At 71.8% G+C, this 54,849-nt stretch carries 57 protein-coding genes and 1 riboswitch; of the genes, 36 read left to right on the top strand and 21 right to left on the bottom strand.

Going from position 1 to position 54,849, the window contains the following annotated elements; translation table 11 throughout:
• Positions 1-148: 148 nt before the first annotated feature.
• A complete protein-coding gene (locus tag EDF42_RS11445; RefSeq protein ID WP_111084317.1) occupies positions 149-1,624 on the bottom strand; it encodes an MFS transporter in 1,476 nt (491 codons plus the stop codon).
• A gap of 113 nt (positions 1,625-1,737) precedes the next feature.
• Between EDF42_RS11445 and EDF42_RS11440 the strand changes: the two genes are divergently transcribed.
• Both EDF42_RS11440 and EDF42_RS11435 read left to right on the top strand, forming a co-directional pair.
• Entirely contained in the window at positions 1,738-2,304 is a 567-nt protein-coding gene (locus EDF42_RS11440; RefSeq protein WP_148067761.1) for a TetR/AcrR family transcriptional regulator, read from the top strand.
• 9 nt (positions 2,305-2,313) lie between these two features.
• Entirely contained in the window at positions 2,314-2,841 is a 528-nt protein-coding gene (locus tag EDF42_RS11435) for an Lrp/AsnC family transcriptional regulator (RefSeq protein ID WP_123292064.1), read from the top strand.
• A 40-nt stretch (positions 2,842-2,881) separates the two neighbouring features.
• Here the strand turns inward: EDF42_RS11435 and EDF42_RS11430 are convergent, their stop codons facing one another.
• Positions 2,882-3,313: a GNAT family N-acetyltransferase gene (locus tag EDF42_RS11430; protein WP_111084314.1), complete on the bottom strand. Its 432-nt coding sequence runs from the start codon at positions 3,311-3,313 to the stop codon at positions 2,882-2,884.
• A gap of 111 nt (positions 3,314-3,424) precedes the next feature.
• Here EDF42_RS11430 and EDF42_RS11425 point away from each other — a divergent pair, with 111 nt between their 5' ends.
• The 7 genes from EDF42_RS11425 (at position 3,425) to ribH (ending at position 12,587) form a co-directional block, all read left to right on the top strand.
• On the top strand, positions 3,425-4,756 hold the full coding sequence (locus EDF42_RS11425) for a hypothetical protein (protein WP_123672386.1): 1,332 nt from the start codon (positions 3,425-3,427) through the stop codon (positions 4,754-4,756).
• Between the two features lie 88 nt (positions 4,757-4,844).
• Positions 4,845-6,443, top strand: a complete 1,599-nt coding sequence (locus tag EDF42_RS11420; protein WP_123672385.1) for a hypothetical protein — start codon at positions 4,845-4,847, stop codon at positions 6,441-6,443.
• Between the two features lie 163 nt (positions 6,444-6,606).
• Positions 6,607-7,947, top strand: coding sequence for an esterase family protein (locus EDF42_RS11415; protein ID WP_260235402.1), 1,341 nt, complete (start codon positions 6,607-6,609; stop codon positions 7,945-7,947).
• Positions 7,944-10,367, top strand: coding sequence for a bifunctional lysylphosphatidylglycerol flippase/synthetase MprF (locus EDF42_RS11410; RefSeq protein ID WP_123672384.1), 2,424 nt, complete (start codon positions 7,944-7,946; stop codon positions 10,365-10,367). The genes EDF42_RS11415 and EDF42_RS11410 overlap by 4 nt, the downstream gene beginning before the upstream one ends.
• Positions 10,368-10,534: 167 nt before the next feature.
• A riboswitch (FMN riboswitch) is annotated at positions 10,535-10,669 on the top strand.
• Positions 10,670-10,759: 90 nt separating this feature from the next.
• Positions 10,760-11,431, top strand: a complete 672-nt coding sequence (locus tag EDF42_RS11405; RefSeq protein WP_123672383.1) for a riboflavin synthase — start codon at positions 10,760-10,762, stop codon at positions 11,429-11,431.
• Positions 11,431-12,111 (top strand): 3,4-dihydroxy-2-butanone-4-phosphate synthase, encoded by a 681-nt coding sequence (gene ribB / locus EDF42_RS11400; protein WP_123672382.1) that lies wholly within the window; start codon positions 11,431-11,433, stop codon positions 12,109-12,111. The genes EDF42_RS11405 and ribB overlap by 1 nt, the downstream gene beginning before the upstream one ends.
• Positions 12,108-12,587, top strand: a complete 480-nt coding sequence (gene ribH, locus EDF42_RS11395) for a 6,7-dimethyl-8-ribityllumazine synthase (RefSeq protein WP_123338824.1) — start codon at positions 12,108-12,110, stop codon at positions 12,585-12,587. Before ribB ends, ribH begins: the two co-directional genes overlap by 4 nt.
• Before the next feature lie 81 nt (positions 12,588-12,668).
• Here the strand turns inward: ribH and EDF42_RS18985 are convergent, their stop codons facing one another.
• The 5 genes from EDF42_RS18985 to EDF42_RS11375 all read right to left on the bottom strand — a co-directional run bounded on the left by EDF42_RS18985 (position 12,669) and on the right by EDF42_RS11375 (position 16,802).
• Complete coding sequence (locus EDF42_RS18985) at positions 12,669-12,839, bottom strand: hypothetical protein (protein WP_159574085.1); 171 nt, start codon at positions 12,837-12,839, stop codon at positions 12,669-12,671.
• A 66-nt stretch (positions 12,840-12,905) separates the two neighbouring features.
• Positions 12,906-13,454 carry a TetR/AcrR family transcriptional regulator gene (locus EDF42_RS11390; RefSeq protein WP_123292071.1) on the bottom strand — a complete coding sequence of 183 codons (549 nt, stop codon included), beginning with the start codon at positions 13,452-13,454 and terminating at the stop codon, positions 12,906-12,908.
• Between the two features lie 95 nt (positions 13,455-13,549).
• A complete protein-coding gene (locus EDF42_RS11385; protein WP_123292072.1) occupies positions 13,550-14,464 on the bottom strand; it encodes a carbohydrate ABC transporter permease in 915 nt (304 codons plus the stop codon).
• A complete protein-coding gene (locus EDF42_RS11380; protein ID WP_111084305.1) occupies positions 14,461-15,495 on the bottom strand; it encodes a carbohydrate ABC transporter permease in 1,035 nt (344 codons plus the stop codon). The genes EDF42_RS11385 and EDF42_RS11380 overlap by 4 nt, the downstream gene beginning before the upstream one ends.
• The gene (locus tag EDF42_RS11375) at positions 15,492-16,802 is read right to left on the bottom strand and encodes an ABC transporter substrate-binding protein (RefSeq protein WP_260235400.1); all 1,311 of its coding nucleotides are present in this window, start codon (positions 16,800-16,802) and stop codon (positions 15,492-15,494) included. The genes EDF42_RS11380 and EDF42_RS11375 overlap by 4 nt, the downstream gene beginning before the upstream one ends.
• A gap of 202 nt (positions 16,803-17,004) precedes the next feature.
• On the opposite strand from EDF42_RS11375, the gene EDF42_RS11370 reads away from it, so the two are divergent.
• The 5 genes from EDF42_RS11370 (at position 17,005) to EDF42_RS11350 (ending at position 23,480) form a co-directional block, all read left to right on the top strand.
• Positions 17,005-19,041, top strand: a complete 2,037-nt coding sequence (locus EDF42_RS11370) for an aldo/keto reductase (protein ID WP_123672381.1) — start codon at positions 17,005-17,007, stop codon at positions 19,039-19,041.
• Positions 19,020-20,051, top strand: a complete 1,032-nt coding sequence (locus tag EDF42_RS11365) for a LacI family DNA-binding transcriptional regulator (RefSeq protein WP_123672380.1) — start codon at positions 19,020-19,022, stop codon at positions 20,049-20,051. The genes EDF42_RS11370 and EDF42_RS11365 overlap by 22 nt, the downstream gene beginning before the upstream one ends.
• 485 nt (positions 20,052-20,536) lie before the next feature.
• Complete coding sequence (locus tag EDF42_RS11360; RefSeq protein WP_123672379.1) at positions 20,537-22,060, top strand: MFS transporter; 1,524 nt, start codon at positions 20,537-20,539, stop codon at positions 22,058-22,060.
• 251 nt (positions 22,061-22,311) lie between these two features.
• A complete protein-coding gene (locus EDF42_RS11355; protein ID WP_111084301.1) occupies positions 22,312-22,821 on the top strand; it encodes a flavin reductase family protein in 510 nt (169 codons plus the stop codon).
• A 44-nt stretch (positions 22,822-22,865) separates the two neighbouring features.
• Positions 22,866-23,480 (top strand): superoxide dismutase, encoded by a 615-nt coding sequence (locus tag EDF42_RS11350; RefSeq protein ID WP_123338827.1) that lies wholly within the window; start codon positions 22,866-22,868, stop codon positions 23,478-23,480.
• Positions 23,481-23,564: 84 nt separating this feature from the next.
• Here EDF42_RS11350 and EDF42_RS11345 read toward each other — a convergent pair whose 3' ends face one another.
• Positions 23,565-24,140, bottom strand: coding sequence for a hypothetical protein (locus EDF42_RS11345; RefSeq protein WP_123672378.1), 576 nt, complete (start codon positions 24,138-24,140; stop codon positions 23,565-23,567).
• A 154-nt stretch (positions 24,141-24,294) separates the two neighbouring features.
• Here EDF42_RS11345 and EDF42_RS11340 point away from each other — a divergent pair, with 154 nt between their 5' ends.
• Complete coding sequence (locus tag EDF42_RS11340; protein ID WP_123672377.1) at positions 24,295-25,266, top strand: carbohydrate kinase family protein; 972 nt, start codon at positions 24,295-24,297, stop codon at positions 25,264-25,266.
• A gap of 54 nt (positions 25,267-25,320) precedes the next feature.
• Here EDF42_RS11340 and EDF42_RS11335 read toward each other — a convergent pair whose 3' ends face one another.
• The 5 genes from EDF42_RS11335 to upp form a co-directional block, all read right to left on the bottom strand.
• Entirely contained in the window at positions 25,321-26,778 is a 1,458-nt protein-coding gene (locus EDF42_RS11335; RefSeq protein WP_123672376.1) for a serine hydrolase, read from the bottom strand.
• A complete protein-coding gene (locus EDF42_RS11330; protein WP_123672375.1) occupies positions 26,775-28,124 on the bottom strand; it encodes a deoxyribodipyrimidine photo-lyase in 1,350 nt (449 codons plus the stop codon). The genes EDF42_RS11335 and EDF42_RS11330 overlap by 4 nt, the downstream gene beginning before the upstream one ends.
• Positions 28,121-28,633: a MarR family winged helix-turn-helix transcriptional regulator gene (locus tag EDF42_RS11325; protein ID WP_123672374.1), complete on the bottom strand. Its 513-nt coding sequence runs from the start codon at positions 28,631-28,633 to the stop codon at positions 28,121-28,123. The genes EDF42_RS11330 and EDF42_RS11325 overlap by 4 nt, the downstream gene beginning before the upstream one ends.
• Before the next feature lie 278 nt (positions 28,634-28,911).
• On the bottom strand, positions 28,912-29,682 hold the full coding sequence (locus EDF42_RS11320; protein ID WP_123292081.1) for a winged helix-turn-helix domain-containing protein: 771 nt from the start codon (positions 29,680-29,682) through the stop codon (positions 28,912-28,914).
• A 497-nt stretch (positions 29,683-30,179) separates the two neighbouring features.
• Positions 30,180-30,815 carry a uracil phosphoribosyltransferase gene (gene upp / locus EDF42_RS11315; RefSeq protein ID WP_111084293.1) on the bottom strand — a complete coding sequence of 212 codons (636 nt, stop codon included), beginning with the start codon at positions 30,813-30,815 and terminating at the stop codon, positions 30,180-30,182.
• Between the two features lie 76 nt (positions 30,816-30,891).
• Between upp and EDF42_RS11310 the strand changes: the two genes are divergently transcribed.
• On the top strand, positions 30,892-31,323 hold the full coding sequence (locus EDF42_RS11310) for a nucleoside deaminase (protein WP_123672495.1): 432 nt from the start codon (positions 30,892-30,894) through the stop codon (positions 31,321-31,323).
• 12 nt (positions 31,324-31,335) lie between these two features.
• On the opposite strand, the gene EDF42_RS11305 is transcribed toward EDF42_RS11310, so the two are convergent.
• Positions 31,336-32,292 carry a cation diffusion facilitator family transporter gene (locus tag EDF42_RS11305; protein WP_123338833.1) on the bottom strand — a complete coding sequence of 319 codons (957 nt, stop codon included), beginning with the start codon at positions 32,290-32,292 and terminating at the stop codon, positions 31,336-31,338.
• Positions 32,293-32,356: 64 nt separating this feature from the next.
• Between EDF42_RS11305 and proC the strand changes: the two genes are divergently transcribed.
• Positions 32,357-33,187 (top strand): pyrroline-5-carboxylate reductase, encoded by an 831-nt coding sequence (gene proC, locus EDF42_RS11300; protein ID WP_123672373.1) that lies wholly within the window; start codon positions 32,357-32,359, stop codon positions 33,185-33,187.
• Between the two features lie 12 nt (positions 33,188-33,199).
• On the opposite strand, the gene EDF42_RS11295 is transcribed toward proC, so the two are convergent.
• Both EDF42_RS11295 and EDF42_RS11290 read right to left on the bottom strand, forming a co-directional pair.
• Positions 33,200-33,865: a TrkA family potassium uptake protein gene (locus EDF42_RS11295; protein ID WP_111084290.1), complete on the bottom strand. Its 666-nt coding sequence runs from the start codon at positions 33,863-33,865 to the stop codon at positions 33,200-33,202.
• 22 nt (positions 33,866-33,887) lie between these two features.
• On the bottom strand, positions 33,888-35,321 hold the full coding sequence (locus EDF42_RS11290; RefSeq protein ID WP_123672372.1) for a TrkH family potassium uptake protein: 1,434 nt from the start codon (positions 35,319-35,321) through the stop codon (positions 33,888-33,890).
• Positions 35,322-35,395: 74 nt separating this feature from the next.
• On the opposite strand from EDF42_RS11290, the gene EDF42_RS11285 reads away from it, so the two are divergent.
• The 5 genes from EDF42_RS11285 (at position 35,396) to EDF42_RS11265 (ending at position 37,062) form a co-directional block, all read left to right on the top strand.
• On the top strand, positions 35,396-35,911 hold the full coding sequence (locus EDF42_RS11285) for a helix-turn-helix transcriptional regulator (protein WP_123292085.1): 516 nt from the start codon (positions 35,396-35,398) through the stop codon (positions 35,909-35,911).
• 100 nt (positions 35,912-36,011) lie between these two features.
• Positions 36,012-36,206 carry a helix-turn-helix domain-containing protein gene (locus EDF42_RS11280; protein WP_022902482.1) on the top strand — a complete coding sequence of 65 codons (195 nt, stop codon included), beginning with the start codon at positions 36,012-36,014 and terminating at the stop codon, positions 36,204-36,206.
• A gap of 128 nt (positions 36,207-36,334) precedes the next feature.
• Complete coding sequence (locus tag EDF42_RS11275; protein WP_003792170.1) at positions 36,335-36,433, top strand: 30S ribosomal protein bS22; 99 nt, start codon at positions 36,335-36,337, stop codon at positions 36,431-36,433.
• Between the two features lie 84 nt (positions 36,434-36,517).
• Positions 36,518-36,772, top strand: coding sequence for a glutaredoxin family protein (locus EDF42_RS11270; RefSeq protein WP_123338836.1), 255 nt, complete (start codon positions 36,518-36,520; stop codon positions 36,770-36,772).
• Entirely contained in the window at positions 36,769-37,062 is a 294-nt protein-coding gene (locus tag EDF42_RS11265; protein WP_123338837.1) for a Dabb family protein, read from the top strand. Before EDF42_RS11270 ends, EDF42_RS11265 begins: the two co-directional genes overlap by 4 nt.
• Before the next feature lie 184 nt (positions 37,063-37,246).
• Here the strand turns inward: EDF42_RS11265 and aspS are convergent, their stop codons facing one another.
• The gene (gene aspS, locus EDF42_RS11260) at positions 37,247-38,587 is read right to left on the bottom strand and encodes an aspartate--tRNA(Asn) ligase (protein WP_123292088.1); all 1,341 of its coding nucleotides are present in this window, start codon (positions 38,585-38,587) and stop codon (positions 37,247-37,249) included.
• 227 nt (positions 38,588-38,814) lie between these two features.
• On the opposite strand from aspS, the gene EDF42_RS11255 reads away from it, so the two are divergent.
• Positions 38,815-39,099 (top strand): hypothetical protein, encoded by a 285-nt coding sequence (locus EDF42_RS11255; protein WP_148067759.1) that lies wholly within the window; start codon positions 38,815-38,817, stop codon positions 39,097-39,099.
• Positions 39,099-39,329, top strand: coding sequence for a hypothetical protein (locus tag EDF42_RS18665; RefSeq protein ID WP_148067757.1), 231 nt, complete (start codon positions 39,099-39,101; stop codon positions 39,327-39,329). The genes EDF42_RS11255 and EDF42_RS18665 overlap by 1 nt, the downstream gene beginning before the upstream one ends.
• Here EDF42_RS18665 and EDF42_RS11250 read toward each other — a convergent pair.
• Positions 39,318-39,692 carry a MerR family transcriptional regulator gene (locus EDF42_RS11250; protein ID WP_111084475.1) on the bottom strand — a complete coding sequence of 125 codons (375 nt, stop codon included), beginning with the start codon at positions 39,690-39,692 and terminating at the stop codon, positions 39,318-39,320. The genes EDF42_RS18665 and EDF42_RS11250 overlap by 12 nt on opposite strands.
• A 69-nt stretch (positions 39,693-39,761) precedes the next feature.
• Between EDF42_RS11250 and EDF42_RS11245 the strand changes: the two genes are divergently transcribed.
• The 6 genes from EDF42_RS11245 to ccsB all read left to right on the top strand — a co-directional run bounded on the left by EDF42_RS11245 (position 39,762) and on the right by ccsB (position 46,101).
• Complete coding sequence (locus EDF42_RS11245) at positions 39,762-41,252, top strand: SulP family inorganic anion transporter (protein ID WP_123672370.1); 1,491 nt, start codon at positions 39,762-39,764, stop codon at positions 41,250-41,252.
• 68 nt (positions 41,253-41,320) lie between these two features.
• A complete protein-coding gene (locus tag EDF42_RS11240) occupies positions 41,321-41,977 on the top strand; it encodes a histidine phosphatase family protein (RefSeq protein WP_123672369.1) in 657 nt (218 codons plus the stop codon).
• Positions 41,974-42,630, top strand: a complete 657-nt coding sequence (locus EDF42_RS11235) for a TlpA disulfide reductase family protein (protein WP_260212542.1) — start codon at positions 41,974-41,976, stop codon at positions 42,628-42,630. Before EDF42_RS11240 ends, EDF42_RS11235 begins: the two co-directional genes overlap by 4 nt.
• A 45-nt stretch (positions 42,631-42,675) precedes the next feature.
• Positions 42,676-43,374: a cytochrome c biogenesis CcdA family protein gene (locus EDF42_RS11230; RefSeq protein WP_123672494.1), complete on the top strand. Its 699-nt coding sequence runs from the start codon at positions 42,676-42,678 to the stop codon at positions 43,372-43,374.
• Positions 43,358-45,067, top strand: coding sequence for a cytochrome c biogenesis protein ResB (locus tag EDF42_RS11225; protein ID WP_260235391.1), 1,710 nt, complete (start codon positions 43,358-43,360; stop codon positions 45,065-45,067). The genes EDF42_RS11230 and EDF42_RS11225 overlap by 17 nt, the downstream gene beginning before the upstream one ends.
• Positions 45,068-45,072: 5 nt before the next feature.
• Positions 45,073-46,101: a c-type cytochrome biogenesis protein CcsB gene (gene ccsB / locus EDF42_RS11220; RefSeq protein WP_123672492.1), complete on the top strand. Its 1,029-nt coding sequence runs from the start codon at positions 45,073-45,075 to the stop codon at positions 46,099-46,101.
• Positions 46,102-46,220: 119 nt separating this feature from the next.
• Here ccsB and EDF42_RS11215 read toward each other — a convergent pair whose 3' ends face one another.
• Positions 46,221-47,210 (bottom strand): o-succinylbenzoate synthase, encoded by a 990-nt coding sequence (locus EDF42_RS11215; RefSeq protein WP_123672368.1) that lies wholly within the window; start codon positions 47,208-47,210, stop codon positions 46,221-46,223.
• A gap of 133 nt (positions 47,211-47,343) precedes the next feature.
• Between EDF42_RS11215 and EDF42_RS11210 the strand changes: the two genes are divergently transcribed.
• Genes EDF42_RS11210 through EDF42_RS11195 form a run of 4 tightly spaced genes read left to right on the top strand, consistent with a single transcriptional unit; the run spans position 47,344 to position 50,905 of the window.
• Complete coding sequence (locus EDF42_RS11210; RefSeq protein ID WP_123338842.1) at positions 47,344-47,754, top strand: hypothetical protein; 411 nt, start codon at positions 47,344-47,346, stop codon at positions 47,752-47,754.
• Between the two features lie 22 nt (positions 47,755-47,776).
• The gene (locus EDF42_RS11205) at positions 47,777-48,706 is read left to right on the top strand and encodes a 1,4-dihydroxy-2-naphthoyl-CoA synthase (protein WP_123672367.1); all 930 of its coding nucleotides are present in this window, start codon (positions 47,777-47,779) and stop codon (positions 48,704-48,706) included.
• A 16-nt stretch (positions 48,707-48,722) separates the two neighbouring features.
• Positions 48,723-49,853: an AMP-binding protein gene (locus tag EDF42_RS11200; protein ID WP_123672366.1), complete on the top strand. Its 1,131-nt coding sequence runs from the start codon at positions 48,723-48,725 to the stop codon at positions 49,851-49,853.
• 50 nt (positions 49,854-49,903) lie between these two features.
• Positions 49,904-50,905, top strand: a complete 1,002-nt coding sequence (locus tag EDF42_RS11195; protein WP_123339055.1) for a 1,4-dihydroxy-2-naphthoate polyprenyltransferase — start codon at positions 49,904-49,906, stop codon at positions 50,903-50,905.
• A gap of 12 nt (positions 50,906-50,917) precedes the next feature.
• On the opposite strand, the gene EDF42_RS11190 is transcribed toward EDF42_RS11195, so the two are convergent.
• On the bottom strand, positions 50,918-51,253 hold the full coding sequence (locus EDF42_RS11190) for a DUF4229 domain-containing protein (RefSeq protein WP_123672365.1): 336 nt from the start codon (positions 51,251-51,253) through the stop codon (positions 50,918-50,920).
• A 64-nt stretch (positions 51,254-51,317) separates the two neighbouring features.
• Here EDF42_RS11190 and EDF42_RS11185 point away from each other — a divergent pair, with 64 nt between their 5' ends.
• Together EDF42_RS11185 and menD are read left to right on the top strand one after the other, a co-directional pair.
• On the top strand, positions 51,318-51,674 hold the full coding sequence (locus EDF42_RS11185) for a PLD nuclease N-terminal domain-containing protein (protein WP_131921755.1): 357 nt from the start codon (positions 51,318-51,320) through the stop codon (positions 51,672-51,674).
• A complete protein-coding gene (gene menD, locus EDF42_RS11180; protein WP_123672491.1) occupies positions 51,667-53,472 on the top strand; it encodes a 2-succinyl-5-enolpyruvyl-6-hydroxy-3-cyclohexene-1-carboxylic-acid synthase in 1,806 nt (601 codons plus the stop codon). Before EDF42_RS11185 ends, menD begins: the two co-directional genes overlap by 8 nt.
• A 45-nt stretch (positions 53,473-53,517) precedes the next feature.
• Here menD and EDF42_RS11175 read toward each other — a convergent pair whose 3' ends face one another.
• Positions 53,518-54,777, bottom strand: coding sequence for an isochorismate synthase MenF (locus tag EDF42_RS11175; RefSeq protein WP_123672364.1), 1,260 nt, complete (start codon positions 54,775-54,777; stop codon positions 53,518-53,520).
• Positions 54,778-54,849: the final 72 nt, after the last annotated feature.

Below are 54,849 nucleotides of genomic sequence, written 5' to 3'. Positions count from 1 at the left end.
CCGGTCCGATGATCGTCACGTCGGTGGCGGCGTGCTCGGTCGCTTCCCAGCTTGCGGAGCCGCCGGTGGCGGTGGGCGCGACTGCCGGGAGGCCCGCCCCGCGTCGACGACGCAGGACGGGCCTCCCGGGGTGGTCGGGCCGAGGGCCCTACTCGGCGATCTCCTCGAGGTCGTCGATGCCACGGGCCGCCGCCGCTGCGCGGCGCGCGCGCATCGACGGGGCCGCGAGCGCGGCGAGGACGGCGAGGACCGCCACGCCGGTGCACGCCCAGAACCCGATGGTGAAGGCGTCGTCGGTCGGCAGGCCCTGCGGGGTGCTGTGCGAGGTGATGAGGGCCGCGATGACCGCGGTGCCGACGCTCGAGCCGATCGTGCGGACGACGGTGTTGGCGCTGATGGCCTCGCCGGTCTGGTTCGCGGGGACGCTCTCGATGATGGCGTTCGAGCACGCGGCGAGGGCCAGGCCGATGCCGATGCCGGTCAGGATGCCGGAGACGACGACCTGCCAGAGCTCGCCGTGCGCGATCGCGGGCAGCAGGAACGCGGCGACGATGGCGATCCCGCCGAGCAGCATGGGCGGCTTCGGACCGACCTTGCGGACGAGGATGCCGGCGATCGGCCCGGCGACGATCATCATCAGGACGGTCGGCAGCAGGAAGAGACCGGCCTGGGTGACGTCCTTGCCGAAGCCGTAGCCGAGGGCGCTCGGCAGCTGCAGCAGGGTCGGCACGAGCACGAAGGTGCCGAACATCGCGAAGCCGAAGACGAGCGCGACGACGTGGGCCGTCCAGACGCCGCGGACGGCGAACAAGCGGACGTCGATGAGCGGTTCGGCGACGCGGAGCTCGACCAGGACGAACGCGACCAGTGCCACGGCGCCGAGGACCAGCAGGCCGATGGTCTTGCCGTCACCCCAGCCCCAGGTCTCGCCCTCGCTGACGGCCAGCAGGATCGAGACGAGCGAGACGGCGAGGACGAACGTGCCGACCATGTCGAGGCGGCCGGGCTTGCGGACCGGCGACTCCGGCATGCCGAAGATCGCGCCGAGCAGGGCGATGACGACGAGCACGGCGGGCAGCCAGAACAGCCAGTGCCACGACAGGTGCTCGACGATCGGTCCGGCGGCGACGATGCCGACGCCGGCGCCGATGCCGAAGATCGCGGAGAGCAGACCGATCGTGACGCTGACCTTCTCCTTCGGCAGCTCGTCGCGGACGATGCCGATCGACAGCGGCATCACCGCGCCGGCGGCGCCCTGCAGCGCACGGCCGACGATGAGGACGCCGAGGTTCGGTGCCAGCGCGGCGAGCACGGCGCCGACGAGCAGGATCGACAGCACGACGATCAGGACCTTGCGCTTGCCGATCATGTCGCCGAGACGCCCGAGGATCGGCGTGAGCACCGACGCGGAGAGCAGGTAGGCGGTGAGCACCCAGCTCGTCGCGCTCGTCGAGGCGCCGAGGTCCTGTCCGATGGTCGACAGCGCCGGGGCGACGAGCGACTGCAGGACCGCGAACGACAGCCCGCCGAGGGACAGGTAGACGATGATCGCCGTGCTGTTCGGCCGGTGTCCGGCGGTGGTGGGGTGCGAGCCCGTGCGGGGGCTCTGCATGGTGTCGGTCATCGTGCTCCGTGTCTCGGGTGATGTAAACAATTGCTGACTTGACGAGGGTACGCAGTTCTCACGCGATGTCAACACTTGCTTACATCCCGGGTCCGGCCGGTACGCTTCGACCCATGAGCAAGGACGCCGCCGCCACCCGACTGCTGCTCGTGCAGGCGGCGCGGCACCGGTTCGCGTTCGACGGGTACAAGGCGACGACGGTGCGGGACATCGCCGCAGACGCCGGGGTCAACGTCGCGCTGATCAACCGCTACTTCGGATCGAAGGAAGGGCTGTTCCGCGCCTGCCTCGACCGGGTGGTGCAGGACCTCGGGGTCGAGCAGCCCGTCGAGCGCGGCCTCGAGCGCGCGCTGGCCGGCCTGGTCTCGCACGTGGTGCGCGCGCCGACCGACGACGACTCCCTCCAGCTCATGCTGCTGCTCCGGTCCTCCGGCGACGACGGTGCCGACGCCATCCGCCGAGAGACCCTCCGCCGGTACGCGGAACGGCTCGCCACGGCCGTCGGCGGCGAGGTCTCCGAGGAACTGCTCGTCCGGGCCGAGATCGCGTTGTCGGTGGTGCTCGGGATGACGATGCTCCGGCGGTCCACCGCGGTGGAGCCGCTCGCGTCGGCCGACGACGACGTCGTGGCCGGGGCGCTCGACGACGCGCTCCGCGCCCTGCTCGCACCGTCGCGGTAGCGTCGAGCCGTGTCCGACCGACCAGCTCGCCGTCCCGACCCCGCCCCGCGCCTCGACGAGGTCGACGAGCGCATCCTCTGGACCCTGGCCGGCGACGCCCGGATCCCGAACAACCGGCTCGCGGCCGCCGTGGGCATCGCGCCGTCGACGTGCCTGACCCGGGTCCGGGCCCTCGAGGACGCCGGGGTGATCCGCGGCTACCGGGCCGAGGTCGACATCGCGCGACTCGGCTTCTCGATCGAGGCGATGGTCTCCGTCCGGGTCCACGCCGCGGCCCGCCACGAACTCCGTGACTTCGCGAAGCGACTGCTCCGGGTGCCCGTCGTGCAGGACGTCTCGTTCCTGGCCGGCGACAAGGACTTCCTCGTGCACATCGCGTGCGAGTCGACCGAGCAGCTGCGGGACTTCGTCGCCGACGAGCTCAGCGGCGACCCGTCGGTGGCGACGACCCAGACGAACATCGTGTTCGAGCGGCTCGTCGCCGACCGGTCCACGCAGGGCCGCTCGTTCGACGAGCTCCGCCGCTGGCGCGCCTGACGCGCCCGCCCACGCAGACGCGCCTGACGCGCCGGTCCGGTCAGCGCTGGCGGGTCATCGGGACGTGCGGGATCCGGTCCTCGAGGTACTCGTCCCCGGAGCGCACGAACCCGAAGCGGGCGTACCACTGCTCGAGGTGCGACTGGGCGCCGAGGGCGATGCTCGCGGAGCGGGACTCGGCGATCGCGGCTTCGATCAGCTGCCCCGACAGGCCCTGCCCGCGGGCGTGCGCCGCCGTGACGACCCGGCCGATGCGTTCGGTGCCGTCGGGTTCGCGCAGGAGCCGGAGCGTGGCGTCCACCGAGCCCTGGCCTGCCCAGAACTGCACCGTGCCGGGCTCGAGGTCACGCCCGTCGATGTCGCCGTACGCGGCCCCCTGCTCGACGACGAAGACGTCCTGTCGGAGGCGGAGGATCTCGTGCAGCGTGACGATGTCCAGGTTGCGGGTCGGGGCGGAGAAGATCGAGACCACGGACGGCCTTTCCTGAGAATTTCTTCCAGAACGGGGTGCGTTCCGGAACGGACCGGCGTACATTGCCGGTCAACCACTCTACGTGCGCAGCCGAGTTCAGGAGGTGAGCGCATGGACACGACGTCGCGCGCACCCTGGCTCGCGGTGCTCCGGATCGCCCTGCTGGGCGTCGGGACCCTCGCTGCCCTCGTGCTGCTGTCCCTGGCGTTCGGGGCCCGTCCGGCCTCGGCTGCCGAGGCAGCGTCCACTCCGCCCGCCCAGACGCAGCAGCGCGGGCTCGTCAGCGGTGTGGTCGACGGGCTCGGCGAGACCGTGCACGACGTGTCCGGTGGCGTCGGACAGGTCGTCGGTGGTGTCGTGGACCCCGTCCGCAAGGCGGTCGCGTCAGTTCCGAAGCCAGCACCGGCACCCGCGCCGGCACCCCCGAAGCCGGCCCCGGCAGCCCCGGCAGCCCCGGCAGCCCCGGCACCCCCGGCAGCGCCCGCGCCTGCGCCGGCTCCCGTCGCCCCCGCCCCAGCAGGGCCGGCTCCCGCAGCTCCGACCCCCGCCGCTCCGGCGACCGCGCCCGCGGTGCCGGCCACGACCGCCCCGGCGGCCGAGCCGGCCACGCACCCGGTGCAGGGCGTCGTCGAGCACGTGGGCACCGCCTCCCGGCCCGTCACCGACACCGTCGCGACGGTGCTGCGTCCCGTCACCGGGACCGTGCGGACGGTCACCGACGCGCGACCCGTGACCACGGTCGTCGACACGCTCGACCACGTGGTCGGCAACGTCCCGGTGGTCGGCCCCGTCGTCGGTGACGACACCCTCGGCACGGTCACCGCTCCCGTCACCGGCCTGGTCGACGACACCCTCGGCGGTGTCGGCACGATCGTCGGACAGGTCCCCGACGTCGTCGCGGGCGTGGTCCCGTCGGTCGGTGGCGTCCTGCCAGGAGGCACGGATCCCGTCATCGACGTCACCGCGCCTCCGGTCGTCGTCGGCACCACCCCGTCCGGCGTGCCCGGCTCGGCTGTCCCGTCCGCGCGATCGCCGCAGGCTGCCGACCCGGCGACGGCCCCGTCCGCGCCCACGGTCGCGTCGACCGACGATCGTGCCGCTCCCGGAGCGAGCGTCGAGCGCCGTCCCGGTGTGGCCGTCCCGTCCGCCCTCGTGACCGGACCGCTCGCCGGCCCCGTCGCTGGTGCCGTGCAGGACGCGACCCTGGGCGGCACCGCCCTGCTCGTCCCCGAGCCGGGCGACGGCCACGCGCCGTCCGACGGCCCGGGCGGCGCGGGCGTCCTCGGGGGCAGCGCCACCTCGACTCCCGGCGGCGCCGCAGCCGTCGGCATCGTCGGCTCGACCGACGACATCGTCTCCCTCGCCGCGGGGTCTCGCGGCACGCTCTCCGACGACGCGGTCCCCGCATCCTTCGTCGGCGAGCACGACGTCGCCCCTGACTGAGATCGGTGCGCCTGTCCGCCACGGCAGGCACGCACACACACCGACCGCGACCGCGGTCGGCCAACGATCTCGATCAGGGAGTACGAACATGAACAAGTACGTCTCGAGAGGGCTCTGGTTCGCCCTCTTCGTCGGCGGCCTCACGCTCGGAGGGGCGGCAGCGGCGAACGCTGCCACGACCTCCGGGGCGGACGGCGCCGTGTCCGGAACCCAGGTGGTTCCCTCGGTGGACGCTCCGGTGTCCCTCACCGGCAACGCCCTCGGGGTGCTCGGCGACGCGGTGACGTCGGCGACCTCGCCTGCCGCGGATCCTGCGGCTCCTGCAGCCCCAGCGGCCGCTCCGGCGCCCGCTCCGGTGCCGGCGCCGGCGCCGGCTCCTGCTCCAGCGCCTGCGCCTGCTCCAGCGCCTGCGCCTGCGCCTGCGCCGACGACCTCGGGCGCCGACGGCACGGCCTCCGGCACCCAGGTGGCGCCGGCCGTGACCGCCCCGGTCTCCGTCGGTGGCAACGCCGTCGCCGTCGGTGGCGACGCGGTGTCGACCCCGGCTGCTGCTCCGGCCGCGGCGGCACCCGCCCCGGCGCAACAGGCCGCTCCCACCGCTCCCACACCGGTCACCTCGGGCGAGGACGGCACGGTCTCGGGGACCCAGGTCGCCCCGGTCGTGTCGGTCCCGGTGACGGTGTCCGGCAACGGCATCGCAGTCCTCGGGGACGGCGCGGCTGCCGTGTCCGGCCCGGCGGCGACGCCGGCACCGGCCGCTCCGGCCACGACCGCACCGGCCACGACCGCGCCGAGCACGTCCGGCGACGACGGGCTGCTCTCGGGCACGCAGGTCGGCGGACTGGTCGACGTCCCGGTCACGATCGGCGGCAACGGCATCGGGCTGCTCGGTGACGGCACCTCGGCGGGCACGACGACCGCTGCGGGGACCGGCACGGCTGCCGGTCCGGCTCCGGCTGCCGGTGGCACGACGGACGGGTCGAGCGGGACTGCCTCGGGCACCCAGGTGTCCCCGGTGGTCGCGGTCCCGATCACGGTCGGTGGGAACGGCATCGGCGTCGTCGGCGACGGCACCGCCACCACCCCGGGCACCGGCACCACCCCGGGCAGCACGACCCCGTCGACCGGAGGCTCGACCTCCGGCGACGACGGTCTGCTCTCCGGCACCCAGGTGGTCCCGGTGATCAGCCTGCCGGTCACGATCGGTGGGAACGGCCTCGGCGTCCTCGGTGACGGCACCGCCGCCACCCCGGGCAGCGGCACCACGCCCGGCGACGGCACGGACCCGGGCACGGACCCCGGCACGGACCCGGGCACTGACCCCGGCACGGACCCCGGAACCGACCCGGGCACGACGCCCGGTGACGGGACGGACTCGGGCACGATCCCCGGTGACGGCACGGACGCCGGGAACGGCACCACGCCCGGCGTCGTGACCACCCCGGCCGGCGCCACCGGTGCGGACGGGCCGACCCGGGCCTCCGCGACGGGCGTGGTGACCACCGCGGTCGCCGCGACCAGCGGGATCCCGGCCGTCGCGCAGACGGCGGCGGACACGGTCGCCAGCGGTGACGGCGCGACCGAGCTCGCCTTCACGGGAGGGACCTCGCCGGTCGTCCCCCTCGGGTTGGCGCTCCTGCTGCTCCTCGCCGGAGCGGGGACCCTGGTGCTGCGCACGCGGCACTGACACGAACGGGGGACGAGGGGCACCGCACCTGCGGTGCCCCTCGTCCCCCTGCCCGCGGCTGGGAGGATCCCGCCAGGCCGCTGTGACCGGACGGTGGCGAACCTGTGTGCAGCCGAAGCGCCTCGACGGCTGGCCAGCAGCGGGGTGACGCCACGATGAGACCGTGTTCCACGACCTGCTGCGCCTCTCCGTCACCAGCCGCGACGTCCTCGTCCCCGTGGACGTCCTCGCGGTGCTGCTCACCGCCTGGGTCGTCACGGCCCCCTTGCTCCGACGCACCCGTGCGCACCCCGTTCGGGCCGTGCTCATCCGGCTCGCGGCGTTGCTCGTCGGCGCCGGAGCCGGGCTCGTCGCGGTCTGGTGGACGGGCGACGTCCAGGACCTGTTCGGCGTCGCGTTCACCCCGGTCACCCGGATGTGGATCGCCTTCGCGTTCGCCGCGGTCGCCCTGCTGCTCGTCGTCCTCGTGCAGGGCGGCTGGACGCTGCGGGTGGTCGCCGTCGGTGCGGCCGCCGCGGTCGCGCTGTCGGCCGGTCTCGGGGTGAACGTGGACTTCGGCTTCTACAAGGACCTCGAGCAGGCGGTCGCGACGAACCCGTACGCGACGCGGTCCCTCGCCGTCCAGCAACACGGTGCGCACGACGGGGCGGTGGTCGACGCCGCGCGCTGGCGGGCTCCGGCGCGCATGCCGCGCGAGGGCGAGACCCTGAGCGTCCGGATCCCCGGCACGGTGTCGCACTTCCGCGCCCGGAAGGCCGTGGTGTGGCTGCCGCCGGCCGCCCGGGTCGCCCACCCGCCGACCCTCCCCGTCCTCGTGGCGCTCTCCGGCCAGCCCGGGCAGCCGGCGGACATGTTCCAGACCGGTGATCTCGGCCGGTACCTTGAGCGCTATGCCGACGCCCACCACGGTCTCGCCCCGATCGTCGTCTCCCCGGACCAGCTCGGTGCTCCTGAGCCCAACCCGATGTGCGTCGACTCCCGGCGCCTCGGCCGGAGCGCGACGTACGTGATGACGGACACGGTGCGGTGGATCCGGGAGCACCTGCCGGTCGCGACGGCGCCGAGCGCGTGGGGGATCGTCGGGTTCTCCCAGGGGGCGACCTGCGCGATGCAGTTCTCGACCGCGCACCCGGACGTGTTCGGGTCCGCGCTGGCGATCTCGAGCGAGGCCGGACCGCGGAACGGCACGGTCCAGAACACGATCGCCCTGGGCTTCGGCGGGTCGGCTGCCGCGTACCGCGCAGCGTCGCCGAGCGCGATCATGACCGCGCACGGCCGGTACGGCGACCACCTGACGGTCTTCGGGTTCGGCCAGGACGACGCTCCGTACCGGGCGTCCACCCATGCCCTCCGAGCGGTCGCCGAACGCGTCGGGATGCAGGCACCGCTCGTGGTGTCACCGGGCTCCGCGCACGACTGGAACACCGTGCGGTACGTCCTGGCACACGGTCTGCCGACGGTCATCGCACACCTCGGGCTCCCCGCGACGACGGGCGCCCTGTGATCCGCACCGCGCGGGGCTGGCGCGGACCACTGCGGGCGGTCCGTCGCCACCCGGTGACGGCCGCGATCGTCGTCCTCGTGCTCGCCACCTCGGCCGCCGCGGTCGTCCTCCGCGTGCTGCACGGCGGCGGACCGGTGTCGTACGGCCCGTTCCGGGTGTTCGCGGTGTCGACCGGGGTCGTCGCCCTGCTCGTCACGCTGGCCGGGGTGGTGGTCCTCGTCGGTGCGGCCGAGCGGCTGATGGGGTCGTGGCGGACCGTCCTCGCGTTCGTGGTGACGACGACGGTCGGCACCGGGATCGGCGCGCTCAGCGCCTTCGTCGACTCCGACGGGCGCGACGTCGGGTCCTTGCTGCTCGGTCGTGCGACGAGCTTCGACCCGTGGACCGCGATCGTCGGGACGATCGTCACCGCGAGCGCCTTCGCCGGACCCCTGTGGCGACGCCGGATCCGGGTGAACGCGCTCGCCGTGGTGGCTGCGCTGCTGCTGTACGCCGGACACGCCTCGGACCTCTACGCCGTGCTGGCCGCCGGTGCCGGCTGGCTGCTCGGCGAGCTGCTCCGTCGGACGCCCAAGCGCAGCGGCTGGGTACGGAGCTCCCACCGCGAGACCCGGGTGCTGCTCGGCACCGTCGTGCTGGTGTCCGCCGTCGGCCCCGTCATCGCGCTGGTCTCGCGCGCACGGGTCGGCATCCTCGCGCCGATCGCCGCGGTGGTGGGCGCCGGTCCGGTCACGCCGGTGCACGGGTGCCGCGCCGACGGGGTCGCGGGGGAGTGCCTCCGCGCGCTGCTCGCGTACCGCGCGACCGACCCGTGGAGCCTCGTCCTCGCTGCCGCACCGCTCCTCGTGCTCGTCGTCGGCGGCCTCGGCCTGTTCCGCGGCAGCCGGTTCGCTGTGTGGCTCGTGGTCGTGGTCGACGTCGTCACGGCGGTCGCTGCGGCAGTCACGTACGGCGCGGTGCCGGGACGGATCGAGCAACTGCGCGGGCCGGAGGACCGGTTCGTCGTCGACGTGTCCATCGCCGCGTCGATCGTCGTCCCGCTCGCGACCGCCGTGGTGCTCGTGCTGCTCCGACGGTCGTTCACCGTGTTGCCGTCACGCCGACGGGTCGTCACCTTCGCGGTGACGGTCCTCGCCGCCGCGGGCGTCGTCGTGACCGCGGTCCTGGTCACGGCCGCCTCGTCGCCGCAGCACGTCGAGGACCCCCTGCGCCTGGCCGTGGCCGCGCTCGGTCCGATCGCGCCGGTGACGTTCTGGGACCGGCTCCCGTCGCTGCACCCGATGCTGCGCGTCGTGATCGGTCTGGCCGGTCCGCTGCTCTGGTTCGTCATCGCCTTCGCAGCCGTCCGGCCGACGGGGGCGGTCGAGCCCGATGCGGACGGTGACCGGACCCACGGCGACCGTGAACGCGCCAGGGCGCTCCTCGAGGCCGGCGGCGGTGACGCGTTCGGGTGGATGACGACCTGGCAGGGCAACGCGTACTGGTTCGCCGCGGACGGCCGTGCCGGTGTCGCCTTCCGCCGGAACGGCCGGGTCGCGGTGACGGTCGGCGGTCCGTTCGGCTGGCCGGACGCCCGCGCCGACGCCATGACGGCGTTCGCGCGGTGGTGCGACGACGTGGGCTGGACGGCCGTCTTCTACGGCATCGGCACGGACACCGCCGACACCCTCACCGCCCAGGGGTGGAGCACGCTGCCGGTCGCCGAGGACGCGGACCTCGACCCGAGGGTCTGGACGACGAGCGGCAAGCGCAAGCAGGACGTCCGGACGGCGGTGAACAAGGCGAAGCGCGACGGCACGACGGCCACCTGGTCGTCCTGGCAGGAGCTGCCGGGCTCGACCACGCGGCAGATCGAGGCGATCTCCGAGGAGTGGGTGTCCGAGCGGGACCTGCCGGAGATGGGCTTCACGCTCGGCGGCGTCGACGAGATGCGCGACCCGGCGGTCCGCGTCCTCGTCGCGCAGGACGCCGCGGGCACGGTGCTCGCCGTCACCAGCTGGCTCCCCAGCCACCGCGCGGGCCGCGTCGTCGGGTGGACGCTCGACGTCATGCGCCGGACCGGTGCCGCCCCGAACGGCGTGATGGAGTTCCTCGTCGCCAGCGCCGCGGAGCGGATGCGCGAGGACGGTGTCGAGCGGCTCAGCCTGTCGGCGGCGCCGCTCGCACAGGCGGGTGAGAACGCTGCGCCGAGCGATGGCGTGCAGAGCCTGCTGGACCTCGTCGGGGGCGTCCTCGAACCGGTCTACGGGTTCCGCTCGCTGCTCCGGTTCAAGCAGAAGTTCGGCCCGGAGCTGCACCCGCTCGTCCTCGCCTACCCCGACCCGGTCGCGCTGCCGTCGATCGGCCTCGCGGTCGTCCGGGCGTACCTGCCGGACCTGTCGCTGCGGCAGGCGGTCGCGCTCGCGCGCGGACGCGGCTGACCCGGCATGGTCGGCGGGGCCGGTGCGGTGGACGCGACCGGGCGGCGGACGGGAGGCGCGGTGCGGGCCCGCCACGGGCCTCCCGGTCGTGCGCCGCGTCGCCCCGTTACGTGCCCCGCGCCGACCCGACGCGTCCGTCACCGGTCTGGGGTATCGTTCCGACTACGCAAGCGCTCCGGGGTCGGTGCAATTCCGAACCGGTGGTGACAGTCCACGAACTGATGACGGGTGCGAACCCGGCAGAGGTTGACTCGGTGAAACTCCGGGACCGACGGTGAGAGTCCGGATGGGAGGCGCGCTGGCGGACGAGACGACCCACCCTGCGTGGGACGACCCGTCCGTCGATGCCGACGATCGTCGAACACCCCCGGAGTCCCGTTGAGAGGACACCAGTGTTCACCGGCATCATCGAGGAACTCGGCACCGTCACCGCCGTCGAGCAGCACGGCGACTCCGTCGCGCTCACCGTCCGCGGGCCGATCGTGGTCGCGGACGCCAGCCACGGCGACTCCATCGCCACCAGCGGCGTCTGCCTGACCGTCGTCGAGCAGACTCCCGACTCCTTCACCGCCTTCGTCATGAAGCAGACGCTCGACATGAGCGCGCACGGAGCGTTGCGGGTGGGCGACCGCCTGAACCTCGAGCGCGCGGCGTCGGTCGGCGACCGCCTCGGCGGCCACATCGTGCAGGGCCACATCGACGGCACCGCCACCGTGCTCGAGACCGCGGACGGCGACGGCTGGCGCCGGGTGCGGTTCTCGCTCGCGCCGGCGCTCAGCCCGCTCGTCGTCGACAAGGGATCGATCGCGCTCGACGGCGTCTCGCTCACCGTCAGCGCCGTCTCACCCGAGGACACCGCGCCGGACGCCGCCTGGTTCGAGGTCAGCCTGATCCCGGAGACGCTCGAGGCGACCACCCTCGGCTTGCGCGTGCCGGGCGACCGGGTGAACGTCGAGACCGACGTGCTCGCGCGGCACGTGCGCCGGATGCTGCGGCTCGACGCCGCCGTCGGCTCGCTCGAGACCGTCGGACCGCTCGAGACCGTCGGATCGGAGGCCCGGTGATGGTCGCCGCGGTCCCGCAGACCCTCGGCTCGTCGAGCATCGAGGCCGCGATCGCGTCGATCGCGACCGGCCGCCCGGTGATCGTCGTCGACGACGAGGACCGCGAGAACGAGGGTGACGTCATCCTGTCCGCCGAGCTCGCGACGCCGGAGTGGATCGCCTGGACCGTGGCGCACTCGTCAGGGTTCATCTGCGCGCCCGTCAGCACCGAGATCGCCGACGCCCTCGACCTGCCGCCGATGGTCCAGCACAACGAGGACGTCCGTGGCACCGCGTACACCGTCACCGTCGACGCAGCCGTCGGGGTCACCACGGGCATCAGCGCCCACGACCGAGCGCGCACGCTGCGGGTCCTCGCCGACCCGACCTCCGTGCGCGACGACCTGCACCGCCCCGGCCACGTCGTCCCCCTGCGGGCACGACCGGGCGGGGTCCGCGAGCGTGCGGGGCACACCGAAGCCGCGATCGAGCTCGTCACCGCAGCCGGGCTCCGGCCCGCCGCGGCGATCTGCGAGATCGTCGACGAGGACGGCAGCATGATGCGGCTGCCGGCGCTCGTCGCACTCGGGGCGCGCGAGGGCGTGCCCGTCATCACCATCGCCGCGCTCGTCGAGTGGCTGGACGCGGCAGACCGGACGGCGGCAGCAACTGCCCTGTCCACGGAAGGAACAGCACGATGAGCGGAGCAGGCGCGGCGGACCGCGACCACGTCGACGGCACCGGGATCCGGGTGGCCATCGTCGCCGGGCAGTGGCACGACACGATCGCGGCGGGCCTCCTCGCCGGGGCGCAGCGCGAGGTCGAACGGCTCGGCGCCACCGCGTCGGTGTTCCCGGTCCCGGGGAGCTTCGAGCTGCCCGTCGTCGCGAAGACCGCCCTCGAGGCCGGGTTCGACGCCGCGGTCGCGCTCGGCGTGATCATCCGCGGCGGCACCCCGCACTTCGAGTACGTGTCCGACGCCGCCACGAGTGGGCTCACCCGCGTGGCGATCGACACCGGCAAGCCCGTCGGGTTCGGCGTGCTCACCCTGGACGACGAGCAGCAGGGCATCGACCGGGCCGGGCTGCCCGGCTCGAAGGAGGACAAGGGCGCCGAGGCCGTGCACGCCGCGGTCGCGACCGCGGTGATGCTGCGCTCGTTGCGCGTGCTCGCGTAGCGCGGCTGGTTCCCACGGCGCCCGCACGCAGAACGGCCCCGCACCTCGAGAGGTGCGGGGCCGTTCTGCGTGGCGGAGTGGTTACCGCTTGCCGAACACGTGGATCGGCAGGAAGAAGGAGAGGGTCATCAGGATGAGGCCACCCATGAAGATGAACGCCTGGCCCGAGTCGACCTGGAACGCGAACCCGAACAGGTACATCGACACCAGCAGCAGCAGGATCGAGAAAACAGCGGCGATGACGCGGCCCACGGGATACCTCCGGGTGTCGACGAGTGGAACGTCGCCAAGTCTATCCCCAGGAACGGGGATGGTCGTTCACGCGCCGGGCTTCGTCGCGATCAGCCGGTCCACGACGGCGAGGAGCGCCTCCATGTCGACGGTGCTGCGCTTCGGTCGACCGTCGCTCGCGGCACCGAGGGAGGCCTGGTGGTACAGGCCGTCGCCGAGGAGTTTGACCGCCTGGGCGGTGGGCTCGTCGTGCAGCGCGTCGACGAGGGTCACGAGCCAGGCGTTCTCGGTGTCGTCGAGGGTCCGGCCCGCTTCTTCGTAGCCGGCCTGCTGCAGGCGGCTCGCGGCGAGGAGTGCGAGGTCGAGCTCGCTGCCGACGAACAGGCAGTTGCGGACGAAGTAGCGGGCGGCGCCGTCCTCGGCCTCGGCCATGCGCTCGACGTCGATCGCGGACAGGTCGGAGAGTCGCTCGCACAGCCCCTCGACCAGGGCCGCCTTGGAGCCGAAGTGGTACAGCAGCCCGCCCTTGGAGACACCGGCGCGGGCGGCGACGGCGTCGAGCGTCGCGGGACGTTCGCCGTCTTCGCACACGATGGCGACGAAGCTGTCGAGGACGCGGTCGCGGGCACTGGCCATGGGCACGAGTCTAGGAGGAGTTGTGCACGAGCAGGTGCAGGCGTCGCGGGCCGTCCCGCGACGCCTGCACCCTGCCGGTCGGGGCGCTCGGCGCGTCAGCCCTTCAGCGCTCCTGCGGCGATGTTGGCGATGAAGTGGCGCGAGCCGATGATGAACACGCCGATGAGCGGGAAGACGCTGATCACGGCGCCGGCCATCACCGCCCCGAGGTCGGTCGCGTTCACCGAGCTCAGTCCGGCCAGGGCGACCTGCAGGGTCTGCCCCTTCGGGTCGATGAGGACGATGAGCGGCCAGACGTAGTCGTTCCAGGCGGTGATGAAGGTGAAGATGCCGAGGAACGCGAGCCCGCCGCGGAGCATCGGGACCGCCACCGACCACCAGGTGCGGAAGAACCCCGCTCCGTCCACCCGGGCCGAGTCGATCACCTCGTTCGGGATCGACGAGGTGGCGAACTGCCGGAGCAGGAAGATGCCGAACGCGTTCGCCGCCCCCGGGATGATGAGCGCCTGCAGACCACCGATCCACCCGAGGTTCGCCATGAGCACGAAGCTCGGCACCAGCGACAGGCTGCCCGGCACCAGGAACGTGGCGAGCATGACGGTGAACAGTGTGCGCTTGAACGGGAACTCGTACTTCGCGAAGGCGAACGCGGCGAGCGAGTCGAACAGCATGACCAGGACGGCGGTGCTGCCGGCCACGAGCACGGTGTTCAGGAGTGCCCGCAGCATGTCCACGTTGCTGAACACGGACGCCACGTTCGCGAGGGCGTTGTCCCCGAACCAGAGCGACGGCGGGTAGCCGAAGATCTCGGCGTTCGTCGACGTCGACATCACGAGCAGCCACCAGAACGGGAAGATCGACAGCAGCACCCCGATGATCAGGCAGAGGTGCGTGACGGCGGTCCCGAGCCAGCCGCGGCGGAACCCGCGGCCACGGTCGTTCCCCGCGGCGCCCGGTCGCCCGAGTGCTGCAGCGGTGTTGGTCGTCGTCGTGGTCGGTGTCGCGGTCATGCGTCGACCCCCTTCGTGCTGGTGCGGACCGTGCGGGCCACGCGGAGTCGTCGTGGGGTCTTCAGGCCGTCGCGTTCACTGAGCAGACGCCAGTTGATGATCGCGAACACCACGGAGAACAGGAACAGCACCCAGGCGATCGCCGAGCCGTACCCGAAGTCGAACTGGTTGAACGCCTGCTCGTACTGGTAGAGCACGATCGTCATGCCGGCCTCGTCGGGGCCGCCCACCGCTTGTCCGTTGAACAGGATCTGCGGCTCCGTGAAGAGCCCGAGCCCACCGATCGTCGACGTGATGAGGGTGAACAGGATCACCGGGCGCAGCAGCGGCACGGTGATGCGCGAGAAGATCTGCCACGCGTTCGCGCCGTCCACCTTCGCGGCGTCGTACAACTCGGTCGAGATGGACTGCAGTCCGGCCAGGTAGATGATCGCGTTGTAGCCCGTCCAGCGCCAGATCACCATCACCGAGATGGTGACCTTGATGCCCCAGTACGACGACAGCCACCCGACCGGGTCCGCACCGAGTGCGCGCAGTGCCGCGTTCACCAGGCCGAAGCCGTCGGAGAACACCGAGCCGAACACGATCGCCATCGCGACCATGCTCGTGACGTTCGGCACGAAGAAAGCGACGCGGTAGAAGCCCTTCGCCCGGATGTTGCCGTGCAGCAGGAACGCGAGCACGAGCGCGAGGAACAGCATCGGGATCGTCGACATGACCCAGATGAGGAACGTGTTGCCGACGGCGTTCCAGAACCGCGGGTCGCCGAGCAGGTACTGGTACTGGGCCAGACCGACGAACGCGGGGGAGCCGACCCCGTCCCAGTCGGTGAACGACAGCACGATCGAGAACACGATCGGGAACAGCCCGAACACCAGGAAGAGCACGTAGAACGGCGCGATCGCGACGTACTGCGGCCAGAACCGGCGGAGCCCGTACCGCTTGCCGGTCGCTGCGGTGGTGATGGAGGACGTCGGGGTCCCGACGACCGCGGGGATGCTCGTGGTCGGTGGTGCTTGCTTGGTGCTCATGCGCGGACCCCCCGCTTGTCGAGGACCCGGTTGGTCTGGTCGACGGCGTCCTGCCAGGCGCGGTCCGGGTCCTTGCCCCCGGCCTCGACGTTCGTGATCTCGGTCGCGAACGCACCGATGAACCGTTCGGAGTTCGAGATGTACGTCACCGGGACGTCCATCGCCGAGGCGTTGAAGAACGCCAGCGGGTCCTGGTCGCCGAAGTAGTCGCCGGGCTTCCGCATGATCCCGTTGTCGAACGACGCCGGGGTGGAGGGGAACAGCTGGATGTCGTTGTACGTGTGCGACTGCACCTCGGGCGAGGTGATCCACTGCGCGAACGCGGCGGCCGCGGCCGGGTCCTTCGAGGTCTTCGGGACGGCGAGGAACGACCCGCCGCTGTTGCCCGGGCGATCCGGTTGCCGGGCGACCCGCCACGTGCCGGCGGCGTCCGGAGCGGTGTCGTGGATGACCTGCGTCCACCACGCGCCCTCGATCTGTCCTGCGACCCGGCCGGACACCCACCCGGCGTTCTGGTCGGTGCCGGACTGCAGGTTGCCGGTGAGGCCGGAACGGACGCAGGCGACGGCGTTCTCCCACGCCTGCCGCACCGAGCTGTCGTCCTGCTCGAAGACCGGCTGGTCGTCACGGTCGAAGTACCGCGTGGGGCTGGCGTAGATGTACTGGTTGAAGAGCTGGTTGGCGGTGATGACCGTCGCGGCGTCCGCACCCTTCCGGATCTTCGCGCCGAAGGAGCGGAACCCGTCCCACGTCGCGATCGCGTCCGAGACCTCGTCCGGGTCGGTCGGCAGCCCGGCCTTCGCCAGGACGTCCTGCCGGTAGAAGAAGCCGGTCGGTCCGGTGTCGACGGGCCAGAAGCACTGCCGGCCGCTCGGCGTCCGGCCGAGCGCGCTCTTCCAGTCGTAGTACTCGTCCCGCTTCGCCGCGCCGCCGTGGTCGTCGAAGTCGGTGAACAGGTCTTCGTCGGGGAAGTACAGCCAGCAGTTCGAGTTGACCATCAGCACGTCGGGGATGAACGCGTTGCCGGCGAGTGCCGTCCGGAACTTGGTGTCGTACGAGGCACCGCCGATCAGGTCGGGGCGGAGCCGCTTGGACCCCTGCCCGGCGATCCCCCCGGCGGCCTGCCGCAGGAACTTCGGGTCGAGCGACCGGTTCCAGTACCAGAGGACGAGTTCGTCAGGGTCCCTGGAGATGGCGGTGCTCGTGGAGCACCCGGCCAACAAGGCGGTGGTGGCGAGGGCTCCGAGGGCACCTGCGCCGGCGAGGAACCCCCGCCTGCTGAGACTGATCGATGGAGATGACGTCACGAAACTACCTGCTCTCGTCGTTGAGATCGGGTTGGACACAGCGATACCGGGTCCCCGGAGCGTTCGACCGTGAACGCTCACGAAGTGGTCCAGAGCATCCTCTGTGAGACACGCCGTGTCAAGCACTTCCGCATTGATCCACCGGGCGTGTGGCACTAGCGTCGTCGTGACCGTGAAGGTTCACGAGACGACAAGGATCCGCATGTCAGCGCAGACCGCGAACACCGCCAGCACCACGACCCCGACGGTCGCCGACCGCCCCGGCTGGGCCGTCCTCGGCCCCGGGGGCATCGCCCGCCGCTTCCTCTCCCAGCTGCCCGCGAGCGGTGGTGCACTCGTGGCCGCCGGTAGCTCGTCCACCGAGCGGGCGCAGACCTTCGCCGACGAAGCCGCGCAGCTCGGGTTCGCCGACGTCTCTGCTGCGACCTACGACGAGGTCCTCGCCGACCCGCGCGTCGATGCCGTGTACGTCTCGACCGTGCACACCGGGCACGCGCGGCTCGTCCTCGCCGCGCTCGAGGCCGGCAAGGCCGTCCTGTGCGAGAAGCCCCTCGCCCCGAACCACGGCACCGCCATGGCGCTCGCCGATGCCGCACGCCAGGCCGGCCTGCCGCTGGTCGAGGCGTTCATGTACCGCTTCCACCCGCAGACCGCCGCACTGCTCGACCTCGTGCGGGACGGCGTGATCGGCGAGGTCACGCACATCGACGCCTCGTTCGCGTTCCGTACCGGTGAGCGGACCGGCCGACTGTTCGACGTCGACACGGCCGGCGGCGGGATCCTCGACGTCGGCGGGTACCCGGTGACGATGGCCGCCGCGATCGTGCAGGCCGCGACCGGTGTCGCCGTCGCCGAGCCGACGGAGCTCACTGCCACCGGCACCCTCGGGCCGACCGGCGTCGACGAGTGGACCGTCGCGCAGCTGACCTACCGCGGCGGCATCACGGCGTCCGTCCGCACCGGCGTCTTCGTGCAGGACGACAACGCCGTCGCGGTGTACGGCACGCGCGGTCGCCTCCTGCTCGCCGACCCGTGGACCCTCGGCGCCGACCCGACGATCGAGGTGCACGCTGTCGACGAGGACCCGCGCACGCTGTCCTTCGCCGGCGAGCACCCCTACGCACGTGAGGCCGACGCCACCACCGACGCCCTGCGTGCCGGTGCGGTCGAGGCAGCACAGATGACGATCGACGAGTCGCTCGCGACCGCCCGCACCCTCGACAAGTGGCGCGCCGCGATCGGCCTGCGCTACCCGTTCGAGGCCGAGTCCGCCGACATCCCCACCGTGAGCGGTCGGCCGCTCCGGGTGCAGGACGGCAACCCCATGCAGTACGGCGAGATCCCGGGTGTCGGCAAGCGGCTGTCGCGCCTGGTGATGGGCGTCGACAACCAGCCCGACCTGGCGCACGCCAGCGCGATCTTCGACCTGTTCGTCGAGCAGGGCGGCAACGTGTTCGACACCGGCTACATCTACGGCGGCGGTGTGCTCGAGGGCCGGCTCGGCAAGTGGATCCAGAACCGCGGCGTCCGCGAGGACGTGGTCGTCATCACGAAGGGTGCGCACACGCCGTTCTGTGACCCGGAGTCCCTGACGAAGCAGCTGCTCGAGAGCCTCGAGCGCCAGGGCACCGACTACGCGGACATCTACATGATGCACCGCGACAACCCGGACATCCCGGTGGGGGAGTTCGTCGACGTCCTCGACGAGCACCGCCGCGCCGGCCGCATCCGCGTGTACGGCGGGTCGAACTGGACGCCGGCACGCTTCGACGAGGCCAACGCCTACGCACGGGCGAACGGCAAGCACGAGTTCGAGGTCCTCAGCAACCACTTCGGCTTGGCCGAGGCCTACGACGTGCCGTGGGACGGCTGCGAGCACGCGACCGACGCCGCGTCGAAGGCGTGGCTCGAGGAGCGTCAGGTCCCGCTGCTGCCGTGGTCGTCGCAGGCCCGTGGCTTCTTCACCGGTCGTGCGACGCCGGATGACACCAGTGACGCCGAGCTCGTCCGCTGCTACTACAGCGACGAGAACTTCGAGCGGCTCCGTCGCGCGCGGGAACTCGGCGACCGGTTCGGCGTGCCCGCCACGGCGATCGCCCTGGCGTACGTGCTCAACCAGCCGTTCCCGACGTTCCCGCTCTTCGGACCGCGTACGATCGCGGAAGCCCGATCGTCCATGACGGGCCTCTCCGTCGACCTCACCCCGGAACAGGTGGCATGGCTGGACCTCCGCGACTGACCCAGTCGCCACCGGACGGCCCGCACTCCGGCGGCCGCGCGACGATCATCGACGTCGCCGCGGCCGCCGGGGTGTCCCGGCAGACCGTCACCCGCGCGATGAACGGCATGTCCGGCATCAGCGCGACCACGAAGGAACGGGTGCTCGCCGTCGCGGCGTCGCTCGACTACCGGCCGTCGCGCTTCGGCCGCGGGCTGGTCACCGGCGGGGACCACCAGCTCGGGCTCGTCGTGAACGACCTGCGGAACCCGTACACGCCCCAGCTCGCGTCCGCCGTGTTCCGGCTCGCCGCCGAGCAGGGGTGGAACGTCATGCTCGCCGACGTCGACCTGGCGAGCGACGCCGACCGGATGGTCCAGGCGCTCGGTGCGCAGACCGACGTGGTCATCGGCTACCTCGGCTCGCGCCGGCACCGGTGGAGCGAGCTCCTCGGCAACGTGCCGATGGTCGAGCTCGACCCGTCATCCGACCCGCCCACGGCGGCGGTGTGGATCGACCCCGCCGACGCGATCGAGGCCCTCGCCGACCACCTGGTGGCGACCGGGGTGCGGCACCCGGTCGTGCTCGACAACTCGTCGCCGGACCACACGAGTGCCCGCGGCCTGCTCATGCTGGACGCGCTGCGCCGCCGCGGCTACCTGCCGGAGCTCGTGCACGCGCCGCACGGCACCGCCGAGTGCGGTGCCGACGAGACGGTGCGGATCCTGGCTCGGAAGCGCCGACTCGACGCGATCCTGGCCTTCAACGACGTGATGGCGCTCGGCGTGCTGCAGGCCTGCCGCCGCGCGGGCGTCGACGTCCCCGGTGAGGTCCGGGTCGTCGGCGTCGACGGCCTGCCGCTCGGCGCTCTGGTGTCGCCGATGCTGACGACCCTGGCGGTCGACCTCGACGCCGTCGCGCGCGAGGCCCTCACGCTCGCGCTCGGCATGCTCGCCGGTGAGCTGCCGCGGCACGGCGCCGCAGTGCAGCGCACCGTGCGCCACAGCCTGCTGGTCCGCGACTCCGCCTGACGACGGCTGGCATGTCCGCCCGCCCGCCCCGCCCGCCCGCCGCGCCCCGCCCCGGCCCCGCCCCGAGGTTCCGAAATCTCGGCATGTCGGCGCTCAAGCCGCCCGACATCGGAACCCGGGCGGAGTCCACGCGGCGTGTTGTGGAACCCCGGCACCGGAACCCCGGCACCGGAACCCCGGCACCGAAACCCGGGCACCGGAACCCCGGCACCGGAACCCCGGCACCGGAACCCCGGCACCGGACGCAGGTCGTGCCATCGCCCCAGCCTCCCGCCCTGGGCGGGACCAGCCGTCGGACTGGAGGCGCGTGGCCAGCCCGCCACGGGCCTCCCGTCCGCCTGTTGGTTGCATTTGCAACCATAACCGTCCAGACGGTACACTGACGGAGTCCTGACGGGGCGCGTGTCCATCCCGCGTCCCGTCTCGTCTGCCCCACGCACCGCCCGCCGTCGACCAGGTCCGGCTCGAAGTCCCAGGAGTCCGCCGTGTCCGCACTGCTCACCAGTCCCATCGCCGCCCGCGTCACCGGCAGCCGCGCCCGACGGTTCCTCGCGCTCGCCGTGCTGATGCTGCCGGTCCTGCTCATCTCGGTGGACAACACCGTGCTGAGCTTCGCGCTGCCGTCGATCAGTCGTGCGCTCAACCCGGACGCCACCACGCAGCTCTGGATCGTCGACGCGTACCCGCTCGTCCTGGCCGGGCTGCTCGTCGTGATGGGCAGCATCGGTGACCGGATCGGCCGCCGTCGGATCCTGGTGATCGGGGCCACCGGCTTCGCGCTGTTCTCCGTCGCCGCGGCCTTCGCGACCGACGCCTGGATGCTCGTCGCCGCACGGATCGCGATGGGGGTGTTCGGCGCGATGCTCATGCCCGCGACGCTCTCGATCATCCGCAACGTCTTCGTCGACGCGGGGGAGCGGCGCATGGCGCTGGCCGTGTGGTCGACCATGTTCGCGGCCGGCAATGCCCTCGGTCCGCTCGTCGGTGGCACGCTGCTCGCGCACTTCCACTGGGGCAGCGTCTTCCTGGTCGCGGTGCCGATCCTCGTGCTCATGCTCGTCGGCGTCCCGTTCTGCGTGCCGGAGTCGCGCGACCCGATGCCGGGGCCGGTCGACGTGCCGAGCATGTTCCTGTCCCTCGGTGCGCTGGCGCCGATCGCCTGGGCGATCAAGTCGTTCGTGCACCCGGAGGAGCGCGGGTTCGCGGTCGCGATGCTCGCCGTCGGCGTCGTGTGCGGTATCGCGTTCGTCCGCCGGCAGCTGCGGTCCCGCACCCCGATGCTCGACCTGCGCCTGTTCCGCAGCACGGCGTTCACCGGCAGCGTGCTCATGAACCTGATGGCGATGTTCTCGCTGACCGGCTTCCTGTTCTTCATCGCGCAGCACCTGCAGCTCGTCGCGGGGCTCGATCCGTTCGCCTCGGGCGTCGTGCTCATCCCCGGATCGGTGCTCACGATCGTCGCAGGCCTCGCGGTGGTGCCGGTCGTCGCACGGGTCGCCCCGCGTTGGGTCGTGTCGGTGTCCCTGCTGTTCTCGGCCGCGGCGTACGCCCTCGTGGCGGTCCTCGGACACCACGCGTCGATCGCGGCACTGGCCTTCGCGTTCGTGCTGCTCGGCATCGGCATCGGGGCGTCCGAGACCGTCACGAACGACCTCATCATCTCGACCGCTCCGGCGGACAAGGCCGGTGCCGCGTCCGCGATGTCCGAGACGGCGTACGAGATCGGTGCGGTGCTCGGCACGGCCGTCCTCGGCACGATCCTGGCGACCACCTACCGGGCGCACGTCGTGGTGCCCGGCGGACTGAGCTCGACGGCGCACACCGCTGCCCAGGAGACGCTCGGCGGTGCGGTGTCCGCCGCGTCGTCCCTCGGTGGCGGCGCCGGCCAGGCGCTCCTCGAGTCGGCGCGGGCGGCGTTCGACTCCGGCGTGACGATCACGGCCGGCGTCGCCGCGGTGCTCATGGTGATCGCTGCCGCAGGCGCCGTCGTCATGCTCAAGCGCCGCTGACGCGCGCCGCTGACGCGCGCCGCTGACGCGCGCCGCTGACGCGCGCCGCTGACGCGCGCCGCTTCGTGAGCGGAAATGGTCGGGTTGCGCCACGCGACCCGACCATTTCTGCTCACGAAATCACCGCCACGGCGCGCCCGGGAGCCGTCGAACCTGTGAATCGTTGACCTCAACCATGGTTCAGGTCATACGTTGGGACATGCCCGCCCAGTGACGGCACACCCCCGCACGAAGGAACGACGACGAACACCATGCCCGACGAAGCCCCGGCGAACATCGCCGAAGCGTACAAGTCCGCGTTCCGCGGGCACCCGGCCGGCGTCGCCGTCATCACCGCCGAGGGGCCGGACGGTCCGACCGGACTCACCGCCTCGAGCGTCGCGAGCGTGGCTGTGGACCCGCCGGTCCTCGTCTTCTCGCTGTCCACGAACTCCGGGTCCGCCGGGGTCGTGCTCGGTGCCCCGGTCTTCGTCGTGCACCTGGTCGACTCGCTCAGCGTGGCGCTCGCCCGGCGGTTCGCCTCGACCGGCAGCCCGACCGCCGACGACCCGATCTGGGGCACCCTGCCCTCGGGTGACCGCTACCTGCCCAGTGCCGCGAGCGCGTTGCGGTGCCGCCCGCTCTCCACGACCCCGATCGGCAGCTCGACCGTCGTCGTCGCCGAGGTCCTCGACATCGTCGTCGGCCTCGAGCACGGCGAGCCGCTGGTCTACCACAACCGGGAATTCCACTCCCTCACCGATCGTTCCCGGCTCTCGTGAGCCGCGGAATCCCATCCGCAACCCACTGATCGAAAGGACCTCACATGGCTGAGTACACCCTGCCGGAGCTGCCGTACGACTACGCCGCACTCGAGCCGCACATCAGCGGCAAGATCATGCAGCTGCACCACGACAAGCACCACCAGGCCTACGTGACCGGAGCGAACACCGCGCTGCAGCAGCTCGGTGAAGCGCGCGAGTCGGGCAACTTCGGTGCGATCAACAAGCTCGAGAAGGACCTGGCGTTCCACCTCGGTGGCCACGTCAACCACTCGATCTTCTGGACCAACCTCGGCCCGGACACGAAGGTCCCCGAGGGCGAGCTCGCCGCGGCGATCGACGAGTTCTTCGGCTCGTTCGACACCTTCAAGGCGCAGTTCGCCGCCGTCGCGAACGGCATCCAGGGCTCCGGCTGGGCCGTCCTGGCCTGGGACACCGTCGGCCAGAAGCTGACCACGTTCCAGCTGTTCGACCAGCAGGCCAACGTGCCGTTCGGCCTCGTGCCGATCTTCATGCTCGACATGTGGGAGCACGCCTTCTACCTCGACTACCTCAACGTCAAGGCGGACTACGTGAAGGCCGTCTGGAACATCGTCGACTGGGAGAACGTCGCGGCGCGCTTCGCCAACGCGAAGTCGCAGTCGTTCGTGACGCTCTGATCCACCGACCGCGGGTCGCGTGACGCGACCGACGGACGAACGGGAGGCACGGTGCCAGCTGGCACCGTGCCTCCCGTTCGTGCATCACGCCGCGGTGACTGCCGCGCCGGCGGCGAGCCGGTCGGCGATCGCCCGGAGCGCGGCGTCGGTGTCGGCGCGCTCCCGGTCGACGATCGCGGTCCACTGGGCGCCGCGGGCAGTCGTCACGGCGTCGCGTGCGACGCGGTCGGCGGCCTCGGCGTCGTAGCCGTGTGCGAGGCACCACGCGGCGACCGCTGCCACGTGGCCCCGGTGCAGACCGCGTTGCCGGACCCGGCCGTCCATCGCCTCGACGCACCCGAGCTCGAAGGTGAGCCGGGCGGCGAGGGCTCGGTGCGGGTCGTCGAGGCGACCGAAGCTGGTCACCAAGTAGTCAGCCAGGGCGGAGCGGTCTGCCGCGGGATCGAGCGCAGCGTGGCAGACCGTGTCGGCCAGGTGCACGACGACGGAGTCGATGAGGGCATCGCGGGAGCCGAAGTGGTAGACGATCGGGTACGCACTGGTGCCCAGGATGCGACCGAGGCTGCGGACCGAGACGTCCTCGAGCTTGGTGTCCAGCAGGTGCAGGGTGACCTTCTCGAGGATCGCCGGCTTGAGCGTCGGGTCGGGCTTCCGGGGCATGGCATCTCCGTCGGATCGTCGGCGGCGGGCACACGACCCGCCACATCGTGGCATTGCGTATGTTACCGGTCACGTAGGGTGATTGGCCACCACGACGAGGGTACGAGTGGTCCCGAAAACGGAGCTTTGCTCGGTTCCCCGTAGACTGGGGCAGATGTCCATGCCGCAAGAGGCCTCCGTGCCCGTGTCGCAGCCCGAGGGCACCCGTGCCGGACGGGTGGTCGCCGGTCGCCGTCGCGGCGCCGGAAAACGGTTCCTGGTCGTCGGCGACGTTCTGGACGGCGTGCTCGTGCAGACCACCGCACACACCATCGGGGTGCACGACCCCGCCGCCGTGATCCGCCACCGACCGACCGGTGCAGCCGGCAACACCGCCGCCTGGCTCGGCTGGCTCGGTGCCGAGGTGGACCTCGTCGCGCGGGTGGGCGTCGACGACGTCTACCGGCACGAGCGGTCGCTGGAGGACGCCGGTGTCCGTCCGCACCTGCGCTACGACGCGATGACCTCCACCGGGGTCGTGGTGTCGGTGCGCAACGACAGCGGCCGCACGGCGATGTCCGACGCGGCCGCGAGCGGGAAGCTCACGGCTGCCGACGTCCCCGAGGCCGTGGCCCGACGCGCGGACATCGTGCACCTGACCGGGCACGCGATGCTCGGTGGCGGCGCCGACCGCATCGCGTCCCTGGTCGCCCGCGCTCGGACGGGATCGGCCCGGGTGTCGCTCGACCCGTCCTCGGCGGCCATCGTCCGGTCCGTCGGAGCTCCTGCCTTCCTCGCGGCCCTCGTCGGCGTCGACGTCCTCTTCCCCGGCCGGCAGGAGGCCCTCGAACTGACGGGGACGACCGACCTCGACGACGCGGTGCGGCGACTCACCGAGCACGTACCGCTCGTGGTGGCCACGGTGGGCGCCGACGGCGTGCTGGTGGGGCGACGCGGACGGAGCGTCCACCGCGTCCCCGCGACGCCGGCCACGGTCGTCGACACCGTCGGCGCCGGTGACGCGTTCGCCGCGGGCTTCGTGCGTGCCTGGGCGACCGATCCCGTGCGCGTCGGAGCGGCTGCACGTGAGGGCACTCGCGTGGCGGCCCGAGCACTCGGGTTCGTGGGTGGTCGCCCACCGGTGTGACGGTCGGTCGCCGGCGCAGCCCGGCCCCGGTGCGGCCCGTCGGCGCCCGCCCTGTCAGCGCTCGGCGGGCTCCGCCACGACGGTGAGGGTCTGGACGCGTCCTGCCGCGGCAGGGGCGAGGCGGATCTCGACGCGCAGGCGCCCGCAGGTGCCGGGCAGCCACCACCGCAGGTGCGACGGCGCCGACGACTGCTCGGCGACGGGAGCCGCGGTCAGGTCAGCGCCCACCTCGGCCACCGCCGCCGCGATCGCCCGACGGCGTCGGTCGTAGGGGACGTCCATCGCCACGTTCGGCGTGCAGACCGCGTCCGCCACGGCGTCCTGCCAGTCGGCCAGGAGGCCCGTCACGGCAACCTGCGCGGCTCGCGTCGCCCGGATGGTCGGCTCGGCGCCGGGGCGGCGCACCGGTCCGGTCGTCGTGTCGGGGTGCCCGTCGGACGCCGCCGGACGCGTTGCGTTCAGGAACAGGTCGTGTGCCTGCTGGGCAGCGGCGGAGACCTTCGCCTGCGTGGCGTTCTCGAACGCGACGACACCGAGACCGGTCTGTGCGGACCAGCGCATGTGTGCGGAGAACCCCGGGTAGCCGCCGGAGTGCGAGACGAGTTCGCCGAAGTGGTCGTCCTGCTCGAGGAACAGCCCGAAGCCGTACGCCGTGGCGCGTGACGAGCCGGGGACGACGGACGACGACACGACCCGCATCGCCTGCTGCATGAGCCGGCGGTCGGCGGGGGAGACCGGGCCGGGTTCCGGGGCAGCGGAGGACGCCGACCCGAGGTGCGTCGCCCACCGTGCGAGGTCGCGGACGGTGGAGAACAGTCCGCCGATCGACGAGAACGCACCCGGGCCGGTCATCGGCAGGGGTTCCCAGCCGCCGTCGTGCGGGCGGAACCCGGTGACGACCGGTCCCTGCGCCTCGGCCGCGCTGAACACCGTGTGGTCGAGACCGAGCGGTCGGAGCACGGTGTCACGTGCCGCCTGGGTGAACGGACGGCCGGTGACGACGGCGACGACCCGCCCGAGCAGGGCGTAGCCCAGGTTCGAGTAGGCGAACCGGGTGCCGGGCACGGAGTCGAACAACAGACCGCCACGCAGGACGTCGTCGAGCTCGGCGTCGCTGATCGACTCCTGCCGGTCCGCCCAGGGGTCGTCGGTGGGGAAGCCGGCCGACATGGTCAGCAGCATCCGCACGGTCGGCACGGGGGAGTCCGGTGTGGGCAGGGGCACCGCGCCGAACGCCGGGACGAACGTGGTGATCGGCGCGTCGAGGTCCAGTCGACCGTCGGACACCAGCGTCAGCAGTGTCGCCGCGGTGACGCTCTTCGTGCACGACGCGATCCGGTAGACGGTGTCGGCGTCCGGCCGCTGCCCGTCTCCGCGGTCGCCGTGGCCCCCGGAAGCGATGAGACCCGTCCGGTCGAACACACCCCACGCACTGCTCGGCGCGACGCCACGGTCGACACGGTCACGGAAGAGCGCGTCGACCTGCGCGACGGCGGCGTCCCACGGACTCATGACCGACGCATCTCGGCGTACGCGTCGAGGGCGCGCTGCCGGGTCGCCTTGAGGTCGACCATCGGCTCGGGCCGGAGCTCGTCCGACGGCACCCACCGGTGTACGTACTCGCGGTGCGGGTCGAAGCGCTCGAGCTGTCGGTCGGGGTTGAACACCCGGAAGTACGGCGCCGCGTCGAAGCCCGACCCGGCGACCCACTGCCAGTTCGCGGCGTTGTTGGCGGAGTCGGCGTCGACGAGGGTGTCCCAGAACCACTGCTCACCCACCCGCCAGTCGACGAGCAGGTTCTTGACGAGGAAGCTCGCGGTCGCCAACCGGACGCGGTTGTGCATGGCGCCGGAGTGCCACAGCTCGCGCATGCCGGCGTCGACGAGGTCGAACCCGGTCGTCCCGGTGCGCCACCGGTCGACCTCGGCATCGGGGGCGTCCCGCCACGGGAACGCGTCGAACTCGCGACGCACGTTCACCGTCGTGATGTCCTCGCAGTGGAAGTACTCGTTCCAGTTGAACTCGCGCCAGGCCAGCTGTCGCAGGAAGGCGGAGGCGTTCTGGCGCTGCTCGGGCTCGAGCGCTCCGTGCAGCCGGTGCCACACCTGGTACGGGCTGACCTCGCCCCAGCGCAGGTGCGGGGACAGGTCGCTCGTGGCGGCCATGGCGGGTTCGTCGCGCTGGTCGTAGTCCTCGAGCGCATGGGTGACGAAGTGCTCGAGCCGCTGGTGTGCGCCGTGCTCGCCGGGCTCCCAGGCATCGCGGAGTCCGCCGGCCCAGTCGGGGCGGGTCGGCAGGAGGTCCCACTGGCTCAGGTCGTCGCTCGCGACGCGGGCCGGGGCGGGCAGGTCGCGGGGCTTCGGGAGCGGGTGCCGTGGTTCCGGCATCGCCTGGGCAGCGCGCCAGAACGGGGTGAACACCTTGTACGGCTCGCCCTGTCCGGTGCGGACGGTCCACGGTTCCCAGAGCAGGCTCGCCGCGAAGCTGTGCGCCTCGATGCCGCGGTCGTGCAGGGCGCTCTTGATGCCGGCGTCGACCTCGCGCTCGGCCGGACCGTACCGACGGTTCCAGAACACGGCGTCAGCACCGGTGTCAGCGACGAGGGTGTCGATCACCGCGGCGGCCGCACCCCGTCGCAGCACCAGCCGCGAGTCACGGTCACGCAGTTCGCCGTCCAGCGCGGTGAGCGAGTGGTGGAGCCACCAGCGGCTCGCCGCGCCCGCGGGACGGATGCCGGGGGATTCGTCGTCGAGGACGTAGACCACCGTGACGTCGCCGCCGTGGTCGATCGCGGCACGCAGTGCGGGGTTGTCGGCCAGCCGCAGGTCGTCGCGGAGCCAGACCAGTGCGCCGGTCACACCGCTGCCGGGTCCGACTCGGAGACCGACCGCGCGACGGCCCGTCGGCCCGGGGCGGTGCCGACCGCGAGACGCAGCTTCGTGCAGAGCTCGGTGAGCGTGCGGAGTTCGGCGTCGGACAGTCCGGCGCCGACCTGCTGCGCGATGCTCGCCGCGTGCTGCACGGCCACGTGGCGGTAGACGTCGAACCCGTGCGGGGTGAGTGCCACGATGACGCCGCGGGCATCGGACGGATCCGGCTGCTTCTCGACGATCCCGCGGGCGAGCAGACGATCGACCAGACGGCTCACGCTCGGCTGGGTGAGGAGCAGGTGGCCGGTGAGGTCACGCATGCGGCAGCGTCGACCGGGCTGCGTCGACAGGTTGAAGCAGACGTCGTACTCGTTGAAGGAGATCTCGCCGCCGGGGAAGTCCGCGTTGAGGCTCCGCATCACGGTGACCTGGGCGCGGAACAGTGATTCCCAGGCGGCGACGGCGGTCGCCTTCTCGCTGCGGCGTGACTCGCTCACGATGGCGCTCCCCTCTGGTCGGACGGTCCGTCCACACTACCGACGGCCCCCGACAGGCGCGGGTTCGACATGCACGCGCTCGGACATGCACGAGGGCCGGCCGCTCTTTCGAGCGACCGGCCCTCTCCCTTGCACCAAGAGTTTCCTGCAATCACATTCCGCAGGCGGTGCCACAGCAAACACCGTCTGCACGACCGACTGTATAACGAAGCGGTAACGGCGCGCTAGCCTCCCCGTGCGTCGTTCGCTGCGAGTTCACCAAGAGCGACCGATCAGGATCAGAAGAGGTCGGGCGAGGGCGTCGAGGCGTAGCGCACGGCCACGTCGGCGTGCCGGTCGAACCGGTAGCCCACGCCGCGGACGGTGCGGACGATCTCCTCGAACGCGCCGAGCTTGGAGCGGAGCCGGCGCACGTGCACGTCGATGGTGCGTTCGTTCGGGGTCTCGTCCTCGCCGTCCGACCACAGGCCGTCGATGATGGCCGAGCGGTCCACCGTCTGGCCCTCGCGCAGCACCAGGAACTGCAGGAGTTCGAACTCCTTGTAGGTCAGGGGTGCTGCGTCGCCGTCGAGCGTGACGCGCTTGCGGGAGATGTCGATGACGACCCCGGTCTCCTCCGGCTCGGGCTTCTCGGCCTGCTTGCGGGCGGCGACCGCGGACCGGTCCTGCAGGGCCAGGCGGACGACGTCGACGTCACGGCCACCGGACTGCTCCGCGGCGACGGCGACGGCCGCGTAGGTCTCCGAGTTCGGCACCAGCTGCGCGGTCAGTGCCTTCAGCTGCTCGACGACGGCTGCGAGGGTCGTGCCGGCCGCTGCCGCCTTCGCCTCGTCGATCCCGACGTAGAGCGCGAAGCCACGGGCCTCGGTGCCCTCGGGCAGGGAGCGGTTGCGCTGCGGTGCCACGACCGGGCTGGTCGGCACGCTCGTCTGCCCCGTCGTGGCCGGCGTCGCGGGACGCGGACGGATCGGGGTGACCGTCCCGAGGTCGGTCGGCGCCGGAGCGGCGGTGCGGAGCGCGGTGCGGGGCTGGGCGATGGTGAGCGACATGGTGGTTCTCCGGGCGATGTGGCCGGTGCGCGTGTGGCGCTGGCGGCGGTGTCGAATGCGTCGACCCGGGTACGGCTGGATGCCGATGTGCCCTGCGGTCCTGCTGCGGACCGGGACGGACCCGGGGGAACGGGAGACAGACCTCGTGACGTGGTGCGCGTCGCCGACGGTGTCCGTCACCCGGGGATCACGCGCTCGCGACCGGGGTGGTGTCGCGGGGGATCCGGCTGGAACGGGTGCCGATCAGGCACACATTCGACAACGCATGACGGCGACCGGCATCATCATGCCAGCAGTCCCCTGGACCTCGGAGAGGACGCGGGTGGACACGGTTGCAGTCATGGGACGAGTATCGGCGGTATACCAAGGTGGTGTCAACCGTCCGAGCAGACGGTGCGTTCCGCGCACCGGTGGCGGTGGACCGGGCTGACGGACGACGGGAGGCCCGTGGCGGTGTCGCCACGGGCCTCCCGTCGATCGTCGGTGACGTCGACTGCCTACTCGGCCAGACCGTAGAGGCGGTCGCCGGCGTCGCCGAGACCGGGCACGATGTAGCCGTTCTCGTCGAGCTTCTCGTCGAGGGCGCCGAGGACGATCGAGACGTTTCGGTCGCCAACGGCCTCTTCGACCATGGCGAGTCCCTCCGGCGCACCGAGGATGCACACGCAGGTGATCTCCTCGGCACCGCGTGCGAACAGGAAGTCGATGGCAGCGGCGAGGGTCCCGCCGGTGGCCAGCATCGGGTCGAGCACGAAGCACTGACGGCCGGACAGGTCGTCGGGCAGGCGCTCGGCGTAGGTCTGCGGCTCGAGCGTCTCCTCGTTGCGGGCCATGCCGAGGAACCCGACCTCGGCCGTCGGCACGAGCTTGACCATGCCCTCGAGCATGCCGAGGCCGGCGCGCAGGATCGGGACGACGAGCGGACGCGGCTTGGCGATCGAGACGCCCATGGTGTGCGCCACGGGGGTGTCGATGGGCGTCGCGGTGACCCGGACGTTCCGCGTGGCCTCGTACGCGAGGAGCGTGACGAGCTCTTCGGTCAGGGCGCGGAACGTGGGGGAGGGTGTGGTCCGGTCGCGGAGCACCGAGAGCTTGTGGGTGATGAGCGGGTGGTCGGCGACGTGGACTCGCATAGGGTCGAGCCTACCGTGCTGCCGACCACCTGGAGGTCCCGTGGAAGCGCCCGCTGCCCGTCCGTTCGTCCCGGCGATGCAGCGCGCGCTCGACGAGGCCCGGGCCTGCCTGGCGACCGGCGACGTGCCCGTGGGGGCGGTGGTGCTCGACCGCGACGGCGTGGTCGTCGCCGTCGGCCGGAACGAGCGTGAGGCGCTGCAGGACCCGACCGCCCACGCCGAGGTGCTCGCGCTCCGCGCGGCCGCTGCGGTCACGGGGGACTGGCACCTCGACCAGCACACGCTCGTCGTGACGCTCGAGCCGTGCCCGATGTGCGCCGGGGCGATCCTGGCCGCACGTGTGCCGCGGGTCGTGTTCGGCGCCTGGGACCCGAAGGCAGGCGCGACCGGCAGCGTCTACGACATCGCCAGGGACCGCCGGCTGCCGCACCGCTCCGAGGTCGTCGGCGGCGTGCTCGAACGCGAGTGCGCCGCGCTGCTCGACGCGTTCTTCGCCGGGCGGCGCTGAGCCGGGCGTCGCTCAGTCAGCGGTGAGGATGACGATCGCCTCGGTCGGCGGGCGCGGACCGGTGCGGAGCACGTCGGGCTCGACGTAGATGACCCGGGCGATCGGCACCGCGGATCGCACCCGGTGCTCGACCGTGTCGATGCCCGCGGCGACGTCTCCCAGGCGGCGGTCGCCGTCGACGGCGACCTTCACGCCGACCATCAGCTCGTCCGGACCGAGGTACAGGGTCTTGATGTGGATGATCGAGTCGACCTCCGGGCCGTCGAGCACCGCGTGCTTGATCCGCTCGACGTCGGCGGCGGTCGCGCCTTCCCCGACGAGGAGGCTCTTCGTCTCGATGCCCAGGACGACCGCGACGGCGATGAGCAGGGCGGCGATGAAGATCGTGCCGATCGCGTCGAAGACCCCGTTCCCGGTGATCGCGGTCAGCCCGACGCCGAAGAGTGCGAACACCAGGCCGAGCAGTGCCGCGGTGTCCTCGAGCATGACGACGGGCAGCTCCGGGGCCTTGGCTCGGCGGACGAACTGGACCCAGCTGAGCGTGCCCTTCTGCGGGCGGGCCTCCTGCAGCGCGGTGCGGAGCGAGAAGCCCTCGAGCCCGATCGCGATGACGAGCACGACGAGCGGCAGCCACCAGTTCTCGAGCGGGTGCGGGTGGGCGAGCTTCTCGATGCCCTCGTAGAGCGAGAAGACGCCGCCGACGGAGAACAGGATGATCGAGACGACGAAGGCGTAGACGTAGCGCTCGCGGCCGTAGCCGAACGGGTGCTCCTCGTCGGCAGCGCGGCGCGCCCGGCGACCACCGAGCAGCAGGAGGAGCTGGTTCGCGGAGTCGGCCAGGGAGTGCACACCCTCGGCCAGCATCGACGCGGACCCGCTGATCGCCGCCGCGACGAACTTCACGATCGCGATGCCGACGTTCGCACCGAGTGCGGCGAGGATCGCCTTCGTGCCTCCTGAAGCGCTCACAGCTGTCCCCTTCTCCCGATCTGGAAGACGATCCTAGGCGAGGCCGGTCGGTAGGGTCGGGAGCATGACGATCGACCTGCCCCGTACCGCCCTGCTCGGCGTCGGCTCCATGTCCGGCTCGGTCCTCGACGGCCTGCTCGCCGCCGGACTCGATCCGGCGACCGTGACCCTCACGACGAAGTCCGAGGCGTCGGCGGCCGCCCACCGGGAGCGCGGGCTCGACGCCACCGCGAGTGACACCGACCCCGACGCGAACCGCTCGGCCGTCCGTGGCGCGGCACTCGTCGTCGTCGGTGTGAAGCCGTACATGATCGCGGACCTGCTCGACGAGGTCGCCGCCGACCTGGAGCCCGGTGCGGTGCTGGTCAGCGTCGCGGTCGGCACCACCACCGCGAGCATGGAGGCTCGGGTGCCCGCCGGCGTCCGGGTCGTCCGTGCCCTGCCGAACACCCCGATCGGCGTGGGCCACGGCGTCACCGGCATCAGCGCCGGCGCCTCGGCGGACGCCGAGGCCGTCGCGCTCGCGTCGTCGGTGTTCACGGCGTCAGGACGGGTGATCGAGGTGCCCGAGGAGCAGCTCGACGCCCTGTCGGCGGTGTCCGGCTCGGGCCCGGCCTACGTCTTCCTGCTCGTCGAGGAGTGGCAGCGATCCGCCGAGGCGCTGGGCTTCAGCCCGGAGCAGGCGGCCACGATGGTGCAGGGCACGCTCCGGGGTGCCGTCGAGCTGCTCGACCGGTCGGATCGCGGACCCGCAGACCTGCGGCGCGCCGTCACGAGCCCGAAGGGCACCACCGAGCGGGCCGTCGCGGTGCTGCAGGACGCCGACCTCGCCGACACCTTCCTGCGCGCGTCGCGTGCGGCGATCGCTCGCGCGGAGGAGATCGCGGCGTCCTAGCCGCGTCCGGGACTACTCGTAGGCGGCGAAGCGCTCCAGGTCCGTCTCGGACCCCGAGACGATGATCACGTCGTTCTCGCCGATGATGCTCTCCGGGGTCGCCGGCACGAACGGGCTGCCCGGCGGCTTGATGCCGAGCACCGTCAGACCGAACCGCGTGCGGATCACCGTGGTCGCGAGGTCCTTGCCGCGCACCGCCCGCGGCGGGAACATCTTCACCACCGCGAAGTCGTCGTCGAACTCGATGAAGTCGAGCATGCGCCCGGACACCAGGTGCGCCGTGCGCTCGCCGGCCTCGCGCTCCGGGTAGACGACGTGGTTCGCGCCGATGCGGGACAGGATCGTGCCGTGCGACCGGCTGATGGCCTTCGCCCAGATCTGCGGGATGCCGAGGTCGACCAGGTTCGCGGTGATCAGCACGCTCGACTCCAGGTCGCTGCCCGTGCCGACGACCGCGATCGCGAAGTCCTGCGCACCGATCTGGCGCAGGGCGTCGATGTCGGTCGCATCGGCCTGCACGGCGTGCGTGACCCGGTCGGACCACTTCTGCACCAGGCCCGGGTCGGTGTCGACGACCAGCACCTCGCGGTCCTGCCGTTCGAGCTGACCGGCGGTGGCGGCGCCGAACCGGCCGAGGCCGATGACGAGCACGGGTGCGTCGTGACTGATCGCACCCATCGGGTGCGGGGGACGGGTTCGGTCAGCCAACGATCGGCCTCTCCTCGGGACGGCGGAACAGTTGCCGGCTCTGACTCGCGGCCAGGGCTGCGGCGATGGTCACTGTACCGACCCGGCCGAGGAACATGGTGGCGGCCAGGACGTACTTGCCGGACTCGGGCAGGTTCGCGGACACACCCGAGGACAGCCCACTGGTGGAGAACGCCGAGATCACCTCGAACAGGACCCGGTCGAGCGAATCGTCCGTGATCTGCAGGAGCACCACGGTCGCGACGGCCACGATCGTCGCGCCCCAGAGCACGATGGCGACCGCGACCCGCAGCACGTCGCTCGGGATGCGGCGCCCGAACGCCTCCATGCTCTGCCGGCCCCGGGCCTCGGCGACCGCGGCGAGGAACAGCACCGCGAGCGTCGTGACCTTGATGCCGCCGGCGGTCGACGCCGAGCCGCCGCCGATGAACATGAGCATGTCGGTGACGAGCAGGCTCGAGCCGTTCAGCTGGTCGAAGTCGACGAGGGAGAAGCCACCGGACCGGGTCATCGTCGACAGGAAGAGGGCCTGGAACGCGGTCCGGCCGGCCCCTTCCTCGCCGAAGGTCGTCGGGTTCGACGCCTCGAGCGCGGTGTAGACGATCGCACCGCCGACGAGCAGGACGGCGCTCGTGGCCAGCGTGAGCTTGACGTGGATGGGCCAGCGGCGCGGCGAGCGGAGTTGCTTCGTCAGGGTGCGGATGACCGGGAAGCCGATCGACCCTGCGACGACACCGATCATCAGGAGCGTCAGGAACCAGTAGTCGTGGGCGAACGGGTCGAGACCGTCCGCGTTCGGTGAGAAGCCGGTGTTCGTGAACGCCATGGCGGCGTAGTAGAAGGAGTCACCGACCGCGGTCCAGAACGGGATGCCGGCGATCAGCACGGACGGCAGCAGCAGCAGGCCGAGGACGATCTCGATCGACAGGGTGCTCACCGCGACCGTGGCGAGCAGGGTGCCGACCTCGCCGAGGCGGACGGCCTGCCCCTCGGGGACGGCCCCGTGGTGGGTGCGGAGCGGGTTCGAGTCGCCGGCGGCCATCAGCTTCGCGCGGAGCCCGAGCTTGCGGGTCACGAAGAGCCCGAGGATCGACGCGAAGGTCAGGACGCCCACCGCACCGATCTGCGTCCCGATCACCACGAGGACCTTGCCGAACACCGACCAGTGCGTGGCCATGTCGACGGTCGCGAGGCCCGTGACGCAGACCACGGAGGCCGCCGTGAACAGCGCGTCGGAGAAGTGCGTGCCGGCACCGTCGGCCGCCGCCCACGGGGTCATGAACAGCGCTGTGAACACGAAGATGAGCGCGACGAACACCAGGATCGCCAGACGTGACGGCGACGAGCGCAGGACCGTCGCGATCCGTCCGCCGCGTCGTCGGGTGACGGTCACGTGCCGCGGGAGCGGCTCGGTACGGTCGAGCATCGTATGCCTCCGAGGACATGGGCCGGGACGGTTCGTCATGGTACATCCGTGGTGCCCCGGCTAGCCTTGCCCGCATGGCCGACATCTTCTCCGTCGTGGCGGACCCCACGAGGCGCGAGCTGCTCGGGACCCTCCTGGCCGCGTACGGATCGGACGTCACCGGCGGGGAACTCAGCGTCGGGCAACTGGTCGAACGACTGGGCGTCAGCCAGCCGACGGTGTCGAAGCACCTCCGGGTCCTGCGCGACATCGGGCTCGTCACCAGCCGCGAAGAAGGGCAGCACCGCTTCTACCGGCTCGACCCGGAACCGCTCGTGTCGCTGGAGGACTGGGTCCTGCCGTTCACCGGCGCGGTCGACGCCGACGGCATGCCCGCGACCACGGCCTGGACCCCCGACGGTCAGCCCGTGTCCGTCCGCCGGAACGGTGCGGCCGGCAAGACCACCGTCGAGGTCGGGACCGAGCTCGGGCGTGTCATGGCCGAGGCGTCCTACCGGGCCACCGCGGCGATCTCCGGTGCGCAGCAGGGCTGGGAGCGTGTCGTCGACCGCAGCCGCAAGCGCTTCACGCGCCGCGGCGACGAAGACTGAACCTGGACACTGGGTCGCACGCGCCTCTACAGTTACCAGTGACCACACAGGTCACACCAAACCCGTGCGCGGATCGCGTGCGAGCCACCGAAGGCGGATCATGACCGGCAGTTTCGACGACGTGCGCTTCCTCACCGTCGCTGAGGTCGCCGAGATGATGCGTGTCTCGAAGATGACCGTGTACCGCATGGTCCACGCCGGTGAGCTCCCCGCCATCCGTTTCGGCCGGTCCTTCCGTGTCCCCGAGTCAGCCGTCGCCGACGTGCTGCGCGGCGGCATCGCAGACGTCGGCTGAGCGCACACCCGTCCGTTCCGGGCGCGTTCGACATCGCGTCAGCCCTCCGGTAGACTCGGCCGGGTTGATTTTCCGCGGTCTCGACGGCCCGGTGTCCGATACATCAGCACAGTCCGAGCGAGGTCCACATGGGTTCTGTCATCAAGAAGCGTCGCAAGCGCATGGCGAAGAAGAAGCACCGCAAGCTGCTTCGCAAGACGCGCCACCAGCGTCGCAACAAGAAGTAGGCCCCGAGCCTGCAGCGTCAAGCCCCGGTTCGCCGGGGCTTTCGCATTCCCCAGGGGACGCGGACCGCGGGCTACGCTGGAGCCATGCCCGCAGTGACGTTCCTGACGAAGCCCGGATGCCACCTCTGCGACGACGCACGGCCCGTGGTCGAACGCGTCGTCGCCGAACACCCCGGCGTGACGCTGCAGGAACGCTCGATCCTCGACGACGACGCCCTCCGCCAGGAGTACGCGGAGGACATCCCCGTCGTGCTGGTCGACGGGCGCGTCCACAGCAACTGGCACGTCGACGCCGACCGGCTCGCACGTGCCCTCGAGAAGGCCGGTTCCCCCGCATGATCTCCCACGTCGTCGCCTGGACCCTGCGCGAAGACCTCGACCGCGCCGCGTCCATCGCCCGGATCCGTGAACTCCTGACCGGCCTGACCGGCACCATCGGGTCGATCCGTTCGCTCGAGGTCGTCGAGAACGTCGCCTACCCGGAGAAGAACAGCGACGTCGCCGTCGTCGCGTCGTTCGACGACCTCGCCGGACTCGACGAGTACCAGGTGCACCCGGACCACCAGGCTGCCGCAGCCGAGATCCGTGGACTGGTCACGGGGCGGGCTGCCATCGACTGGCAGCGCTGAGCCGGGCCTCCCGTCCGCCCCCGGCGCTGCGTGCGCCGCGGCGCTTCGTGAGCAGAAATGGTCGCCTCCCACATCGGGAGGCGACCATTCCTGTTCACCATGTGCGCTCGCGCGGGCGCCGCGCGACGTGCGCTCGCGCGGGCGCCGCGCGACGTGCGCTCGCGCGGGGCGACGCGTGACGTGACTACGGCGTCAGGCGCGTCGGTCCCCGGAAGAGGTACGTGACCTCGCGGATGGACGGCTCACCCAACATGAGCATGAGCACGCGCGCGAGGCCCATGCCGAACCCACCGTGCGGCGGCACGCCGTAGCGGAAGAAGTCGAGGTACCAGCCGAGCTCCTCGGGGTCGAGGCCCTTCTCGACGGCCTGTGCCTCGAGCACGTCGACGCGGTGCTCGCGCTGTGCGCCCGTGGAGATCTCCGCGCCGTTGAAGATGAGGTCGTAGCTGTTCGTGAGCGACGGGTCGCCGGGCTTCCGCATGTGGTAGTACGGCCGGATCGAGGCGTCGTACTCGGTGACGAAGACGAACTCCGACCCGTGGTGCTCCTTGGCCCAGGCGGCGACGCGGCGCTCGCCCTCGGGGTCCAGGTCGCCGTCGGCGCGGACGACGTCGTGTCCGCTGTCGGCCACGATCTTCCGGGCCTCGGCCAGGGTCACGCGGGGGAACGGGGTCGCGGGGACCTGCAGCTCGAAGCCGAAGACCTCCTCGATGTCCTTGCCGTACTTCTCCTTGACCGCGGTGATGCCGGCGACCAGGACCTCTTCGTGCATCGCCATGACGTCTTCGTGGGACTCGATCCACGAGAACTCGGCGTCGACGCTCGTGAACTCGGTCGCGTGGCGGCTCGTGAAGGAGGGGTCCGCGCGGAACGCGTCGGCGATCTCGAACACGGCGCCGAAGCCGGCCGGCTGGGCCATCTGCTTGAAGTTCTGCGGCGACTGCGCCAGGTAGGCGGTCGTCTCGAAGTACTCGAGCTGGAAGAGCTCGGCGCGCGACTCGGACGCCGACGCCATCAGCTTCGGGGTGTGGATCTCGATGTAGTCGCGGTCCACCCAGTAGGTGCGGAAGGCGTGCTCCAGCGTCGTCTGGATGCGGAAGATGAGGTTCTGCTTGCGGTTGCGCAGGTCGAGGAAGCGCCAGTCGAGCCGCTTGTCGAGCGACGAGTCGTCGGCGATCGGGGTCTCCGGGATCGCGGCGCTCACCACCTCGAGCGTGCCGACCTTGACCTCGAGCCCGCCGAGCTTGACGCGCTCGTCGTGCTTCAGGGTGCCGGTGGCGTGGATGAAGGTGCCGTGGGCGAGGGCCGAGATCTCGGTGGTGGTGGCGAGCGCGGCCTGGGCGGCGTCGTCACCGTCCTCGGCCTCGCGCGTGGCGGGGTTAACGAGCTGGACGGCGCCGGATTCGTCGCGGAGGACGACGAACTGCACCTTCTTCTGGTCTCGGACGGTCTCGACCCATCCGGCCACGGAGACGGGGCCGTCGGGGAGGGCAGCGAGGTCGGCGATGCGGGTGCGTTCGATCACGGTGGTCGAGTCTAACCGTCTGCGTCCGGCGGCGTCGGTCCGCAGGGTGTTCCCCTCCACAGGGCGGCCCGCTTCCGGCGTCGTCCACAGGTCTGACCGGGAGGCCCGTGGGGCGTCACGCGGGTCCGTAGCGTTCTCGACGTGGCCGGGTCGCGAGACGAGAGGGGGACCGGGTGGGGACGGGGACGGGGGAGCTCGCGACCTGGCCGCCTGCGGCGGTCGCGGTCGTGGCAGCAGCGCTGTGCACGGCGGCGTTCACGCTGCTCGCGGCGTTCGTCGGTGGGCTGTGGGCGGTCATCCGGTGGCGGCGGGACGTCGCGCGCGAGCAGCGGGACCGCTACTGGACGCGGCTGACGGTGGTCTTCGACCTGATCACTGCGAGAGAGGTCGGACGTCGCGAGATCGGACGCAGTCTGGCGCAGGCGATGTACGACATGCAAAAAGTGCCCGCCGGAGAAGAACCCGCTGCAAGGGTGCTGGCGGAACTGTTCATCGAGAAGAGGAGACCGTGATGACGACTCGTCTGCGTCGTGCTTGGCGAGAACTGGTACGGAAGGAAGCGGCTCCTGCCGAGCGGCCGCACATCGGTCCTGCGCCCGGCGAGAGCATGTGGGACTGGGCGCAACGAGGAGCGATCGACTGGCAGCTGCACGTCGAAGAAGGAGAGCTGAAGCTCGAGCTCGAGCGGCAGCGCATGCGGGCTCGGGTGCTCGCCGAGGACAGCGGGGTGTCAGGGGAGTGAAGCGCGGAGTGACCCCAGGGTGCCGATGAACTCCTCGGCCATGCCGGCGCGCTCGACGAGCTTGGCGTGCCGGGCCCGGGCGTCGTCGAGGTACTCGTCGAGGCGTGCAGCCAGCGCTGGCTCGTCGTCGGGGTCCTTCGCCGCCAGCGCATCGACGACCCGCAGCAGGTCCGCCATCTCGTCGAGCGTGAACCCGAGTGGCTTCATGCGGCGGATCACGAGCAGCCGGTCCAGGTCCTGCGCGGTGTAGACCCGGAACCCGCCCGTGGTGCGGCCGCTCGGCACGAGCAGCCCGACCTCGTCGTAGTGGCGGATCGTCCGCAGGGACATGCCGGCACGGTCCGCCAGCTCGCCGATGTGCATCGTGTCCGGGGTGTCGGTGGTGCTCACGGTGCACAACTCTACCCTCACGTGAGGGTAGAGTTCCGAGCAATGTCCGTGATCACACACGCGCCGGCGGCCCCGAGCGTCCTCACCGCCCTCCGCTCACCCCGCATGCTGACCCGCGAGGTCCTCGCCGGTGTCGTCACCGCGCTCGCGCTCATCCCCGAGGCGATCTCGTTCTCCGTCGTCGCCGGGGTCGACCCCGCGGTGGGCCTGTTCTCGAGCGTCATCATCGCCGTCGTCATCTCGATCGTCGGCGGCCGTCCAGCGATGGTGTCCGCCGCGGCCGGTTCGGTGGCCCTGGTCATCGCGCCGCTCGTCCGCGAACACGGCATCGAGTACCTCGTGCCCGCGATCGTGCTCGGTGGCGTGTTCCAGCTCGTGCTCGGGTTCCTCGGGGTCGCGCGCCTGATGCGCTTCATCCCGCGCAGCGTCAACGTGGCGTTCGTCAACGCGTTGGCCATCCTCATCTTCACCGCGCAACTGCCCAACCTGCTCGGCCCCGACGTCCCGTTCATCGTCTGGCCGCTCACCGCCCTCGGCATCGCGATCATCGTCGGCTTCCCGTTCCTGACCAAGGCCGTCCCGGCGCCGCTCATCGCGGTCGTCGTGATCACCGGCATCACCATGCTCTTCAGCGTCGTCGTCCCCACGGTCGGCGACGAGGGCGAACTGCCCACCGCACTGCCCGGGTTCAACGGCATCGTCACCCCGTTCTCCTTCGAGACGCTGCAGATCATCGCGCCCTACGCGTTCGGCGTCGCGATCGTCGGCCTCATCGAGACCCTGTTGACCGCGCAGCTCGTCGACTCCATCACCGAGACCGGCTCGAGCAAGTGGCGGGAGTCCTGGGGGCAGGGCGTCGCCAACATCGCGTCGGCGTTCTTCGGCGGTACGGGTGGTTGCGCGATGATCGGCCAGACGGTCATCAACGTGAAGACCGCGGGCGCACGGACCCGGATCTCGACCTTCGTCGCCGGTGCTTCCGTACTCGTCCTGACGATCGTGCTGCACGACCTCGTGGCGGAGATCCCGATGGCCGCGCTGACCGCCGTGATGCTCATGGTGTGCGTGGCGACCTTCGACTGGCACAGCATCCGTCCGCGAACCCTGCGGCGGATGCCCCTCGGGGAGACCGCCGTCATGCTGATCACCGTCGTGGTGGTCGTCGTGACCGAGAACCTCGCGACCGGCGTGCTCGTCGGGGTCGTCGTCGCAGCACTGGTCTTCGCTCGCCGGGCGGCGCACGTCGTCACCGTCGTCCGCGAGCCGGTCGACGAGCACACCGTGCGGTACCGGGTGCGCGGCGCCCTGTTCTTCGCGTCGTCGAACGACCTCGTCACGCGGTTCTCCTACGCCGACGACCCGGAGCACGTGGTCATCGACCTGTCCGACGCGCACGTCTTCGACGCCTCGACGGTCGCGGCGCTGGACGGCGTCGAGCAGCGGTTCGCCAAGCACGGGTCCACGGTCGAGGTCGTGGGCCTGAACACCGGGTCGGTGGCCATCCACGGGCGGTTGTCGGGCGAGCTCGGCTGAGCGCTTCCGCATCCGGTGAATCGGCTGTGGGGCCGGTGAGCACCGGTGGGCGACCTACACTGGAACCCATGCCCGCCACCCGACTCCACCTCGTCCGGCACGGTGAGGTGCACAACCCCGACCGCGTCCTGTACGGGCGGCTCCCGGGCTTCGGACTGAGCGACCTCGGCAAGCAGATGGCCCTCGCCTCGGCGACCACGTGGAAGGACGCCGGTGTCGACGTGCGCCGGATCGTCGCCTCGCCGCTGCAGCGCACGCAGGAGTCCGCGGCGCCGTGGTCGGCCGCGTACGGGCTCGACGTCACGCTGGACGAGCGCCTCATCGAGCCGACGAACCGTTACGAGGGGCAGCCTCCGGGCTTCACGAAGCGTTCGCTCGGCCGTCCGGCGGAGTGGCCCTGGATCGCGAACCCGTTCCGGCCGAGCTGGGGCGAGGCGTACGAGTCGATCGCGAACCGCATGCTCGCGGCGATGACCACGGCGTGGGAGAGCGTGGACGGCGGCGACGTCGTCCTGGTCAGCCACCAGCTGCCGATCTGGACGGTCCACCGGAAGCTCGCGGGGGAGTCGCTCTGGCACGATCCACGCAGGCGCCGCTGCGACCTGTCGAGCATCACGACCGTCGAACGGGTACCCGCCACGTCGACCGGTCGGTTCACCGAGGTCGGGTACACGGATCCCGCGCAGGAGCTGCGCGCGACCGCCATCGACGAAGGAGCAGTGTGAACGGCACGAGCAGTGTGAACGGCACGCGCAGTGTGAGCGTCATCAGCAAGCGGTTCGCGGTCCTCGCAGCGACGGCGGTCGCCGCGGCGCTCGTCCTGTCCGGGTGCTCGTCGGACAACGGTGGCCTCGCCAAGCAGTACGGCAACGGCACCACCCAGAACTACATCTCCGGCGACGGCGCGGTGACCGAGGTCACCGCCGACAAGCGGTCCGACGCGGTCGACTTCGAGGCGAAGGACTCCGACGGCGACACCGTCTCGTCGAAGGACCTCAAGGGCAAGGTCGTCGTCCTGAACTTCTGGTACGCGAGCTGCCCGCCGTGCCGCGCCGAGGCGAAGTACCTCAACGAGGTGCACGAGTCCTACGCCGGTGCCGACGACGTCGCGTTCATCGGCGTCAACGTCCGCGACGAGGCAGCGACCGCAGCCGCCTTCGAGCGCACCTTCGGCGTCGACTACCCGACCGTCCTCGACCAGAAGACCGGCACGATGCAGCTCGCCCTGTCCGGTCAGATCGCCCCGAACGCCGTGCCGGCCACGATCGTCCTCGACACCAAGGGCCGCGTGGCTGCCCGTGTGCTCGGCGCCGTCGACGGCACGAGCATCCTGAAGACCCTGATCAGCGACGAAGTCGACGCCGGCAAGGCCTCCTGACCCGTGGCCTCCAACCCCTTCGCCGAGGCGATCCTGAGCGGCCAGATGGCCGTTGCGCTGCCCGTGGCGGCGCTCGCGGGACTCGTCTCGTTCCTGTCGCCCTGCGTGCTCCCGCTCGTGCCCGGCTACCTCGGGTACGTCGGTGGGATCGCCGAGGGCGGGCAGCGCCGTGGGCGGGTCGTGCTCGGCGTGCTCCTGTTCATCCTCGGCTTCACGGCGGTCTTCGTCGCGTACACGACGGTGTTCGGCGCGCTCGGGTTCTGGCTCGTGCGGTGGCGCGACCTCATCACGCAGATCCTGGGTGTCGTCGTCATCGCGATGGGGCTGGTGTTCGTCGGCCGGTTCACGTTCATGCAGCGCACCATCAAGCCGAGCTGGACGCCCGCGACCGGACTCGTCGGCGCACCGCTGCTCGGCATCGTGTTCGGCCTCGGCTGGACCCCGTGCCTCGGCCCGACCCTCGCGGCCATCAACCTGCTCAGCGTGCAGTCGGGCAGTGCCTGGCAGGGCATGTGGCTCGGCGTCGCGTACTGCCTGGGCCTCGGCGTCCCGTTCGTCCTCGTCGCCCTCGGGGCCGGCTGGGCGACCGGTGCGATCCGCGCTGTGAAGCGGCACATGCGCACCGTCAACATCATCGGAGGAGCGATCCTGATCGTCATCGGTCTGCTCATGGTCACCGGAATCTGGTCGGCCGTCATGTCGAGCGTCGGGGCGGTGATCCAGAGCTTTGTCCCCGCGGTCTGATCCCGAAACCGAAGCGACGGGCGCCGACACCGCGTCGGACCCGCAGCGACCGTCCGACCACGTCGACGGCTTCGGCCCCGGCGACGCCGGCATCAACCAGCCGAAGCTCGGCTTCGTCGGCACCCTCCGGTTCTTCTGGCGACAGCTCACGAGCATGCGCACCGCGCTGTTCCTGCTCATGCTGCTCGCCCTCGCGGCGATCCCGGGCTCGCTCGTGCCGCAGCGCACCGCCGACCCGAACGGTGTCGTCCAGTACAAGGCCGACCACGCGACGCTCTACCCGATCCTCGACAAGCTGCAGGTCTTCGACACCTACACCTCGGTGTGGTTCTCGGCGATCTACCTGCTGCTGTTCGTCTCCCTGATCGGCTGCATCGTGCCCCGCACGAAGCACCACTGGCAGGCGCTCCGGACCCGTCCACCCCGGACCCCGGTCCGCCTCACGCGACTGGCGGGCTTCCGCACCGTGGCGGTGCAACCCGACGCGATGATCGACGGCACCACCGGGATCGACGCGGCCACGGGCCTCCCGTCCAGCGAGCACGCGGTGACGCGCGCGATGGCGATCCTGAAGCGCTCCGGGTACCGCGTCGAGCGCTTCGGCGACTCGGTGAGCGCGGAGCGCGGCTACCTGCGCGAGACCGGCAACCTGGTGTTCCACGCGGCGCTCGTCGGTGTCCTGTTGGCCGTCGGTGTCGGCGGCGGGTTCGGGTTCACCGGCCAGCGGCTGCTGGTCGAGGGGCAGACGTTCTCGAACGTCCTCGGCTCCTACGACTCGTTCAACCCGGGTCGCTGGTTCCAGCAGACCGACCTCAAGGGCTACAACCTGACGCTCGACAAGTTCGTCACGAAGTACGAGGAGCGCAACCTCGACGCCCTCGGCCAGGCGCTCGACTACTCGGCGACCGTGACGAGCAAGGAGAAGGGCGGCGATTCGACGACCAGCCGTCTGGGCGTGAACGACCCGCTGCACGTGGGCGGCACCAACGTGTACCTGCTCGGCAACGGCTACGCGATGAACGTCACGGTGCGCGACGGCGAGGGCAACGTGGCGTTCCAGGACGTCGTGCCGTTCCTGCCCGAGGACGCCAACTACACGTCCACCGGCGTCATCAAGGTGCCGGACGCGCTGCCGGACCAGCTCGGCATGGTCGGGTTCTTCTACCCGACGGCGTCGAAGCTCGCCTCGGGTGCGTACACGAGCGCCTACCCGGACACGCAGAACCCGCTGCTGACGCTGCAGGTCTACACCGGCGACCTCGGCCTCGACAGCGGCGTGCCGCAGAGCGTCTACACGCTCGACACCAAGGGCCTCACGCAGATCGCCGGCCGTCAGTCCGACACGGCGAGCATCGCGCTCGAGCCCGGGCAGACCAAGAAGCTGCCGAACGGTGCCGGGTCGATCACCTTCGACGGCGTCAAGCGCTACGTGTCGCTCGACGTGCACCACGACCCGTCGCAGGCGTGGGTCGCCGCCTTCGCGCTGCTCTCCACACTCGGGCTGCTCACGTCGCTCTTCGTCCCGCGCCGACGCGTGTGGGTGAAGGTCGTCCCCCGCAAGGGTGCAGAGCACGGCGAGTACGACTTGGAGTACGCGGGCCTCGCCCGCGGTGAGGACCCCAACCTCGAACGGGCCGTCGCGGACATCGCACAGCGCCACACGTCGGACCTCGGAGTTAGGATGCCCCAGTGAACGACATGACCACGAACCTCGCGACCTACTCGGTCGTGCTGACGTACTCCGCGATGGCGGTCTACGTCATCGCGTTCATCTCGTTCGCGCTGGACATGGCGAAACGCTCCGGTGAGGTGACGGCAGCGGCGAAGAACGCTGGTGCGGACTCGGACGACGCTGCGGCGACCGCCTCGGTGGGCGCGGCCCGCTCGGCGAAGACCGTCGCCACCGTCCGGGGCGGCACCGTCGTGCTCGAACCGGTCGCGGCACCCCCGGCGAACGCCGGCGGCTCGACCGGGCGCGGCACGAAGTTCGAGCGCGTCGGCATGGCCATGACCGTGCTCGCCCTGGTGCTGCACGTCGGCTCCGTGGTCCTGCGCGGCATCGCGGCCGACCGTGTGCCGTGGGGCAACATGTTCGAGTTCTCGCTCACCGGCACGGCGCTCATCACGCTCATCTTCCTGCTCGTGCAGTTCTGGCAGAACCTGAAGTTCCTCGGCGTCTTCATCACCGGGCTGACGATCATCCTGCTCGGCATCGCGACGGTGAACTACTGGGTGCCCGTCGTGCCGCTGCAGCCGGCGCTGCAGTCGTACTGGCTCGTCATCCACGTCTTCGTGGCGATCGCCGGCACCGGGTTCTTCGCGCTCGGTGCGGGGCTCGCGGTGGCGCAGCTCGTGCAGACGTACCGCCAGGGCCGGACCGCCTCGGGCAAGCTCCGCTTCATGGCGACCCTGCCGGACGCCGACCGCCTCGAGGTCCTGACCTACCGCGTCCTGCTCGTCGGCTTCGTCCTCTGGACCTTCACCCTGATCGCCGGTGCGGTCTGGGCGGAGCGTGCCTGGGGCCGGTACTGGGGTTGGGACACCAAGGAGGTCTGGACGTTCATCATCTGGGTCGTCTACGCCGGGTACATCCACGCCCGTGCGACCCGCGGCTGGCGCGGTGCGCGGTCGTCGTGGCTGGCGCTCATCGGCTTCGCCGCCGTGATGTTCAACTTCTCGGTCGTGAACGTCTTCTTCAAGGGCCTGCACAGCTACTCGGGCCTGTGAGCGACGCGCGTCACTGACGCGGCTCTGGTCACGACCAGGACCGGACGGGAGGCACGGTGCCAGCTGGCACCGTGCCTCCCGTCCGTCGTCCGGTCGCGTGCAGGGCCGGGAAGACGGGTCTACGCGGCGGCCAGTACGGCGTGCACCCGCGCCACCCGCGCGAGCCACCACGCCGTGCGCTCCGGCGACGCGGCGTTCCGGTCGAGCAGGTCCGCCGACACCGCGACCCGTCGCACCGGCACGCGCCCCCCGACGGGCAGCAGCGGGTCCGCGGTGACGTCGGATGCGAACATGGCGGCGGTCCCGAGCCCGGCTGCGTACCCCGGGGACATCGCAGCCGCGGCGAGGAACGCGCCCATGCTGAGGCCCACCGAGGTGTCGAGCGCGCTGGAGACCACGCACGGCAATCCCGCCTCGGCGATGACCGATCGTGCCGCGGTGATGCCCCCGAGCGGTTGTGCCTTGACGACCAGGACGTCAGCCGCTCCGGCTCGTGCGACGGCGAGGGGGTCAGCGGCCTTGCGAACGCTCTCGTCCGCGGCGATCCGCACCCCGAGGCCGTCGATCCGTGCCCGCAGCGCGGCGAGCTCCGGCACGGTCCGACAGGGCTGCTCGGCGTACTGCAGGTCGAAGGGGGCGAGGCGTTCGAGCGCCTCGGTGGCCTGGTCGACGCCCCACAGTCCGTTGGCGTCCACCCGGACGGCGGCCGCGGGGCCCATCACCCGTCGGACCTCGGCGACCCGGGCGACGTCGTCGTCGACGGTGGTGCCGGGTTCGGCGACCTTGACCTTTGCGGTGGTGCAGCCGGGGTACCGGGCGAGCAGCGCGGCGACCTGGTCCGGGGCGATCGCCGGCACGGTGGCGTTCACGGGCACCGAGTCGGCGGCGGCCTCGTGCTCGGTCCACCCGAAGTCGATCGCGCCCCGGAGCCACGCGGCGGCCTCGGCGTCGTCGTACTCGACGAAGGGCGAGAACTCGGTCCAGCCCGAGGGGCCGCGGAGGACGACCGCCTCGCGCGTGGTGATGCCGCGGAACCGCACCCGCATGGGCAGGGCGACCACGTGCGCGTCGGCGGTGAGTTCAGCGAGGTCGGGGAGCACGTCGGCCATCTTCCCACCGCACCCAGGGCACCTGCCGGTTCCTCGGAGGGGACCGCCAGGGCAGGGCATTAGCATGCATCGGTCGGCCCCGGTCGGCACTGGTCACGACCCGGATCGAACCGTCCGGAACGAGGGAGGCGCGGTGGCGCGGGAACCGCAGCAGCGTGCGCAGCGCCCCGCTCGCGACACCGACGAGTTCGCGCGGCTCATGCAGCAGAACACCGTCGACGTCCGCCAGACGGCGGGTCGGAAGCGCCGCAGCCCGATCGTCGGCAAGATCGCCCTCGGCCTGGCGGTGGTGTCCGCCGCGGTGGACGCCAGCGCCTTCGCGGTCTTCATGGGCGGTGACACCGAGTTCGCGTTCGGGATCTGCTTCGTCGTGGTGTTCCTGACCCTCATCGCGGCGGTGCTCGGCTTCGTCGCGGCCGTCGGTGGCCTCGGCCGGTGGTACGGGGCGATCGGCGTCGTGGTGGCCTTCTTCGCCAACCCGGTGATCCTCATCGTGATCATGGTGTTCGTCGCGCCCGAGGTCCTGACCGGCATGGGCGCCTGACCGGCGGCGGTACGTTGGGGGCATGGCTGCTCCCGTCTCCGACCTGTTCGACCCCGACGTCTGGACCGCGGCTCCGATCGCGGAGCAGTTCACGGACATCACGTACCACAAGCACGTCTCGAAGGGGATCGTCCGGGTCGCGTTCGACCGGCCCGAGGTGCGGAACGCCTTCCGTCCGCGCACCGTCGACGAGCTCTACCGCGCGCTCGACGACGCCCGCCAGGACCCCCGCGTCGGCGTCGTCCTGCTGACCGGCAACGGGCCGAGCCCGAAGGACGGCGGCTGGGCGTTCTGCTCCGGCGGCGACCAGCGCATCCGGGGGCGCAGCGGCTACCAGTACGTCGGCGACGAAGGAGCACCGCCCGAAGGAGTCGACCCCGCCGCCGCGCAGGCGTCGATGGGACGACTGCACATCCTCGAGGTGCAGCGCCTGATCCGCATGATGCCCAAGGTCGTCATCGCCGTCGTCCCCGGTTGGGCCGCCGGCGGCGGGCACTCGCTGCACGCGATCTGCGACCTGACCATCGCGAGCGCCGAGCACGGCAGGTTCAAGCAGACCGACGCCGACGTCGGGTCGTTCGACGGTGGGTACGGCAGCGCCTACTACGCCAAGCAGATCGGCCAGAAGTTCGCGCGCGAGGTCTTCTTCCTCGCGCAGGAGTACTCGGCGCAGCGTGCGTACGAGATGGGGGCCGTGAACGCGGTCGTCCCACACGAGGACCTCGAGCGCGAGGCGATCCGCTGGGGCGAGATCGTCCTGGGCAAGTCCCCGACGGCGATCCGGATGCTCAAGTACGCGTTCAACGCCGTCGACGACGGGATGGTCGGCCAGCAGGTCTTCGCGGGCGAGGCGACGCGGCTCGCCTACGGCACCGACGAGGCCGTCGAGGGCCGCGACTCGTTCCTCGAGAAGCGCGCCCCCGAGTGGACGTTGTTCCCGTGGCACTACTGAGCCCGGCGGTGCCGGCATGACCCGTCCGCTGGTCGCGCTGAGCACGTCGGATCCGCTGGCGGTGCTCCGCGGCCTGGAGGCAGCGCTCGCCGGCGGCCCCGCGCTGCTCCCCGTCGCCGAAGGGGCACCGGCGCTGCCGACCCCGCCACCTGCCGACGTCCGGCAGCGGGTCGCCCTGGTGGTCGAGACGAGCGGTTCCACCGGCACCGGCAAGCGCGTGGCCCTCTCGTCCGAGGCGCTCCTCGCCGGTGCCGCAGCGGCGGACGCAGCGCTCGGCGGACCGGGCAGCTGGGTGCTGGCGCTGCCCACGCACTACATCGCGGGCCTCAACGTCCTGACCCGCTCGATCGCCGCGGGGACGACGCCGGTCGTCGTGGCACCGGGGCACTTCGATGCCACGGCGTTCGCGGACGCCGCGGACCAGCTCGTCACCGGCCCAGCGGCCCCCCGTCGCTACACGTCGCTCGTCCCCGTGCAGCTCGCCCGCGTGCTCGACGACGACCGCGCGACGGCTGCGTTGGCAGGGTTCGACGCGGTCCTCGTCGGCGGGCAGGCGACCCCGGCGGCGCTCCGCGAGCGAGCGGTCGCCGCGGGCGTGCGCATCGCGACGACCTACGGCGCCAGCGAGACGAGCGGCGGCTGCGTGTACGACGGCGTGCCGTTCGGGACCGTCCGCACCGCGGTGGTGGACGACGAGCTCCAGTTGTCGGGACCGATGCTCGCCGAGGGGTACCTCGGCGACGACGACCGCACGGCCGCGACGTTCGTCGAGCGCGACGGCCTGCGCTGGTACCGCACGGGTGACGTCGCCACGGTGTCCGACGGCGTGGTCCGGGTGCTCGGACGCCTCGACGACGTGGTGATCTCCGGCGGCGAGAAGGTCCGGCTCGGCGCGGTGGAGCGGCTCGTGCGCGACCTGCCCGACCAGCACGGTGCAGTCGTCACCCGACGGGCCTCGGGGGAGTGGGGCGAGGTGCCGGTCGTGGTCACCGAGCGACCGCTCGACCTCGACACCGTCCGGTCTCACGTGGGCGACGCCCTCGGCCGAGCCGCGCGTCCGGCCGCGGTGGTGGTGGTCGACCGGCTGCCGATGCTCGCGTCCGGCAAGCCCGACCGGCGGGCGATCCAGGACCTGGCGTCCTCGTAGGCCCGCGCGACGGCACCGCGGTGCAGTGCGTCGCGGCGCGGATAGGATCGGTGGTCGTGGCACGAACGAAGAACACGACGCACAAGCAGGGCCGCTCGGGCAACCCGGCGAAGGCTGCGACCCCGGTCCGCTCGAAGCGCCGGGCGACCGCGCGGGACTGGATCGGCGGGGCACGACTCCGCACCCTGACGCTCGGCGTGGTCCCCGTGGTGCTCGGCACCACCGTGGGCTTCGTCGACAGCGGCACCACGGGCGACTTCGGTGCGTTCCTGGCGCAGGACGGGCACCTCGCCATCGCGCTGCTCGCCCTGGCGGTGGCACTGTTCCTGCAGATCGGCGTGAACTACAGCAACGACTACTCCGACGGGGTCCGCGGCACCGACGAGTACCGCGTCGGCCCGGCACGACTGACGGGGGCCGGCCTCGCGAAGCCCCGCACGGTGCTGACCGTCGCGCTGACGTTCTTCGGGCTGGCAGCCGTCGCCGGGATCGTCATCGTGGTGCTCACCCAGCTGTGGTGGCTGCTGCTCGTCGGCGCCGCCGCGATCGTCGCTGCCTGGTTCTACACCGGCGGCAAGAAGCCCTACGGGTACAACGCGCTCGGCGAGGTCTTCGTCTTCGTGTTCTTCGGACTCGTCGCCGTGCTCGGCACCCAGTACGTGCTCATCGGCCAGGCCACCACGAGCGGATGGGCCGCCGCGGTCGCCGCCGGGTTCTTCGCCTGCGCGGTGCTGATGGTGAACAACATCCGCGACATCGACGAGGACCGTCTCGCCGGCAAGCGCACCCTGGCCGTCGTCGTCGGACGACCGGTGGCACGGGTGCTGTACGGCCTGTTCCTGCTGCTGCCGTACGTCGTGCTGCTCTGGTTCGTCCTGCTCTACTTCCGCACGGGCTTCACGTACTTCTCGCTGCTGCTGGCACTGCCGGCGCTCGCGATCGGGGTGTCGTCCCGCAAGCCCCGTGAACTCATCACGGCACTGCAGCTGTCGTCGTTCGCATCGCTGGTCTTCGGCGTGGTGCTCGGCATCACGCTCGCCGTCCAGCCGTAGGACTCCGCCGGACTACTCGGCGTCGGTGTCCCGGCGCGCGGCGTGCCGGTCGGCGTCCGACACGGGGCGCACGGTCGGGGTGTCCGCGGCGTCGGTGTCCGCCGCATCGACGAAGTCGTCCTCGAAGTCGGTGTCCGCATCGCGCTCCGGGCCACCGCGGCGGTTGGCCAGGCTCAGGGCGACCTGCGTCCGGAGCCCAGCGAGCGCGATGTAGGACACCAGCAGCCCGACGAGGGCGGCGATGATCGTCGCCCAGTACCAGGGCATCGGGGTCAGGAGCAGGAGGAGCACGAGCGCCGCCGCGAAGATGCCGAGCCGGGCCAGGGTGTACAGGAGCCACGCTTTCACCCTGCGAGTCTACGGACGGCCGACCGGCAGGGTCGTCACAGGCTCGCGACCTAGACTCTTGGGCATGGTCCGCTTGTGGTTGATCGTCGTCGTCGCCGCTGTCGCCTTCACGGTGTACGCGGCCATCGACTGCGCGACGATGCCCCGCGAACGTGTCCGATCCCTCAGGCGCGGTGTCTGGATCCTCCTCGTGATCGTCCTCCCCGTCCTCGGTGGGGTGCTCTGGTTCCTGCTCGGCCGCTCGCCGGCGTCCCCGGGCACGACCGCCCGGTACCGTGGACCCGAAGACGACCCGGACTTCCTCGGCACCACGCCCGTTCCGGGGGACACCCTCACGGACAAGGACCAGGACGACGCGACCCTCCGAGACCTCGAAGACCAGTTCCACGACCGAGACGACGACGGCCGCACCGATCGCTGACGGTCCCGCCGGATCGGGCAGTCCGGCGACGGACGCTGCCCTGACGCTGCTGCAGGAACTCGTCCGCGCCGGCGTCACCGACGTCGTCGTCAGCCCGGGCTCGCGGTCCCAGGCCCTGGCGCTCGCGGCCGTCGCCCTCGAGCGTGCCGGCGGCCTGACCGTCCACGTCCGGCTCGACGAGCGCACCGCCGGGTTCTTCGCCCTCGGGCTCGCGGTGGAGTCCGGTCGACCAGCCGCGGTCGTGACGACCTCGGGCACCGCCGTCGCCAACCTGCACCCCGCCGTCCTCGAAGCGCACCACTCCGGTGTCCCGATGATCGTGTTGAGCGCCGACCGGCCGGACGAGCTCCGTGGCATCGGCAGCAACCAGACCACCGTCCAGCCTGGGATGTTCGGCGACGCGGTCGCCTTCGTCCGCGACGTCGAGGCACCGTCCGCGCACGGAGCCGACGCCTCGGTGCGTGCAGCGCTCCGTGACCTCGCCCGCCAGGCCGTCGCGGCGGCCGCCGGACACACCGGGCAGCCGGGGCCGGCGCAGCTCAACGTCGCGTTCCGTGAACCCCTGTCCGCCGGCCTCGACGCCGAGCACGTGCAGGGCGTCCCCGACGACGAGGTCGACACCGCTTTCGCCACCCGTCGTGCGCACGGCGGACTCCCGGTGGCCGAGCTGTCGCCGGACGACGAGCCGGGCACGGTCGTCATCGCCGGGCACGACGCCGGCGAGGACGCCGAGCGCGTCGCGTGGGAGCTCGGGGCACCCCTCCTCGCCGAGGTCTCCAGCGGCGCACGGTTCGGCCGGAACCTCGTCGTCACCTACCGCGAACTCCTGCGCGACCAGGACTTCGGCGGCGCGGTCCGTCGTGCCGTCGTGCTCGGCCACCCCACCCTGAGCCGCGAGGTCCCGGCGCTCCTGCAGCGCCAGGGGGTCGAGACGATCGTGGTCCGCGGACACGCGGCCGACCCCTTCGACCCGGCCCGCGCCTCTCCCCACCGGCACGGCCCGGACGCCGCTGGCGCGTCGCCCGGGAACCGGCGGCGTGGGCCCAGCGAATCGTTGACCACCTTCGTGTCCGACGTCCGCGTGACGGGCCGGACCCGGCCGGAGCACCGTGCGTGGGTCGGGCGCTGGGTCGGTGCGAGCCGTCAGCTGTTGGGCGACGGTGACGCCGGACCCGACCTCGGTGCCAAGCGGTCCCCGGACCGTGCCGAGCGCAACAAGTTCCTGCGCGACGAGGTCGCCCTCCGCCGACGACCCGTCGACCGCGCGATGCTCGCCGACGCCGTGTGGGGCGTGACGTGGCCGCACGACCGGCTCGTGTTCGGCGCTTCCCAGATCATCCGCGTCGCCGACGGGCGCGTGCTCGGCAAGAAGATCCGGGTGCACGCGAACCGTGGGCTCGCCGGCATCGACGGCACCGTGTCGACGGCCCTCGGGATCGCCGCGGCCCTCGAGCAGTCGTCGGCGTCGGTCGGCACCACGCGCGTGCTGCTCGGCGACCTGACCCTGCTGCACGACCTCGGGGCGTTCGTCACCGGCACCGAGGAGCGCACGCACAGGGTGCAGGTCGTCGTCGGCAACGACCACGGCGGCGCGATCTTCCGCGGGCTCGAGGTGGCACGCACCACTCCACCAGAGGACATGCGCCGGATGATGTCGACCCCGCAGCACGTCGACGTCGAACGGGTCGTGACCGGCCTCGGCTGGGAGTACCGCCGCGCAGAGACGTGGGGCGACCTCGAGCGGGTGCTCACCGACCCGGCCGAGCGGGTCGTCATCGAGGTGCCGCTGGCCGACTGACGCGGCGCGGGCCGGCGCAGCGCGACCGCGTGGCCGCTGCGCCGCTCAGGCCAGCGCGTCGGTGACCGGTCGGAACTTCAGGGCGGTCTCGGCGACCTCGCGCGCCGGTTCCGACCCCGCGACGACGCCCGCACCCGCCCAGGCCCGGACGGTGCCGTCGTCGTCGATCCGGGCGCTGCGGAGCGCCAGCATCCACTCACCGTCGCCGGTGGCGCTCATCCAGCCCACCGGGCCGGCGTAGCGGCCGCGGTCGACGCCCTCGAGCTCGGCGACGAGCCGGACGGCCACGTCGGTGGGGGTGCCCGCGACGGCGGCCGTCGGGTGCAGGGCGTCGGCGACGTCGAGCGAGGTGGTGTCCGGCGGCAGGGTCGCCTGCACGTCGGTCGCCAGGTGCCACAGGTTCGGAAGCTGCAGCCGGAACGGCTCGGGGTCGGCGCGCAACTCGGTCACGAGCGGGCGGAGCGAGGCGAGCAGGCTGTCGATCGCGAACGCGTGCTCCTCGACGTCCTTCGCGCTGGCGGCGAGGGCCTCGGCAGCGGCACGGTCCGACACCTCGTCGGCACCGCGTGCGGCGCTGCCGGCAAGCACCCGCGCCGTCAACCGGGTGCCGTCGGTGCGGGCGAGCGTCTCGGGGGTCGCACCGACCAGGCCGTCGACGGCGAACGTGACGCACTGCGGGTAGGCGGCGGCGAGGTCGAGCAGCAGGGCGCGGTGGTCGGCGTCCGCTGGCATCTTGCCGACGAGGTCGCGGGCGAGGACGACCTTCTGCGCGCTCCCGACGGCGATGCGCCGCACGGCCTCGGCGACGTTCGCGGCGTAGGCGGCCTCGTCGATCCGGCCGGGGTGCAGCGCGACGGAGACGTGTGGTCCGACGTGGGGGACCGGCACCGAGGTCCGCGTGAACGTGAGCGGCTCGGCGCCGACGGTCGTGTCGATCGCCGTGAGCCAGGCCTTGCCGCGCCGACGGCCGATGACCACGCGCGGGACGATCAGGACGCTCTCGTCGGCGGAGTCGTCGGCGAAGGCGAAGGAGCCGAACGCGACCAGGCCGGAGCCGCGCAGCTGCACCGGGTCGTCGACGACGGCCGACTCCACGACGGTGCGCCACACCGCGGCGGCGTCGCGCATCCGGTCGGGGCCGGTGAACGTGAACCGCAGCGCCTCCCCGATGCCGACGATGCCGTCACCGTTCCGGACGAAGGCCAGGGGACGGTCGCGCAGGGTGTGGCGGAGGACGGTGCCCGGGTCGTCGAGGATCCGGGTGGAGACCGTCAGCGGGGGCGCCGCCGTGGTGGTTCGGGTCACGGCTCCGATGCTACGCGCGGTCGGTGGACCACCTGGCCGCGCGCTCGACGTGTGGGCCGTTGCTGCGAGTCC

The organism is Curtobacterium sp. PhB172 (genome assembly GCF_003752545.1).
In the GTDB taxonomy this organism is placed as follows: Bacteria; Actinomycetota; Actinomycetes; order Actinomycetales; family Microbacteriaceae; genus Curtobacterium.
This window is presented reverse-complemented; position numbering and strand designations above follow the sequence as displayed.

Bases quoted from the DNA above. Each gene is read 5' to 3' on its own strand.
- EDF42_RS11250 (WP_111084475.1), bottom strand. From the start codon at position 39,692: ATGCACATCGGCGAGCTGGCGGACCGTGCCGGCATGTCCCTGCGGACG.
- ribB (WP_123672382.1), top strand. From the start codon at position 11,431: ATGGTCGCCGCGGTCCCGCAGACCCTCGGCTCGTCGAGCATCGAGGCC.
- EDF42_RS11345 (WP_123672378.1), bottom strand. From the start codon at position 24,140: ATGCCCCGGAAGCCCGACCCGACGCTCAAGCCGGCGATCCTCGAGAAG.
- EDF42_RS11280 (WP_022902482.1), top strand. From the start codon at position 36,012: ATGACCGGCAGTTTCGACGACGTGCGCTTCCTCACCGTCGCTGAGGTC.
- ccsB (WP_123672492.1), top strand. From the start codon at position 45,073: ATGACCACGAACCTCGCGACCTACTCGGTCGTGCTGACGTACTCCGCG.
- EDF42_RS11390 (WP_123292071.1), bottom strand. From the start codon at position 13,454: ATGGCCAGTGCCCGCGACCGCGTCCTCGACAGCTTCGTCGCCATCGTG.
- EDF42_RS11270 (WP_123338836.1), top strand. From the start codon at position 36,518: ATGCCCGCAGTGACGTTCCTGACGAAGCCCGGATGCCACCTCTGCGAC.
- EDF42_RS11335 (WP_123672376.1), bottom strand. From the start codon at position 26,778: ATGAGTCCGTGGGACGCCGCCGTCGCGCAGGTCGACGCGCTCTTCCGT.
- EDF42_RS11340 (WP_123672377.1), top strand. From the start codon at position 24,295: ATGTCCATGCCGCAAGAGGCCTCCGTGCCCGTGTCGCAGCCCGAGGGC.
- EDF42_RS18665 (WP_148067757.1), top strand. From the start codon at position 39,099: ATGACGACTCGTCTGCGTCGTGCTTGGCGAGAACTGGTACGGAAGGAA.
- EDF42_RS11290 (WP_123672372.1), bottom strand. From the start codon at position 35,321: ATGCTCGACCGTACCGAGCCGCTCCCGCGGCACGTGACCGTCACCCGA.
- EDF42_RS11185 (WP_131921755.1), top strand. From the start codon at position 51,318: ATGGTCCGCTTGTGGTTGATCGTCGTCGTCGCCGCTGTCGCCTTCACG.
- EDF42_RS11240 (WP_123672369.1), top strand. From the start codon at position 41,321: ATGCCCGCCACCCGACTCCACCTCGTCCGGCACGGTGAGGTGCACAAC.
- EDF42_RS11385 (WP_123292072.1), bottom strand. From the start codon at position 14,464: ATGACCGCGACACCGACCACGACGACGACCAACACCGCTGCAGCACTC.
- EDF42_RS11265 (WP_123338837.1), top strand. From the start codon at position 36,769: ATGATCTCCCACGTCGTCGCCTGGACCCTGCGCGAAGACCTCGACCGC.
- EDF42_RS11205 (WP_123672367.1), top strand. From the start codon at position 47,777: ATGGCTGCTCCCGTCTCCGACCTGTTCGACCCCGACGTCTGGACCGCG.
- EDF42_RS11295 (WP_111084290.1), bottom strand. From the start codon at position 33,865: ATGGGTGCGATCAGTCACGACGCACCCGTGCTCGTCATCGGCCTCGGC.
- EDF42_RS11200 (WP_123672366.1), top strand. From the start codon at position 48,723: ATGACCCGTCCGCTGGTCGCGCTGAGCACGTCGGATCCGCTGGCGGTG.
- EDF42_RS11440 (WP_148067761.1), top strand. From the start codon at position 1,738: ATGAGCAAGGACGCCGCCGCCACCCGACTGCTGCTCGTGCAGGCGGCG.
- ribH (WP_123338824.1), top strand. From the start codon at position 12,108: ATGAGCGGAGCAGGCGCGGCGGACCGCGACCACGTCGACGGCACCGGG.
- EDF42_RS11370 (WP_123672381.1), top strand. From the start codon at position 17,005: ATGTCAGCGCAGACCGCGAACACCGCCAGCACCACGACCCCGACGGTC.
- EDF42_RS11310 (WP_123672495.1), top strand. From the start codon at position 30,892: ATGCAGCGCGCGCTCGACGAGGCCCGGGCCTGCCTGGCGACCGGCGAC.
- EDF42_RS11230 (WP_123672494.1), top strand. From the start codon at position 42,676: ATGGCCGTTGCGCTGCCCGTGGCGGCGCTCGCGGGACTCGTCTCGTTC.
- EDF42_RS11445 (WP_111084317.1), bottom strand. From the start codon at position 1,624: ATGACCGACACCATGCAGAGCCCCCGCACGGGCTCGCACCCCACCACC.
- upp (WP_111084293.1), bottom strand. From the start codon at position 30,815: ATGCGAGTCCACGTCGCCGACCACCCGCTCATCACCCACAAGCTCTCG.
- EDF42_RS11350 (WP_123338827.1), top strand. From the start codon at position 22,866: ATGGCTGAGTACACCCTGCCGGAGCTGCCGTACGACTACGCCGCACTC.
- EDF42_RS11285 (WP_123292085.1), top strand. From the start codon at position 35,396: ATGGCCGACATCTTCTCCGTCGTGGCGGACCCCACGAGGCGCGAGCTG.
- EDF42_RS11215 (WP_123672368.1), bottom strand. From the start codon at position 47,210: ATGGCCGACGTGCTCCCCGACCTCGCTGAACTCACCGCCGACGCGCAC.
- EDF42_RS11380 (WP_111084305.1), bottom strand. From the start codon at position 15,495: ATGAGCACCAAGCAAGCACCACCGACCACGAGCATCCCCGCGGTCGTC.
- EDF42_RS11425 (WP_123672386.1), top strand. From the start codon at position 3,425: ATGGACACGACGTCGCGCGCACCCTGGCTCGCGGTGCTCCGGATCGCC.
- EDF42_RS11320 (WP_123292081.1), bottom strand. From the start codon at position 29,682: ATGTCGCTCACCATCGCCCAGCCCCGCACCGCGCTCCGCACCGCCGCT.
- EDF42_RS11365 (WP_123672380.1), top strand. From the start codon at position 19,020: ATGGCTGGACCTCCGCGACTGACCCAGTCGCCACCGGACGGCCCGCAC.
- EDF42_RS11355 (WP_111084301.1), top strand. From the start codon at position 22,312: ATGCCCGACGAAGCCCCGGCGAACATCGCCGAAGCGTACAAGTCCGCG.
- proC (WP_123672373.1), top strand. From the start codon at position 32,357: ATGACGATCGACCTGCCCCGTACCGCCCTGCTCGGCGTCGGCTCCATG.
- EDF42_RS11275 (WP_003792170.1), top strand. From the start codon at position 36,335: ATGGGTTCTGTCATCAAGAAGCGTCGCAAGCGCATGGCGAAGAAGAAG.
- EDF42_RS11245 (WP_123672370.1), top strand. From the start codon at position 39,762: ATGTCCGTGATCACACACGCGCCGGCGGCCCCGAGCGTCCTCACCGCC.
- EDF42_RS11420 (WP_123672385.1), top strand. From the start codon at position 4,845: ATGAACAAGTACGTCTCGAGAGGGCTCTGGTTCGCCCTCTTCGTCGGC.